The organism is Streptomyces tremellae (genome assembly GCF_039540215.1).
In the GTDB taxonomy this organism is placed as follows: domain Bacteria; phylum Actinomycetota; class Actinomycetes; order Streptomycetales; family Streptomycetaceae; genus Streptomyces; species Streptomyces tremellae.
Window position 1 is genome coordinate 169,527 of the sequence record NZ_BAABEP010000004.1, and the last position, 55,925, is coordinate 225,451.

Sequence of the window (55,925 nt, forward strand, 5' to 3'; positions counted from 1 at the left end):
GCTGCCGCTCACCAGCCGGACTGCGCCCCCGTCAGCTCCCTGACCGCCGGGCGCGCCGCGTCGAGCACGGTCATGAACCACGCGGAGAACGGGTCGTCCGCGCAGCGCTTCTCCAGCTCGGCCGCCGACACGAACGCGCACTCCGCGATCTCCCCGGGATCCGGCGCAGGCGTCGCCTGCACGAGTCCGACGAAGAGGTGGTTGAACTCCTGCTCCACGAGGCCCGACGCCGGGTCCGGGTGGTTGTAGCGCACGGTGCCCGCCTCCGCCATCAGCGAGGGCGACACGCCGAGTTCCTCGAACGTGCGGCGGGCGGCGGCGGCGAACGGCGCCTCGCCGGGATACGGGTGGCCGCAGCAGGTGTTCGACCACACGCCGGGGGAGTGGTACTTGGCGAGCGCCCTGCGCTGGATCAGCAGCCGGCCCTGCTCGTCGAAGAGGAAGACGGAGAACGCCCGGTGCAGCTGTCCTGGCGCCTGGTGCGCGGCGAGCTTCTCCGCGGTCCCGATCGTCCTGCCCTGCTCGTCGACGAGCTCCAGCATGATCGTTTCCTGTGCGTCCGCCTGCGCGCTGTCCGCCGTGGTGGCTGGTGTCGTCGGCATAACCGTCCTTCGCTCCGGGCTTCGGCCCCCAAGTCTGCCGCACGAGGCCCTCGTGTCGGCACTTCGGGGGCGCGATCATGATCCGTTCCCACGATTGCCGCCGCGGACACCACCGAGGGCCCTGGCCCCCGCGGCGCGCAGCGCGTGCACCCGGCGCGCGCCCGCGCCCGCGCGCCGTCAGTGGCAGACCCTGGCCTCGTGCTCCGCGTGGCCGCCCGGCTCCAGCTGGAAGGTGCAGTGCTCCACGTCGAAGTGGTGGCCGAGGCAGCCCTGGAGCTCGTGCAGGATCTTCTCGTGGCCCACCGCGTCGAGCGCGTCCTGGTCCACCACCACGTGCGCGGAGAGCACCGGCATCCCCGACGTGATCGTCCAGGCGTGCAGGTCGTGCACGTCCACCACGCCGGGCATGGCGAGCATGTGGGCGCGCACCTCCGCCATGTCGACGCCCTTCGGCGCCGCCTCGAGCAGCACTTCCAGCGTCTCCCGCAGCAGTTTCACCGCGCGCGGCACGATCAGCAGCCCGATCACCAGCGACGCGACCGGGTCCGCGAGCTGCCAGCCGGTGGCCAGGATGACCCCCGCGGAGACAAGCACTGTGAAGGATCCCAGCGTGTCCGCGAGCACCTCGAGGTACGCGCCGCGCACGTTGAGGCTCTCCCGCTGCCCGCGCATCAGCAGCGACAGCGAGACCGCGTTGGCCACCAGGCCGATCAGCGCGAACACGATGGTCAGGCCGCCCCGGGTGTCCGGCGGGGCGAGGAAGCGGTCGACCGCCTCGTACAGCAGGAACGCGCCGACCCCGAGCAGCAGCAGGCAGTTGGCGAGCGCGGCCAGGATCTCCGCGCGCGCGTAACCGTACGTACGGCTCGCGTCGGCGGGCCGGGCCGCGAAATGGATCGCGAGCAGGCCCATGCCGAGCCCCAGCGCGTCCGTCGCCATGTGCCCGGCGTCCGCGATCAGCGCGAGCGACCCGGAGAGCACGCCACCGGCGATCTCCACCGCCGTCACGGCCAGGGTGATGGCGAGCGCGACCCGCAGCCGGCTGCGGTACCCCGCGGTGACCGTTTCGCCGGGCGGCGGTCCGTGGCTGTGCCCGTGCTCGTGCCCTGCCCCCATGGGCCACCTCCCCGACGCCGCGGCGCTCTGCCGACGACGTCAGTGAACTACGCTCCCGCGACCCTCGGCAACACGACGCTGAACACCGTTGTCATCTCACCTGACCTGCGGAAATGCCCGCAGGTCAGCGCCGGGGAAAGGTCACAGAGCCAGTGCCCGCGGGTGCTGGAGCCGCCAGCCCTCCCACGCGGATTCCACCATTTCGCGTACGCCCCGCGAGGCCGTCCAGCCGAGTTCCGAGGCGATCAGGTCCACCGACGCCACGGAAGCCGGCGCGTCGCCCGGACGCCGCCCCTCCACCACCGGCTCCGCCGTGTCCCCGGTCACCTCGGCCACGACCCGGGCCAGCTCGCGCACCGACACGCCCTCGCCCCGCCCGATGTTCACGGTCAGGTCCCCGGGGCCCCGGCCCGCCAGCGACCGGGCGACCGCCAGATGGGCGTCGGCCAGGTCCGCCACATGGATGTAGTCGCGTACGCACGTGCCGTCCGGCGTCGGGTAGTCGTCCCCGAAGATCCGCGGCGCCTCGCCACGGGTGATCCGGTCGAAGAACATCGGGATGATGTTGAAGACGCCGGTGTCGGCGAGCGCGGGGGCCGCCGCGCCCGCCACGTTGAAGTAGCGCAGACAGGCGGTGGCCAGGCCGTGTGCCCGGCCCGCCGCCCGCACGAGCCACTCGCCCGCGACCTTCGTCTCGCCGTACGGGCTGATCGGGGCCGTGGCCGTGTCCTCGGCGATCCGCGCCGTGTCCGGGGTGCCGTACACCGCGGCCGACGACGAGAACAGGAAGGACCGCACGCCCCCCGCCACCACCGCGTCGAGCAGCGTGGCGAGGGCCGCGACGTTGTCCCGGTAGTACGCGAGAGGCCGCTCGACCGACTCGCCGACCTGCTTCTTCGCGGCGAGGTGCACCACCCCCGTCACGGCGTGCTCCGCCAGCACCCGGTCCACGAGGCCCCGGTCCGCGATCGAGCCGCGCACCAGCGGGACCTCGCCGGGCAGCCGCTCCGCCACCCCGGTCGACAGGTCGTCGAGTACCACGGCCCGCTCGCCCGCCGCCGTCATGGACCGCACCACGTGCGCCCCGATGTAGCCGGCCCCGCCCGTAATCAGCCACGTCATGGCCTCACTGTAGAGGCCGGCGCCCGGCCCGCCCCCGCGTCCCCCGCCGACCGGCACGCGCCCGCACGCCGCCCCTGGCCCGCGGCCCGGCGGGAACCGGCGGGCAGACCCGGGCGTCCGAGGCGTAAACGGTCGGTGAAATCGGTCTTCAGTTCATCCGATAGCCTCTGCCGACGTGCCCGCGGGCGGCCTCCGCCGCCGCCCGGCCGCACGCTCCTGCCGGCGTGCCGCCGCGGCCCCGGTCCGGGCAAGCGGCCGTCCGCGCGCCCCGACCTGCCAGTGCCAAGGAGTGAGTTCGTCTGTCGACCGCCATCCTCACAGGTGCCCAGGTGCCCGGATCGCCGCTCGACGGCCATCTGCGCTCGCTGGGCTTCGACGTACGCTGCGCGCGCGACGGCGCCGACGCCGCCCGCCTGCTCGCCGACGTGCCGGCCGGTGAGCGGGTCGCCCTGGTCGACCCCCGCTTCGTCGGCCACCTGCACGCCCTGCGCCTCGCCCTGACCGACCCGCGCTTCCCGCTCTCCGCGACCACGGGAGCCGTCACCGCCAAGCCGGAGGCGCGCGGGTCCCTCGCCCGCGCGCTCCGCGAGGCACACGGGGGCGGGGCCGCGGGCGGGCACGGGCCCGGCGGCGGCACCGGACTTGCCGCGGCCCCGCGCACCGGCGCGCTCGCCGACCGGGTCGCCGCCGCGCTGGAGGCCGGCGGGGAGGCCCCGCACCGCGCGGAGCTCGGCTCGCTCGTCGCGGCCGTGCCCGAGGACGACGCGTCCCGCGCCGAGGCGTCCCGCGCCGTGGCAGCCGTGGACGACGAGGCCGTGCGGCTGCGGTCGGCGGTGAAGGCCCGCGACGGCTTCTTCACCACGTTCTTCGTGTCCACCTATTCGCGCTACATCGCCCGCTGGTGCGCCCGCCGCGGCCTCACGCCCAACCAGGTCACCACGGCCTCCCTGGCCACCGCCGTGATCGCCGCCGCCTGCGCGGCCACAGGCACCCGCGGCGGCTACATCGCCGCCGGCATCCTGCTGTACTGCTCGTTCGTCCTCGACTGCACGGACGGCCAGCTCGCGCGCTACTCGCTCCAGTACTCGACGCTCGGGGCCTGGCTCGACGCGACCTTCGACCGCGCCAAGGAGTACGCGTACTACGCGGGCCTCGCCCTCGGCGCGGCCCGCGGCGGGGACGACGTATGGGCGCTCGCGCTCGGCGCGATGGTGCTGCAGACCTGCCGGCACGTAGTGGACTTCGCCTTCAACGAGGCCCACGCGGAGAGCGCCCCCGCGGCCTCCGCGGCGGGGCCCGTCGCGGGCACCCCGACCTCCGCGCTCTCCACCCGCCTCGACAGCGTCGGCTGGACGGTGTGGGCACGGCGCATGATCGTCCTGCCGATCGGTGAGCGCTGGGCCCTGATCGCGGTGCTCACCGCGGCCACCACCCCCCGCATCACCTTCGTGGTGCTGCTCGTCGGCTGCGCCTTCGCCGCCTGCTACACCACGGCCGGCCGGGTGCTGCGCTCCGTGCTGCGCAGGTCCGTGCGGACCGAGCGGGCCACCCGCGCCCTCGCGGACCTCGCCGACTCGGGACCGCTCGCGCGGGCCGTCGCCGCCGCGGCAGGCCGCCCGGTGCGGCGGCTGCCGTCCCTCTTCCCCTTCGCCGTCGCACTGGTGGGCGGCGCGGTGCTCGCTGCCACCGCCGCGTACGCCCGCGTCGACGGCCCCTGGCCCGTCCTGGCAGCCCTGCTGTACGTCGTCACCTCGGGCCTCGCCGTCGCCAGGCCGCTGACCGGGCCGCTCGACTGGCTGGTCGCACCCGTCTTCCGGGCCGCCGAGTACGGCACGGTGCTGCTGCTCGCCGCCCGCAGCGGGGTGAACGGCGCGTTGCCCGCGGCTTTCGGGCTGGTGGCGGCCGTCGCCTACCATCACTACGACACGACCTACCGCATCCGCGGCGGCACGGGCGCGCCCCCCCGCGCGCTGGTGCTGGCCCTCGGCGGCCACGAGACCAGAACGCTCGTGGCCGTCGTGCTCGCCGCGGTCCTGGTGGCCCGCGGCGCCGACTTCGCCACGGCCCTGACGGTCCTCGCGGTGGCCGTCGCCCTGGTGGCGCTGTTCGAGTCCATCCGCTTCTGGGTGTCCTCCTCGGCCCCCGCCGTACACGACGAAGGAGAAACGGCATGATCGGCCTGGTCCTGGCAGCCGGTGCGGGACGGCGTCTGCGCCCCTACACCGACACCCTCCCCAAGGCCCTCGTGCCCGTCGACCCCGCGGGGGAGGGCACCACCACGGTGCTCGACATCGCGCTCGGCAACTTCGCCGCGGTCGGCCTCACCGAGGCGGCCGTCGTCGTCGGCTACCGCAAGGAGGCCGTGTACGCGCGGAGGGCGGAGCTTGAGGACCGCTACGGGCTGCGCATCACCCTCGTCGACAACGACAGGGCCGAGGAGTGGAACAACGCGTACTCCCTGTGGTGCGCCCGGGACGTGCTCGCCGAGGGCGTCATCCTCGCCAACGGCGACACCGTCCACCCCGTCTCGGTCGAGCAGGACCTGCTCAAGGCGCGCGGCGGGGGCCGCCGCGTCATCCTCGCCCTCGACACGGTCAAGACCCTCGCGGACGAGGAGATGAAGGTCGTCTGCGACGGCTCGGCCGTGCGCCGCATCACCAAGCTGATGGACCCGGCCGACGCGACGGGCGAGTACATCGGTGTCACGCTGATCGAGCCCGAGGCCGCCGCCGACCTCGCCGACGCGCTGAAGGCCACCTACGAGCGGGACCCGCAGCTGTACTACGAGGACGGGTACCAGGAGCTGGTGAACCGCGGGTTCACCGTCGACACCGCGCCGATCGGCGACGTGCCGTGGGTGGAGATCGACAACCACGACGACCTCGCGAAGGGCCGGGCGATCGCGTGCCAGTACTGACCCGGCTCATCCCCTCGCCGCTCGTCGTCGACATCAGCCGCGGCGCCCTCGACGGCCTCGCGGCCCTCCTCGCCGACCAGCGCATCTCCACGTCCGGCCGGCTGGCCTTCGCCATAAGCGGCGGCTCGGGCCAGGCGCTGCGGGCGCGCCTCGAACCGGGGCTGCCCGGCGCCGACTGGTACGAGGTTGCCGACGGCACCATCGACTCGGCCGTCCGGCTCGCCGACGGCATCAAGGGCACCCGTTACGACGCCGTGGTGGGGCTCGGCGGCGGCAAGATCATCGACGTGACCAAGTACGCGGCGGCCCGGGTCGGCCTGCCCATGGTCTCCGTCGCGACCAACCTGTCGCACGACGGCCTCTGCTCGCCCGTCGCGACCCTCGACAACGACAACGGCCGCGGCTCGTACGGCGTGCCGACGCCCATCGCCGTCGTGATCGACCTCGACGTGATCCGCGCGGCCCCGGTCCGCTTCGTGCGCTCCGGTATCGGCGACGCCGTCTCCAACCTGTCCTCGCTCGCCGACTGGGAGCTGTCGCACGCCGTCAACGGCGAACCCGTCGACGGGCTCGCCGCCGCCATGGCACGGCAGGCGGGCGAGGCGGTGCTGCGCCACCCCGGCGGCGTGGGGGACGACGACTTCCTGACCGTGCTCGCCGAGTCGCTCGTACTGACCGGCATCGCGATGTCCATCAGCGGCGACACCCGGCCCTCCTCGGGCGCCTGCCACGAGATCAGCCACGCCTTCGACCTGCTCTACCCGAAGCGCTGCGCGCTCCACGGCGAGCAGGTCGGGCTCGGCGCGTCCTTCGCGATGCACCTGCGCGGCGCGCGCGAGGAGGCACAGCTGTTCGCGCGTGTCCTGCGCCGCCACGGGCTGCCGGTGCTGCCCGACGAGATCGGCTTCACCACCGACGAGTTCGTGGCGGCCGTCGCGTACGCGCCGCAGACCCGGCCGGGGCGGTTCACCGTCCTCGAACACCTCGATTTGTCCACCGACCAGATCAGGGACGCCTACGCCGACCATGCCAAGACCATCCGCGGCTGAGCTGCGCCCGGTCGTCCACCCCGCCGGGGTGAAGGACCGGCGCAGCGGCGAACACTGGGCCGGACGGCTGTACATGCGGGAGATCTCACTCAGGATCGACCCGTATCTGGTGAACACCCGGATCTCGCCCAACCAGCTCACGTACCTCATGGTGGTCGCGGGCGTGCTCGGCGGCGCCGTGCTGCTGCTGCCCGGCCTCCCGGGCGCGGTGCTCGCCGCGCTGCTGTTCCAGCTCTACCTGCTGCTCGACTGCGTCGACGGCGAGGTGGCCCGCTGGCGCGGCCAGACCTCCGTGACCGGGGTGTACCTGGACCGGACCGGCCACTACCTGTGCGAGGCCGCGCTGCTCACCGGGTTCGGGCTGCGGGCAGCCGACGTCTTCCACCGGCAGGGCCCGCACCCCGGCTGGCTGTGGGCGTTCCTCGGCACCCTGGCCGCGCTCGGCGCGATCCTCATCAAGGCCGAGACCGACCTGGTGGACGTGGCGCGGCAGCGCAGCGGCCTGCCCGCGGTCGCGGACGAGGCGTCCGCGCCGCGCTCGTCGGGGCTCGCGCTGGTCCGCCGCGCAGCCGCGGCGCTCAGGTTCCACCGGCTGGTGGGCGGGATCGAGGCGAGCCTGTTCATCCTGCTCGCGGCGGTCCTCGACGCGTGCGTCCCGGCGGGCAGCGGCCTCTTCTTCACCCGGCTGGGTGTCGCGGTGCTCGCCGCCGTCGCGGTGGCGCAGACGCTGCTGCACCTGGTGTCCATCCTGGCGTCGAGCAGGCTCCGCTAGCCCCGCGCCCGGCCCGTCCCGTACGCGGTCCCGCACACGAAGGTTCTGTGACCCTTGACGAAGACAGCACGCGACGGCGGCACGGGCCCGCCGTCCGACCGCACACCGGACCCCCTCGCGGAGCTTGCGGCGCGCCACGGCCTCTCGGTGAGCGGCGCGCGCCCGCCGCTGCCGGAGTACGTACGGCAGCTGTGGGGGCGGCGCCACTTCATCGTCGCGTTCAGCAGTGCCAGGCTGACCGCCCAGTACAGCCGGGCGAAGCTGGGGCAGATCTGGCAGCTGGCCACTCCGCTGCTCAACGCCTGCGTCTACTACCTCATCTTCGGGCTGATCCTGGGGACGCGTCGGGGCATCCCGCACGACGTCTTCGTGCCGTTCCTGGTCACGGGTGTGTTCATCTTCCAGTTCACCCAGAGCTCGGTCACGGCGGGTGTCCGGGCCATCTCGGGCAACCTGGGCCTGGTGCGGGCGCTGCACTTCCCGCGCGCGGCGCTGCCCGTGTCGGTCGCGATCCAGCAGCTCCAGCAACTGCTGTTCTCGATGGTCATCCTGGTCGTCGCGGCCGTCGCCTTCGGCAGCTACCCGTCGCCGCGCTGGCTGCTCGCGGTGCCCGCGCTCGCGCTCCAGTTCGTCTTCAACGTCGGCCTGACGATGGTGATGGCGAGGCTCGGCAGCAAGACCCCCGACTTCGCCCAGCTGATGCCGTTCGTGATGCGCACCTGGATGTACGCGTCGGGCGTCATGTTCTCCATCCCTGTCATGCTGGAGGGCAGGCCCCAGTGGATCAAAGCGGCGTTGCAGCACAATCCGCTCGCCCTCTACATGGACCTGGTGCGCTACGCGCTGATCCGGGGCTACGGTGCACACAACCTGCCCGCGCACGTCTGGCTGTGGGGGCTCGGGTGGGCGGTGCTCCTGGGCACCGCCGGATTCATCTACTTCTGGAAGGCTGAGGAGCAGTACGGCCGTGGCTGACATCTCTCTCGACAAGCCGGGCGCGGACGAACGCGTCCCGACGGTGATCGCCGACGACGTGCACATCGTGTACCGGGTCAACGGCGGCGGCCGCGGCAAGGGCAGCGCCACGGCGGCGCTCAGCCGGATCATCCGCAAGGACAAGGGCGAGTCGCGCGGCGTGCGCAGGGTGCACGCGGTGCGCGGCGTGACGTTCACCGCGTACCGGGGCGAGGCGATCGGCCTGATCGGTTCGAACGGCTCGGGCAAGTCGACGCTGCTGCGGGCCATCGCGGGCCTGCTGCCGCCGGAGCGCGGCAAGGTCTACACGGACGGCCAGCCCTCGCTGCTCGGTGTCAACGCCGCCCTGATGAACGACCTGACCGGCGAGCGCAACGTCATCCTCGGCGGCCTGGCCATGGGCATGTCGCGGGAGGAGATCAGAGCGCGGTACCAGGAGATCGTCGACTTTTCCGGCATCAACGAGAAGGGCGACTTCATCACGCTTCCGATGCGTACGTACTCCTCCGGTATGGCGGCCAGGTTGCGCTTCTCCATCGCAGCCGCCAAGAACCACGACGTGCTCATGATCGACGAGGCGCTCGCCACCGGTGACCGCAAGTTCCAGGTCCGCTCCGAGGAACGCATCAGGGAACTGCGGAAGGAAGCCGGCACGGTGTTCCTCGTCAGCCACAGCAACAAGTCCATCAGGGACACCTGCGACCGGGTGCTGTGGCTGGAGAAGGGCGAGCTGCTGATGGACGGGCCCACCGAAGAGGTGCTGCGCGCCTACGAGAAGGAGACCGGCAAGTAGCACGCGGGACCGGTGGCGTTCTCGGCCCCCGTGGGAGGCGTCCCGCGGGGGCCTTCGCACGTCGCCGGGACCGGAAAGTGTCAAGGGCGGGTCAAGTCGCCGCAGCAGGGGAAGCGTTGCCGCGGATCGCAGCGTTCTTGTAATGCGCGCAACACCCCGGACGAGACCCTTCCCGTTGTACAACGTAAGCTGAGCTGGTTCTGAATTCACGGCAAGTGGGGTGATTCCCCCCTGAGTACCCCACGTGCCGGGGTGGTGATTGCTCGGGAGGGCGGGCGGCGTGTCCGAAATGGGATGTATTCGGTTGGCAGTGTAGAACGGGAGATATGACGGAAATGACGGAAAATCTCCGGATCTGCGAGGATTACTCCGTCCCCGTATTGGGAACTCCGCAGTGACGGGTCAGGACGGGAGCGCGGACGCACCGGCTCGCGACACACTGGACAAGGCGACGGACGAGAACTTCCCCGTAGCCCCGTTTTTCCTGCCCCGCGACTGGCGCGACGACCTCATGGCCGTGTACGGCTTCTCCCGGCTCGTCGACGACATCGGCGACGGCGACCTCGCCCCCGGCGGGGCCGACGCCCGCGAGCTCGGTGTGGACCCGGAACGCGTCGGCGACCGCGTCGCCCTGCTCGACGCCTTCGAGGCCGACCTGCGGCGCGTCTTCGAGCCCGAGGGCCCCGAGCCCGGCCACCATCTGCTGCGCGCCCTCGCCCCCACCGTCCACCGCCGCGCGCTGCCGCCCGAGCCCTTCCTCGGGCTGATCGGCGCCAACCGGCAGGACCAACTGGTGCGCAGGTACGAGACCTACGACGACCTGCTCGCCTACTGCGAGCTCTCGGCCAACCCGGTCGGCCGCCTGGTCCTCGGCATCACCGGTACCGAGACCCCCGAGCGCGTCCGCCGCTCCGACGCCATCTGCACCGCGCTCCAGATCGTCGAGCACCTCCAGGACGTGGCGGAGGACCTCGCACGGGACCGGATCTACCTGCCCGCGGAGGACATGAAGCGCTTCCGCGTCTGCGAGGCCGACCTCGCCGCACCCACCGCGAACGCCTCCGTACGCACGCTCATCGCGTTCGAGGCGGAGCGCGCGGGGGACCTGCTCGCGCAGGGCACAGCTCTTGTCGGTAGCGTCCACGGCAGACTCCGGCTCCTGCTCGCCGGATTCGTGGCAGGTGGGCGCGCCGCCCTCGCGTCGATCGCGGCCGCCGGGCACGATGTGCTTTCCGGACCGCCCAAGCCCACCAGGCCACGGTTGCTGCGCGAGGTGGGAGCTGTCTTGCGAAGTGCGCACAGAGAGGGGTGAGCCGGAACGTGGAGAAACAGACACCCGTGTCCGCGCCGGTACAGGCGGCCTACCGCTACTGCGAGGCCGTGACCGGGGCGCAGGCCAGGAACTTCGCCTACGGCATCAGACTGCTGCCCGCCGCGAAACGCCAGGCCATGTCGGCCCTGTACGCGCTCTCGCGCCGGGTCGACGACATCGGCGACGGGACGCTGGACACCGAGACCAAGGAAGCCCGCCTCGAGGAGACCCGTGTCCTCCTCGACCGGGTGCGCAAGGGGGCCGTGGAGGAGGACGACACCGACCCCGTCGCGGTCGCCCTCTGTGACACGGCACGGCGCTTCCCCGTCCCGATCGACGCGCTCGACGAACTCATCGACGGCGTCCTGATGGACGTGCGCGGCGAGACGTACGAGACCTGGGACGAACTGCGCGTCTACTGCCGTTGTGTGGCAGGCGCCATCGGGCGCCTCTCGCTCGGTGTGTTCGGCGGCGGCCCCGCCGCCACCTCGGAGCGCGCCTTCGGATACGCCGACACGCTGGGCCTCGCCCTGCAGCTCACGAACATCCTGCGGGACGTGCGCGAGGACGCGGGCAACGGACGCACCTACCTGCCGGCCGACGACCTCGCCAAGTTCGGCTGCTCCGCCGGTTTCCACAGCGCCACCCCGCCCGCGGGCTCCGACTTCGCCGGGCTCGTCCACTTCGAGGTGCGCAGGGCGCGCCGTCTCTTCGCCGAGGGCTACCAGCTCCTCCCGCTCCTCGACCGGCGCAGCGGCGCGTGCGTCGCCGCGATGGCCGGCATCTACCGGCGGCTGCTCGACCGCATCGAGCGCGACCCGGAGGCGGTGCTGAGGGGGCGGGTGTCACTCCCGGGGCGCGAGAAGGCGTATGTTGCCGTGCGCGGGCTGTCGGGTCTCGACGCCCGCCACATCTCACGACGGACCTCCAGGGGGCGCGGCTGATGCGGCAGACCGCCGATGGCTCGCACCTGCCTGCCCGGCGCCCGGCGACCCCGACGCACCCCGCCGCGTCCCGGATCGTGACCTCACGGGGGGAGCGCACATGACGGGGGCCGGCGATCCGGGACAAGCCCGGGCCGTGGTGGTGGGCGGGGGGCTCGCGGGAGTCACCGCGGCCCTCCGCCTCGCCGACGCGGGACTGGCCGTCACCCTGGTGGAGGGCCGCCCGCGCCTGGGCGGCCTCGCCTTCTCGTTCACCCGCGGCGACCTGACCGTCGACAACGGCCAGCATGTGTACCTGCGTTGCTGTACCGCGTACCGGTGGTTCCTCGACCGTGTCGAGGGCACGGCGCTCGCCCCCCTCCAGGACCGGCTCGACGTCCCCGTCCTCGACGTCGCGGGCGACAGGCCCCGCCTCGGCCGGATCCGCCGCAACGCCCTGCCCGTGCCGCTGCACCTGGCCGCCGGTCTCGCGCGCTATCCCCACCTCTCGCTCGCCGAGCGGGCGTCGGTGGGCCGAGCCGCCCTCGCGCTGAGGAACCTCGACCTCGAGGACCCCGCCCTCGACGAGGTCGACTTCGCCACCTGGCTGCACCGCCACGGCCAGTCCCCGCGCACGGTCGAGGCGCTCTGGGACCTCGTCGGCGTGGCCACGCTCAACGCCACCGCGGAGCAGAGCTCACTCGCCCTCGCCGCCAAGGTCTTCACAACGGGACTGCTGACCGAGCCGGGCGCCGCCGACATCGGCTGGGCGCGCGTCCCCCTCGGTGAACTCCACGACACCCTCGCCGCCAAGGCACTCGCCGCGGCGGGCGTCCGCACCGAACTGCGCACCAGGGTCTCGGACATCAGCCGCCGCCCCGAAGGCGGTTGGCGCGTCGCACTCGACGGGGAGAGCGTCGAGGCCGAGACCGTCGTGCTCGCCGTAGCACAGCGCGAGGCCCACGCACTGCTGCCCGACGGCGCGCTCGCGGACCCGGGACGCCTGCTCGCCATCGGCACCGCGCCGATCCTCAACGTCCATGTGGTGTACGACCGTAAGGTCCTGCGCCGCCCGTTCTTCGCCGCGCTCGGCTCCCCCGTGCAGTGGGTCTTCGACCGCACCGGGACGTCCGGCCTCACGGACGGCCAGTACCTGGCGCTGTCCCAGTCCGCAGCGCAGGACGACATCGAACTCCCCGTGGCGCGCCTGCGGGAGCGCTACCTCCCCGAACTCGAACGGCTGCTGCCCGCCGCCCGCGGCGCCGGGGTACGGGACTTCTTCGTCACCCGGGAGCGCACCGCGACCTTCGCGCCCGCACCGGGTGTGGGGCGGCTGCGCCCCGCGGCACGCACCGACGCGCCGGGCCTCTTCCTGGCCGGTTCGTGGACCGCGACCGGATGGCCCGCGACGATGGAGGGCGCCGTCCGCAGCGGACTGAACGCCGCGGGCGCCGCCCTGACCGAGCTAGGCCGCCCCCACGGACACCCCCTGGGGGAGGCGGCGTGAGCGCGGGAACCGCACCTACGAGTACTGGAACAAGAGGAGAGACCGTGCCGACTGTGCCCCCGGCCAACCTGGCTGTCGACACTGCGGACGTCAACGCGCTGCTCGCTCGCGGGCGGAGCCTTGCCACCCCGGTGCTGCGCGCGGCCGTCGACCGGCTGGCGCCGCCGATGGACACCGTCTCGGCGTACCACTTCGGGTGGATCGACGCCGCAGGCAACCCCGCGGCGGGCGACGGCGGCAAGGCCGTGCGCCCCGCGCTCGCCCTGCTGTCGGCCGAGGCGGCGGGAGCCGCGCCCGAGGAGGGCGTGCCGGGAGCCGTCGCGGTCGAGCTCGTACACAACTTCTCACTGCTGCACGACGACCTGATGGACGGTGACGAGCAGCGCAGGCACCGCGACACGGTGTGGAAGGTGCACGGGCCCGCCCAGGCGATCCTGGTCGGCGACGCGCTGTTCGCCCTGGCCAACGAGATCCTGCTGGAACTCGGCAGCGTCGAGGCCGGCCGGGCGACCCGCAGGCTGACCAGCGCCACCCGCAAGCTGATCGACGGTCAGGCGCAGGACATCTCCTTCGAGCACCGCGAGCGGGTCACCGTCGAGGAGTGCCTGAGGATGGAGGGCAACAAGACGGGCGCGCTGCTCGCCTGTGCCTCCTCCATCGGCGCCGTGCTCGGCGGGGCCGACGACCGCACCGCCGACCTGCTGGAGTCCTACGGGCACCATCTCGGCCTGGCCTTCCAGGCGGTGGACGACCTGCTGGGCATCTGGGGCGACCCCGACTCCACCGGCAAGCAGACCTGGAGCGACCTCAGGCAGCGCAAGAAGTCCCTGCCGGTGGTGGCCGCGCTCGCCGCGGACAACGCCGCGTCGCGCCGGCTCGGCGAACTCCTGGCCGCCGACGCCAAAAGCAATGATTTCGAGACCTTCTCCGAGGAAGAATTCGCCACCCGCGCGGCGCTGATCGAAGAGGCCGGCGGGCGCGAGTGGACCTCCCAGGAGGCTCGCCGGCAGCACTCCGTCGCGGTGGAAGCCCTGACAGGAGTGGACATGCCGGAAGAAGTCCGGGCGCGCTTCGTCGCGCTCGCCGACTTCGTCGTCGTACGAGAGAGATGATCACTATTCCCATATCTGCCCTTTCTGGGGGTTGACCCGAGCAGTCGCCGTCCGGCCCGCCGCAGGCACGGAGGAGGACGGCCCAGACCCCAGCACAGCAGAAGCACCACTGCACGGAGGGGAAGTTATGACAGCGACGACCGACGGGAGCGCCGGAGCCCTGGGCTCCGAGGCGGCTTCGGCGGGCGTGCCGGCCACCACTGCCGAGGCCGGAGAGGTACGGGAGGCCGCGGAGCGCGCCACCCGCAGGGCCATCGACCACCTGCTCGGCCGTCAGGACGCGGCCGGCTGGTGGAAGGGCGACCTGGAAACCAATGTGACGATGGACGCCGAGGACCTGCTGCTGCGTCAGTTCCTCGGCATCCGCGACGCACACACCACCGAGGCCGCCGCCCTCTTCATCCGGGGAGAGCAGCGGGCCGACGGCACCTGGGCCACCTTCCACGGCGGCCCGGGCGAGCTCTCCGCCACCATCGAGGCGTATGTCGCGCTGCGCCTCGCCGGCGACAGTCCCGAGGACGAGCACATGGCGCGCGCCGCCGCATGGGTGCGCGAGCAGGGCGGGATCGCCGCGAGCCGGGTCTTCACCCGCATCTGGCTCGCGCTGTTCGGCTGGTGGAAGTGGGAAGACCTGCCGGAGATGCCGCCCGAGGTGATCTTCTTCCCGAAGTGGCTGCCGCTCAACGTCTACGACTTCGGCTGCTGGGCCCGGCAGACCATCGTGCCGCTGACCGTGGTCGGCGCGGTCAGGCCGGTGCGCCCCGCGCCCTTCCCCCTGGACGAGCTGCACACCGACCCGGCCGACCCCAACCCCGCCAAGCCCCTTGCGCAGGTGGCCAGTTGGGACGGCGCCTTCCAGCGGCTCGACAAGGCGCTGCACGCGTACCGCAAGGTCGCACCGCGCAAGCTGCGCCGCGCCGCGATGCGCGCGGCCTCCCGGTGGATCATCGAGCGGCAGGAGAACGACGGCTGCTGGGGTGGCATCCAGCCGCCGGCCGTGTACTCCCTGATGGCGCTTCACCTGCTCGGCTACGACCTGGAGCACCCCGTGATGCGCGAGGGGCTCGCCTCCCTCGACCGCTTCGCGGTCTGGCGCGAGGACGGCGCCCGGATGATCGAGGCCTGCCAGTCCCCGGTGTGGGACACCTGCCTCGCCACCATCGCGCTCGCCGACGCCGGCGTCGAGGCCGACCACCCCGCCCTGGTGAAGGCGGCCGACTGGATGATGAACGAGGAGATCACCCGACCGGGTGACTGGTCCGTCCGCAGGCCCTCGCTGGCCCCCGGCGGCTGGGCGTTCGAATTCCACAACGACAACTACCCCGACATCGACGACACCGCCGAGGTCATCCTCGCGCTGCGCCGGGTCAACCACCCCGACCCGGGCAAGCTGGAGGACGCCGTCACGCGCGGCGCCCGCTGGACGCTCGGGATGCAGTCGAAGAACGGGGCGTGGGCCGCGTTCGACGCGGACAACACCAGTCCGTTCCCCAACCGGCTCCCGTTCTGCGACTTCGGCGAGGTCATCGACCCCCCGTCCGCCGATGTCACGGCGCACGTCGTGGAGATGCTGGCGTACGAGGGCAAGACACACCACCCCGCCACCCGGCGCGGTGTCGAGTGGCTGCTCGCGGAACAGGAGACGTTCGGCGCCTGGTTCGGCCGCTGGGGCACCAACTACGTCTACGGCACGGGCTGCGTGGTGCCCGCGCTCGCCGCCGCCGGGCTGCCCGGCACACACCCCGCCCTCAGGCGCGCGGTCGCCTGGCTGGAGTCCGTCCAGAACGAGGACGGCGGCTGGGGCGAGGACCAGCGCTCCTACACCGACGACAAGTGGATCGGGCAGGGCGCCTCCACCGCGTCCCAGACGGCGTGGGCGCTGCTCGCGCTGCTGGCCGCGGGGGAGAAGGAGAGCAAGGCCGTCGAGCGCGGCGTCGCCTTCCTCGCCGAGACGCAGCGGGAGGACGGCTCGTGGGACGAGCCGTACTTCACCGGTACGGGCTTCCCGTGGGACTTCTCCATCAACTACCACCTGTACCGGCAGGTGTTCCCGCTCACCGCCCTCGGCCGCTACGTGCACGGCGAGCCACTCGCCGACCGAGTCCTGCGGGCGGGTTGATGGCCGACGCCGCGGGGACCGATCCCTCGAAACCGGACACGCCGCTGCTGATCGCCTGCGCGCTCGGCATCGAGCGGTTCGCGCTGCGCGGCAGGAGGGGCGAGCCCGCGGGGCCCGTCACCGTGCTGCGCACGGGGATGGGCCCCGCCAACGCCGAGCGCGCCGTACGGGGCGCGCTCGGCGAGGACCGGCACCGCGGCGCGGCGGTCGTCGCGTCCGGTTTCTGCGCCGGTCTGACCCCGGGCATGAGCCCGGGGGACCTCGTCGTCGCCGAGGAGACCAGGGACGCCCACGGGGCCACGCCCTGCGCGGGCACGGAACTGCTCTCCGATGCGCTGTCCCGGGCGCTGCCCGGGCACAGGGTCCACACCGGTCCGCTCACCGGTTCCGACCACGTGGTACGCGGCCAGGAACGGGCCGAACTACGCACCACGGGAGCCGTCGGGGTGGACATGGAGTCCGCCGCGACGCTCCGCACCGCTCTGGAGGCCGGGCCTCGCCCGGTTGCGGCCGTACGTGTGGTCGTGGACGCTCCGGAGCACGAGCTCGTCCGGATCGGCACGGTACGCGGGGGAATATCAGCCTTCCGTGTTCTCCGTGCCGTTCTTCCGGTTCTTTATGAATGGCACCGTTCTTTGCTGCTCCCCAGGAGGTGAGCCAGATGGCTATGCCGCTCCGACAGACCATCAGGGTCGGGACGTACCTTGCCGAACAGAAGCTCCGCAGGCGGGACAAGTTCCCGCTGATCGTGGAGCTCGAGCCCCTGTTCGCGTGCAATTTGAAGTGTGAGGGCTGCGGCAAGATCCAGCACCCTGCGGGCGTGCTCAAGCAGCGGATGCCGGTGGCCCAGGCCGTCGGCGCCGTGATGGAGTCCGGCGCCCCGATGGTCTCGATTGCAGGCGGCGAGCCGCTGATGCACCCTCAGATCGACGAGATCGTCCGGCAGTTGGTGGCCAAGAGGAAGTACGTCTTCCTGTGCACCAACGCGATGCTGCTGCGCAAGAAGCTCGACAAGTTCACGCCGTCGCCGTACTTCTCCTTCACCGTGCACATCGACGGCATGCGGGAGCGGCACGACGAGTCGGTCGCGAAGGAAGGCGTGTTCGACGAGGCGGTGGCCGCCATCAAGGAGGCCAAGCGCCGCGGCTTCCGGGTCACCACCAACTCCACCTTCTTCAACACCGACACCCCGGCGACCATCATCGAGGTGCTCAACTACCTCAACGACGACCTCAAGGTCGACGAGATGATGATCTCGCCCGCGTACGCCTACGAGAAGGCACCCGACCAGGACCACTTCCTCGGCGTCACGCAGACGCGCGAGCTGTTCAAGAAGGCGTTCGGCGGCGGCAACAGGAGCAAGTGGCGGCTCAACCACTCGCCGCTGTTCCTCGACTTCCTCGAAGGCAAGGCCGACTTCCCCTGCACGGCGTGGGCGATCCCCAACTACTCGCTGTTCGGCTGGCAGCGGCCGTGCTACCTGATGGCCGACGGGTACGTGCCCACGTACCGCCAGCTCATCGAGGAGACGGACTGGAACAAGTACGGCCGGGGCAAGGACGCCCGGTGCGACAACTGCATGGCGCACTGCGGCTACGAACCCACCGCGGTCCTCGCCACGATGGGCTCGCTCAAGGAGACCATCAGGGCCGCCCGCGAGACGGTGGCGGGCACCCGCTGACACCGCACCGCACGGGGCCCCGCTCACCGCGGGGTCCCGGCGGGGCCCGGGGCCGGCGAGCGGCCCCGCGAAGCGGCCGGGTGCGGGTGCCGCAAGGGCGGCGCGCCCGCCGCAGTGGTACGAACCGAGAGGGGGCCGAGCGTGTCGATCCTTGAGAGCATTCGGGGGCCGCGCGATCTCAAGGCGCTGAGCGAGGGTGAACTCGACGAACTCGCCGAGGACATCAGGGAGTTCCTCATCCAGGCGGTGGCCAGGACCGGTGGCCACCTCGGACCCAACCTCGGCGTGGTGGAGCTCACCATCGCCCTGCACCGGGTCTTCGACTCGCCCGTGGACCGCGTGCTGTGGGACACCGGGCACCAGGCGTACGTCCACAAGCTGCTCACCGGGCGGCAGGACTTCTCCAAGCTGCGGGGCAAGGGCGGGCTCTCCGGCTACCCCTCGCGCGCCGAGTCCGAGCACGACGTGATCGAGAACTCGCACGCCTCCACGGTCCTCGGCTGGGCCGACGGCCTCGCCAAGGCGCGCGACGTGCGGGGCGGTGACTCCCACGTCGTCGCCGTCATCGGGGACGGCGCGCTCACCGGCGGCATGGCCTGGGAGGCGCTGAACAACATCGCCGCCGCCAGGGACCGGCGGCTGGTCATCGTCGTCAACGACAACGAGCGCAGCTACGCGCCCACCATCGGCGGCCTCGCCGCGCACCTGTCGACGCTGCGCCTCACCGACGGCTACGAGCGCGCGCTCGCCTGGGGCAAGGAGGTCCTGCAGAACACACCGGTCGTCGGCAGGCAGCTCTACGGCTCGCTGCACGGCGCCAAGAAGGGCTTCAAGGACGCCTTCCAGCCGCAGGGGATGTTCGAGGACCTCGGCATCAAGTACCTCGGCCCCATCGACGGGCACGACGTGGCCGCCGTCGAGGCGGCGCTGCACACCGCGCGGCGCTTCTCCGGGCCCGTCCTCGTGCACTGCCTGACCGAGAAGGGCCGCGGCTACCCGCCCGCCCTCCAGGACGAGGCGGACCACTTCCACACCGTTGGCGCGATGGACCCGCTCACCTGCGAGCCGCTCGCGCCGAGCGCGCCCTCGTGGACCTCGGTGTTCGCCGAGGAACTCGCGGCCGTCGGCGAGGAGCGGCCCGACGTGGTGGCGCTGACGGCCGCCATGCCCGGACCGGTCGGCCTCGGGCCGTTCGCCGAGCGCTTCCCCGACCGCGTGTGGGACGTGGGCATCGCCGAGCAGCACGCGGCCACCTCGGCCGCGGGCCTCGCCACCGGCGGGCTGCACCCCGTCGTCGCCGTGTACGCGACCTTCCTCAACCGGGCCTTCGACCAGGTGCTGATGGACGTGGCGCTGCACCGCTGCGGAGTGACGTTCGTCCTCGACCGCGCCGGGGTCACGGGCAGCGACGGCCCCTCCCACAACGGCATGTGGGACATGTCGGTGCTCCAGGTCGTACCGGGCCTCAGGATCGCCGCGCCGCGCGACGCCGACCAGCTCCGCGCCCAGCTGCGGGAGGCCGTCGCCGTCGACGACGCGCCGACGGTGGTCCGCTTCCCGAAGGAGTCGGTGGGGGAGCCGGTGCCCGCGGTCGGGCGCGCCGGCGGGATGGACGTCCTGCGCCGGCCCGCGGAAGGGGCCGGCGCGCCCGACGTGCTGCTCGTCTCCGCGGGCGCCCTCGCCCCCGCCTGCCTGCGCGCCGCCGAATTGCTCCAGGCGCGCGGCGTCGAGTGCACCGTCGTGGACCCGCGGTGGGTCAAGCCCCTCGACGAGCAGCTCGTGCCGCTCGCCGGGCGCCACCGGCTGGTCGCCGTCGTGGAGGACAACAGCCGTACGGGAGGCGTCGGCTGGGCGGTCGGGCAGCTGCTGCGGGACGCCGGGTGCGACGTGCCGCTGCGGGCCTTCGGCATCCCCGAGCGGTTCCTCCCGCACGCCAAGCGGGGTGAGCTGCTCGCCGACATCGGCCTCACCCCGGTCGAGATCGCAGGACGTATCAGTGCCGCCCTGGCACGCAAGGAGAATGCGGAATGACCCAGTCCACCGAAGCCGCGGGGCCCGCGGAGCCGAACGGGTCCCCGGCGCCCGCCCCTGCCCCCGCCGCGGAGCCCGCGCCCGCCAAGGGCTTCGACCTGGCACGGCTCCTCGCCGAGCGTGGCGCCGAGCGGTACGAGCTGCACGGCAGGTACGTCAACCCGCAGCTGCCGCGCATGCTGCACACCATCGGCTTCGACAAGTTCTACGAGCGGGCCGAGGGCGCCTACTTCTGGGACGCGGACGGCAACGACTACCTGGACATGCTCGCCGGCTTCGGCGTCATGGGCCTCGGCCGCCACCACCCCGTGGTGCGCAAGGCCCTGCACGACGTGCTGGACGCCTCGCTCGCCGACCTCACCCGCTTCGACTGCCAGCCGCTGCCCGGCCTGCTCGCCGAGCGGCTGCTCGCCCACAGCCCCCACCTGGACCGGGTGTTCTTCGGCAACAGCGGCACCGAGGCGGTCGAGACCGCGCTGAAGTTCGCCCGGTACGCCACCGGGCGCAAGCGGATCCTGTACGCCTCGCACGCCTTCCACGGGCTGACCACGGGCTCCCTCTCGGTCAACGGCGAGGACAGCTTCCGCGACGGCTTCGCGCCGCTGCTGCCGGACACGGCCGTGCCGCTCGGCGACCTTGACGCGCTGGAGCGCGAGCTCAAGAAGGGCGACGTCGCGGGCTTCGTGGTCGAGCCGATCCAGGGCAAGGGCGTGCACCAGCCGCCCGCCGGGTTCCTGCGCGCCGCGCAGGACCTGCTGCACAAGCACAAGGCGCTCCTCATCGCCGACGAGGTGCAGACCGGCATGGGCAGGACCGGCGCGTTCTACGCGTACCAGCACGAGGAGGGCGTCGAGCCGGACCTGGTCTGCGTGGCGAAGGCGCTGTCCGGCGGCTATGTCCCGGTGAGCGCGACCCTCGGCAAGGACTGGATCTTCAAGAAGGTCTACTCCTCGATGGACCGGGTGCTGGTGCACTCGGCGAGCTTCGGCGCCAACGCGCAGGCGATGGCGGCCGGCCTCGCCGTCCTCTCCGTGATGGAGGACGAGAAGGTCGTGGAGAACGCGCGCCGCACGGGCGAGCTGCTGAAGCAGCGGCTCACGGACCTGATTCCGAAGTACGAGCTGCTGCACGACGTACGGGGCCGGGGTCTGATGGTCGGCATCGAGTTCGGCCGGCCCAACTCGCTCAAGCTGCGCAGTCGCTGGACCATGCTCCAGGCCGCGCGCAAGGGGCTGTTCGCCCAGATGGTCGTCGTGCCGCTGCTCCAGAAGCACCGGATCCTCACCCAGGTCTCCGGCGACTTCCTCGAAGTGATCAAGCTGATCCCGCCGCTCACCATCGGCGAGCGTGAGGTGGACCGGTTCGTGGACGCCTTCACCGCCGTGATGGACGACGCGCACGGCGGCGGCGGGCTGATGTGGGACTTCGGAAAGACGCTGGTCAAGCAGGCTGTGGCCAACCGCTGAGCGGCAGTACCCTGACCTTTTGCCTCCGAGGCAAGTAATTTGCCTCGGAGGAAAGTTTTTGGCCCAATGGAGGCATGAGCACTCCAGGAGCCACCGCCCCCGCGGTCGGCCCGTCACCCGATGAGCCCCTGCCCGACGTCGCCCCGCGCCTGCGGGAGCTGCGCCGTGGCCGCAGGCTCACCCTGGAGACCGCCGCCGCGAGGGCCGGGCTCTCGCCCGCGCACCTCTCCCGCCTGGAGACGGGTAACCGGCAGCCCTCGCTGCCCCTGCTGCTCGCCCTCGCGCGCATCTACGGTACGACGGTCTCCGACCTGCTGGGCGAGATGCCGCCGGAACGTGACCCGATCGTCAGGGGCGGGCGCGCCGAGCCCGTCGAGGCGGACGGCTGGGTCTACCGCCAGGCCGGCAACCCCGGGCGCGCCATGCAGCCGCTGCGCGTCACGGTCGAGTACGGCGCGCAGGGCAACCTCGTACGCGTCCATCCCGGCGAGGAGTGGCTCTATGTCCTGACCGGACGGCTGCGCCTCGCGCTCGGCGACGGCGTGCACGTCCTGGAGCCGGGCGACAGCGCCCACTTCGACTCGCTCGTCCCGCACCGCATCGCCGCGGTCGAGCCCGCGGGAGCCGAGCTGCTGTTCGTGCACACCCTGCTCCAGAGCCCCGCCGGCGAGCTGTGCCTCGACGGCGCGGGCCTCCACCACCGCTGAGCGCCCCGGGCGCCGAGCGGCACCACCACCCCCGAGAGGCGGTCACCATGTCACACGACCCGCTGGACAGTCAGAAGCCCGACCACAAGGAGGGCATCCTGCCGCGCGGCCTGGCCATCCGGCTGTTCGCCTACCTGATCGCGGGCCACGCGATCGCGGGCTTCCTGTACCTGCTTTTCAAGGTCGGCTCACGCGGTCAGTAGCCGTTCGCGCAGCCGCTCACGTACCTCGGGCGTGACTCCGAGCCCCTCCGCCAGATAGCGGCCGGCACCGCCCCAGGTCTCCTCGATCGTCTCGAACGCCGTGCGCAGATAGGCGGAGCGGGCGTCGAACAGCGGGCCGAGCAGCTCCATCACCTCGGCCGACCTGCCGCCGCCCGCACCCTCGCCGCGGCGCACCCGGTAGCGCCGGTGCGCGGCATTGGACTTGAGGTAGTCCTCCTCGATCGCCTCGTACCCGACCCCGAGCGCCAGCAGCACCACCGCCGTCGTCACCCCCGCCCTGTCCTTGCCCGCGGCGCAGTGCAGCAGTACGGGCACGCCGCCGTCGGCGAGGGAACGCACCACCCGGCCGTGCTCAGCGGTCCTTTCGAGGACCGTACGGCGGTAGGAGTCCGTCATCCGGGCCGCGGCCCGGCCGTCCGCGAGCAGCGCGCGCAGCTGCGCCACGTCGCCGTGCCGGACCAGCTTCCAGAACTCCGCCCCGTCCGCCGGGTCGTTGAGCGGGATGTTCACGTGGCGCACGCCGGGCAGCTCGATGTCCTGGCCGTCCAGCTTGATGTCGGCCGCGTTGCGGAAGTCGTAGACCGTGTGCAGGCCGAGCGACGCGAGGAAGACCGCGTCCTGGGCGGTGGCGCCCGCCAGATGGCCGCTGCGGAACAGGACACCCGTACGCACCCGCAGGCCGCCGGCCGCCGGAAGGCCGCCCACGTCCCGGAAGTTGCGCACTCCGGTGAGCTCGGGCTCCGCCGTGGGAGCGGCACCAGGGCCCGCCGCCGGGCCAGGCGCGGTCCCGGTGTCCTGGGCGACGTACTGCGGCTCCTGCCCCACGGAGGACTCCTCCCCGGTCGGTGACGGCGCGGACGCCGTGCGGCTCGGCTCCCGACCCTAGGCCATCGGCGGGCGGCGCGTACCGCACAGGACCGGCGCCCCCCAGGACACCGGTCGCGCGCCGGGACCGCGCCCGCCCGTCGGCTCGCGCCTCGGCCGCGCCGTGAGCGGGATCACAGCGGCCACCTGCGGCCCCCGCCTCCTGCCTACGGTCGCGTAGGTGGGCACCGCGGGTGAAAAATACAGGCGTGGCTGACGACACCAGAGCACAGCGGCACACCGCTGGACCCCGCCTCCGGTCCTACACGGCGGTCGGCGACAGCTTCACGGAGGGCGTCGGCGACCCCGGCCCCGACGGGAGCTGCGTCGGCTGGGCCGACCGCCTCGCGGTCCTCCTCGCCGACCGGCTGCCCGACGACCCCGAGGCGCCCGACAGCGCGCACGGCGACTTCCACTACGCGAACCTCGCGGTGCGCGGCAAGCTCATCGACGAGATCGTCCGCACCCAGGTGCCGCGCGCCCAGCGGCTCCGCTCCGACCTCGTGACCTTCTGCGCAGGCGGCAACGACCTCATCAGGCCGGGCGCCGACCCCGACCTGATCGCCGAGGTGTACGAGAGCGCCGTCGCCGACCTGACCCGCTCGGTCGGCACGGTCATGGTCACCACCGGCTTCGACCCGAGGGGCGTGCCGGTCCTGCGCCACCTGCGCGGCAAGATCGCCACGTACACCGCGCACGTCAGGGCCATCGCGGACCGCTACGGCTGCCCCGTGCTCGACCTGTGGTCGCTGCGGTCGGTCCAGGACCGGCGCGCCTGGGACGCGGACCGGCTGCACCTCTCGCCCGAGGGCCACACGCGGGTCGCGCTGCGCGCCGGGCAGGTGCTCGGCGTCGCCGTGCCCGCCGACCCGGAGCAGCCCTGGCCCGCCATGCCGCCGCGGGGCGCGCTGGTGGGCCGACGCGACGACATCCAGTGGGCCAGGGAGTACCTGGTGCCGTGGATCGGGCGCAGGCTGCGCGGCGAGTCCTCCGGCGACCACGCCGCGGCCAAGCGGCCCGACCTGCTGCCGCTCAGGCCCTGACCCCGGCGGACACGGGCGGCAGGCGGGCCGGTATCCGCTCCAGCACGCCCCCGGCGAACACGTCGTACAGCGGCAGCGACTCCAGGTGGACGTAGCCGATGTGGCAGTCGCAGACGGCGAGCGGGCAGGCGCGCGGCCCGAGCGCGCGCCGGTAGGAGCCGTCGTAGAGGTTTCCCAGCTCCGCACGGACGAAGTGGCAGCGGCGCACCGTGCCGCCGCCGTCCACCGACACCACGGACTCGCCCGTCCTGCACGGCAGCCCGGCGGAGCGGTGCGGGGCCCTGCTGTAGGGGAACAGCGGGTCGAGCTCCGTCCAGCGCGCCGCCTCCGCGTCCGTGTACACGTGCCCCTCGGCCGCGTTCACCCAGAGGTAGACGTGCGGCGGCAGCGCCGCGCGCAGCCTGCGGGCGTGTGGCAGGTGGCCGGGCAGCCCCACGACGCCGACGCTGAAGCGGATCCCGCGCGCGGCCAGCTCCCGGCACTTGCCGAGGAACCGGTCGTACGGGGTCTGCCCCGGGTGGTACGTGCACCACAGCGCGAGCTTCGCCGGGTCGGCGTCGGCGGTCCACTCCGTGCGACAGCTCAGATTGGTCTGGATCGCGACCCGCGCCACGTGCGGCAGATGCGAGAGATCGGTCAGCGCCCGCCGGTACCAGGACCGCACGAGGCCCTCGCCCCACGGCGTGAACAGCAGCGACAGCCGGTCCTGTGACGCATCGGCCGCCCAGCCGGTGAACCGGTCGAGCGCCGCACGGTCCGCGCGCAGCTGCGCGGGCGTGTCGCGCCGCTTCGCGAACGGGCAGTAGGGACAGTCGTAGTCGCAGGAGGCGAGCGGCCCCCGGTAGAGCACGGTCAGGTCCACAGGAACCTTCCAACGAGTCCGAACGAGTCCGGGACTGGCGCGAAAAACCTGGTCAGTCTGCCTGAGTCCGGCACCGTCCGTATATGACGCGAGAGCGCGCGAGGCGCTGTGAGCCCCGCGAATGCCCCTGGCGGGCGGCGACCGGCTCGGCCGGGTGCCCCGGGGCGGGACGTCCCTGCCGGACGCCGTACGACGCCTCGCTCCCGGACCCGGCGGGATCGCCTACGTCGCCGGGGAGGCACGGGACGTGCAAGCAGTGCGGCGGGTGCTCGTCCAGGAAGCGGGCCGGGACCGGCGCGCGGTCCTGACCAAGCCGTTCTGGACGCCGGGCAAGAAGGGGATGGACTGACGGCCGGGGCGCACGCCTCCGTCGTGCTCCCACGCCATCGACCCGGGGAAATGCCCACTTCGTGTGGCACGGTCAGGTCCACGTCCGCCTCACCTCGGCTCGTACGCGGACATCCGCGCCCGTACGGCGGGTGAGAACAGCGCGGGTCCCAGCGCGTCGGAGTGGGCGAGGCCCTCGGGGGAGAGTCGCAGCAGACCGGCGTCGGCCGCCGCGCCGTCGAGCCAGCCGCGCGTGGCGAAGTCGGCGAGTTCGGCGGGGAAGTCGTCGGCGGGGCAGCTGCCGAACCTGGCCCGGTACTCCGCGAGGCCGAGTCCGGCGGCCTGGAGCAGCGACTGCAGGAGGTGGCGGCGGCGCGGCTCGTCGCCCGCGGGGCCGATCCGGAAGCCGCGGTGCGCGCGGGAGAAGTCCGCGGTCCCTGTGTAGCGGTCCACGATGGCGCGTGTCTCCCGCATGTCCACGGCGTAGTCGAAGGAGTAGTGCAGCCGCGAGGTGTACGAGCGGGCGCCGCAGCCGAGCCCGACCATGCCGTCGGTCTGGCAGGCGTGGTCGTCCGGTCCCTGCGCGGGCGGGCCGGGCCTGCGGAACATCCGCATCGACACCTGCTCGTAGCCCTCGGCGAGCAGGAGGTCGCGGCCGTGGCGGTACAGCCGCAGCCGCTGGGTGTCCCAGGCCGCCTCATCCGGCTCCCGGCGGCCGAGCGCGGTCTTCGGCCGCACGTACAGCGGGTAGAGGTACAGCTCCTCGGGGCGCCAGGCGAGCGCGGCCCGCAGCGAGTGCCGCCAGCTTTCCTCGGTCTGCCCCTCGATCCCGTAGATCAGGTCGATGTTGAGGACGGGGATGCCCGCGTCGCGGATCCGGCCGAGCGCCGCCTCCACGTCGGCCCTGCGCTGCGGGCGCACCGCCGCCCGCGCCTCCGCCTCCACGAAGCTCTGCACCCCGAGGCTCAGCCGGGTCGCGCCGCGGTCCGCGAGGACGGCGAGCCGGTCCACGGTCGCCGTGGCGGGCGACGCCTCCACGGACAGCGGCACGGCCGACAGGTCCGCGCCCGCGCGCTTCTCCGCGATGTCGCACAGCCGCTCCAGCTCACCCGCGGTGAGGAACGTCGGCGTGCCGCCGCCGAAGGCCGCGGCGGCGAAGGCCACCGGCTCCGCGTCGCCGAGGGCTTCGCGCACGGCGAGCGCCTGCCGCTCCAGCGCTTCGAGATAGCGCGTCGTCAGCCCGTCGGGCGCGCCGATCCGGGTGAACAGGTTGCAGAAGCCGCAGCGGACCTCGCAGAACGGGATGTGCAGATAGAGCGCGAGCGCGTCGCGCGGCTCGCCCGCCCATACGTCCCGCAGCGAAGGCGCGTCGTCGAGCTCCTCGTAGGCGGTCTTGTGCGGGTAGGCGTAGACGTAGTGCTGGTAAGGGCGCGGGTCCCGGGCACGCTCCCCGGAGCCGTGCGCCGGGGGCGCCTGCCGGGCGGAGAGGGCCGTCGCGGGGCCTTCGTTCATGGTGCGGTCCTCGGGTCGTCAAGGAAGAAGTGGGCGTACGGGACGGTCCACACGGACTCGTGGCCGATGCGGTGGCCGCTCCACCCGTCGTCGCCGTACGCGGTGCCGTGGTCGGAGCAGACGACGGCGAAGCAGCGGCGCCGGGAACTCATGGCGGCGAACAGCCGGCCGATGTGCCGGTCCACGTAGGCGAGGGCCGCCGCGTGGCTGGCGCGCGTGTCGCCGGCCGCCGCGGTGGCGCCCGGCAGGTGGAACCAGTTGGGCTGGTGCAGCGCGGAGACATTGACGAAGAGGAACAGCCGCCGCCCGGCCGGGAGTCCGGCCACCACCTGCTCGGCGCGCGCCACCTGCGCCTCGAAGGAGTGCGGCGACGCCACACCGAACTCCGGCTCCCAGTGCGCCTCCTGGAACAGGCCGGGCAGCACGGACCCCAGGGCGCCGAGGCGGTTGAAGAAGCCGACCCCGCCGATGCACACCGTGCGGTACCCGGCGGCGGCGAGCCCCGACACGAGGTCCGCCTCCTCGAAGACGTATGTGCCCTCCGCGGTGGACTCGCTGCCGGGGAAGCGCGCGGCGAACAGCCGGGGGTGCGGGCCCTGGCGCACCGGCGTGGGCAGGAACCCCGCGAACATCGCCTGGTGCGAGGCGTAGGTGAAGCTGCCCGGCGCGTGCCGCTGCTCCCACCGGCCGCCCGGCAGCCTGCGGGCGAGCTCGGGCGTGCGCCCGGCGGCGGCCAGCTCCGCCGCGACGTCGTGACGCAGGGTGTCGAGCGTGACGAACAGCAGGTCGTCCCTGCCGACCACCTCGGTCATGTCCGGCCTGCCGCTCTGCCCGGGACCGGTGCCCGGCGGACACCGCTCAGCCACGGGTACCCCGCAGGGGCGCGGCGGCCAGCTGTGCCGCGTAGGTGTCGAGCCCCTCGGCTGCGGTTCCCGGCAGCCCGGTCAGCCCGGGCAGCAGGTCCCCGAACGCGTTGACCTCGCCGACCGCGAAGCGCCGCCAGCCCGACTCGGGCAGCAGGTCGACGCCGACGCAGTGGGTGCGCGGGAAACAGGCGGCGGCCCGCTCGCACAGCGCGAGCGCCTCGCCGAAACTGCCGCCCGCCGCCGCCACCGCCGCGCGCACCGCGGCCAGGTCGCCGCGGGCGCCGCCCAGGTGGAGGTTGGTCATGGGGGAGCGGCTGGTGCGCACCACCGCGTGGGTCGCCCGGCCCGCCACCACGACGACCCGCAGGTCCGCACTGCGCCCGCCCAGGGCCGCCTTCGGCAGCCACCGCTCCACGTGCAGCCCGTCCGGCGCCAGCGCGTCCACCACCGCGGCGACCTGGCGCTCCGTCGCGTACGCCCGCACCCGCAGCGAGTTGAACAGCCGTCCTGCGGCATCCCGCTCGACGGAGGTGACCGCGCGCACCCGCCCGCGGCTCGCCGTCTCCACAGCCAGGACACCGGAGGCCGAGGAGCCGTGGGCGATCTTCACGAACGCCCGGCGCAGCCCCGCGCCCGCCATCAGGGCCCGCACGTCTTCCCAGCCCGCGACGGAGGGCGCGGCGGGGCCCGACGTCGGGGACGCGGGCACGGCCACCCCGGCGCCGGCGAGCACGCCGTGGCACAGCCGCTTGTCGAAGAGGACCGCGAACTCCGCGGGGTCGTGCAGCAGGGCGGCCCCCGCCGCGGTCGCTGCACGCCCGAGCCCCCGTACGGCCCCGGTCAACGCCGTGTACCAGCGGGCGGTGCCCTCGACACGCGCCGCGTCGAGCGGCCCGCGCAGCAGCCTGTCCACCTCGGCGTCCTCGCCGGGCGACTCGACGCGGACCGTCTCCCCGCCCCCGAACGCGGGGGAGCGGCCCCGCAGCACGTCGGCCCACGGCACCAGCCGCGCGGGCGGCAGCCCCGCGGCGCGCAGCGCGGCGCCGAACAGCCCGACCCTGCGGCTGCCGGGTATCCCCACCACGACCCACCCCGCCACGGCGCTACTCCGCCACGGCCACGTAGCGGAAGTCCTCGTCGCCGTCGGCGTCCTCGCGCGCCCCGTCGTCGTCGAGGTCCACCTCCACGCCCGCGCCCGCCAGTTCGGCCGTGATGCGCTCCTGGAGCGCCTCGGAGATGTAGTGGTGGGACAGGTCGAGCCGCCTGAGGTGGGTGAGCGGCTGGCCCGCGAGCAGCGCCTCTGCCCCCGCGTCACCGAGGGTGCCCATCGACAGGTCCAGTGTCTCGAGCCGCGCGACGACCGGGGCCGACGCGCAGGCCACCGCGATCTCGTCCTGCAACTCGCTGTTGTGCAGGGCGAGGTGGCGCAGTGCGGGAAAGCGCTCGCCGGACAGGAAGGGCGCGAGGTCGGCGACCGTGGTCGTACCGCCGTAGTTCTCCACGCCGAGCCACAGATCGAGGCGTTCGAGCGCGGGCAGGGTGCTCGCGCCGATGCCCCGCACCACGGCGCCGTCGAGACCGCCCGTCTCGATCCTCAGCGAGCGCAGCGAGGCGTGGTCGACCGGGTCGAACCCCAGCTCCTGGCCGCCCCGCACGCCGAACTCCTCCAGTGCGGGGAAGGCCCTGAGCAGGGGCGCCACCTGGGTCTGGTTGATCCAGGAGATCTCGCACTCCTCGAAGGTCATGTCGCCGAGGAAGAGGGCGCGCAGCGAGGTCAGCCGGTCACGCGCCCCGGTGAGGGCCTCGACGACCTCGTCCGGGCCCGACTCGTAGGCGTCGCTCCACGCGCCCACGACCAGCGCCCTCACCCGGGTGAGATCGACGGCCTCAGCGAACCGGTCGAACTCCTTGTCCCAGGGGATCTCCGCGTCGTACGACTCGACCCAGATCCGCCAGGCGACGGAGTCGGCGGGCGGGAGCCCCTGCGCGCCCCGCGCGCCGGAGAAGTCGAAAGTGGGCAGGCCGTGGAATTCCGTGAGGCTGTCCGAGGGCATGGCGATGGCTCCAGAGAACGGGTGGCCCGTGGGTCGGCCGACGTTGCAGCAGTTCTATCAAGGCCCTCTGACAGCGCGGGCGGTGGCGGCGCTGCGGGCGCTCCCGGTGGGCGACGCGGTGCGCACCCGCCCCTGGGCGGCCGCGCGGTGCGCCGCCCACGACGCGCTCGGAGCCGCCGGCTGGGCCGCGCTGTGGAGCCGTAAGGGGGCGCGGCTGCGGCAGCGGGACAGGCTGCTCACCGACCGGACCGCCGCGGCGGTCGTCGCCGCGGCCTCAGCGTGCCCGCGCCAGCAGGTCGTCGCGGCCTATCAGCGCTTCGGGGCCCTGGCCCGTGCAGGCGTGGGCGCCCGCGCGGGCGCCGAGCGCCGCGCACGCGTCGAGGCCCCGCCCGGCCAGCCTGCCGTAGAGGAAGCCGCAGACGTACGCGTCGCCCGCGCCGTTGGAGTCGACCACCGGCGCGGGCGGCACCTCGGCCGCCACCGGGCGAGGCGTCCTGCTGCCCTCCCGCGTCATCAGGTACGAGCCGCCCGCGCCCGCCGTGGCCACCACGACCTCGGCGCGCCCCTCCCGCAGGATCTCCTTCATCACCGAGGCGATCCTCCCGCCCGCCCCGGCCGCGCTCAGGAACACCACGTCGGCGCGGAGCGCGAAGTCCCGCTGGTGCTCGGTGAGTCCGTCCCAGTCCTGGAGGTCCGTGGAGACCGGTACGCCCGCCTCGGCGATGTCGTCGAAGAGATGGCGGGCGAAGTCCACCGCCGACAGGTGCACATGGCGGGCCGCGCGCAGGTGCGGCAGGTAGAAGGAGCGCGGCATCCGCAGCCCGGCGGGCTCCCGCGCGTCCTGGAAGGACATCCGCCGGCCCGTGCGCTCCACCAGGCTCACCGCCCGCCGGGTGCCCGAGGGCGAAGGCAGCGCCTCGAAGTCCACGCCGCCCTCGGCGAGCCTGGCCCTCACCTGCTCCCCGGTCCAGTCCTCGCCGACGAAGTCGAGGAACTTCACGCTGAGCCCGAGCGCCCGGCAGCCGAGCGCCACATTGCCCCCGGTGTGGCCGGGCCACTCCCGTATCGCGCTCACGTCGACGGTGTCGGCGAGCGGCACGGGCAGCGAGTCGACCCGGACCACGGTGTCCACTCCGCTGCCCCCGACGACCAGCACGTCGTACCCCGTCCTGCCCGGTTCGCCGCCGCTCGGCTGGTCCGTCACAGTGGTCCTCTCCCGTCGGTGGCCCCGCCCGTCCCGGCATGGTGGCGCGCCGCGGTGAACCCGCGAACGACGTCATCTGAACGGCGAATCCCGACACCCTACTCACCCCGCCCCGCGCGCACCGGCCGGGAGGGCGGCGGCCGCCCGGCCGGACGGCCGGTTCCGTACGGGTGTGGCGGATGCGCAGGAACGGGAATCCGAAGCGGCCCGGAAACGTTGTCACGCCGTGGAAAACTCCGGATCCCCCGTACACACGCCCCAGAGCGCGGCCCCGTCCTCGCCGCCCCGGTCCTTCGGCCTCCCGACGGTGGGCCGCCTGCTGGCGGCAGGCCGCCCCGAGGCGTTCGGCGCCGAGTCGACCGGCGAGCGCCTCGCCCGCATCCGGCGCTCGCCGCATTTCTCGGACGGCACGTTCAAGAACCCGGACGGCACGGCGCGCACCAGACCCTCGGGCTCGCCGCTCGACCTGGCGAAGGTCTACTTCGAGAAGGACGCGCGCGCCCGCAGGGCCCCCGCGGGCACCGTGCCCGTGCACCCGACCACGCTGGCCGACCTCGCGAAGCCGCCCGCCACCGGGCTCCGGCTGACCTGGATGGGCCACTCCAGCGTGCTCGCCGAGATCGACGGGGCGCGGGTGCTGTTCGACCCGGTGTGGGGCGAGCGCTGCTCGCCGTTCTCCTTCGCAGGCCCCAAGCGCCTGCACCCCGTGCCCGTGCCGCTGGCCTCCCTGGGCCCGGTGGACGTCGTGGTGATCTCCCACGACCACTACGACCACCTGGACATGCCCACCATCAAGGCGCTCGCCACCACGGACACGGTCTTCGCCGTACCGCTCGGCGTCGGCGCGCACCTGGAGCGCTGGGGCGTCGCGCCCTCCAGGCTCCGCGAGCTGGACTGGCACGAGGCCACCGAGGTGGCGGGCGTGCGGCTGACCGCCACCCCCGCCCGGCACTTCTGCGGCCGCGGCATCCGCAACAAGCAGCACACGCTCTGGGCGTCCTGGGTGGTAGCGGGCCCCGAGCACCGGATCTACCACAGCGGCGACACCGGCTACTTCACCGGCTTCCGGGACATCGGCGCAGCCCACGGCCCGTTCGACGCCACGATGATCCAGATCGGGGCGTACTCCGAGTACTGGCCCGACATCCACATGACCCCCGACGAGGGCATGCGGGCCCACCTGGACCTCCAGGGCGGCACGCCGGCCGGCGTGATGATGCCCATCCACTGGGGGACCTTCAACCTCGCGCCGCACCCGTGGGCCGAGCCGGGCGAGGGCACCGTCGAGGCCGCCGAGGAGGCCGGCGCCGCGGTCGCGCTGCCCCGGCCGGGCGAGCCCTTCGAACCGACGGCCGATCGGGTGCCCGACGCCCCGTGGTGGCGCCAGGTCGCCAGGACGCCCGCGGGCGGCAGGCCCGCCGCGCGCCGCGGGCTGAGCAGCCGGGACGAGAGGGTCGAACGCGTGTCCTGACGCTCATACCAGAGCGGGACGTTGCACGGGCAAGTTCGCCAACTGCCGTCCGTACCCCCGCCGGTCACGACTACCGTGAGTGCTCGATGATCAACGGAGGGCACTGACGGCATGTCTCAACTTCGCGCACCCGCGGCGCGGTCCGACCGCCGCGAGGGCGGGCGGCACGGCAGGCCGGGCGCCCGCGGCAGAACGGCGGGCGCCCGCACGGCGCCGCGGCAGGTCCAGGACACACGGATACGGCCGCGGTTGCTGCGGGCCGCGGTCCTGCCCGCCATAGTCGCCTCGCTCAGCGGAGCCGCGGCCGTCGTGGTCGTACTGCGCCAGTCCGGCACGGAACCCACGGCGGGGGCCTGGGCGGCGCTCGCGGGCACCGCACTCGTCGCCTTCGCCTCCGTCGCGGCCGCCGCGCTCGGGGCCGAGCGCACCGCGCGGGGCGTCATCGAGCGCTGCCACGCGCTGCGCAGGACGAGCGCGCGCGGACAGGACGAACTGCGCTCCGTCGTGGAGCGGCTGCGGCGCGGCGACCAGGTGACCGTGCGCCGCACCCCGCCCGACCCGCGCACGGCGGGCGACGAACTCGACCGGCTCGGCCGCGAGCTGACCCGCTCGCAGGAGGCCGCCGTGGCCGCCGTCGTCCAGGCCTCGCAGCTCTCAAGCAGCGCGGGCGACGAACAGCGCGTCGAGGTGTTCGTCAACCTCGCGCGGCGGCTCCAGTCCCTCGTGCACCGCGAGATCCAGCTCCTCGACGACCTGGAGAACGAGGTCGAGGACCCCGAGCTGCTCAAGGGCCTCTTCCACGTCGACCACCTGGCCACCCGCATCCGCAGGCACGCGGAGAACCTCGCCGTGCTCGGCGGCGCCGTCTCGCGCCGCCAGTGGAGCAGGCCGGTCTCCGTGACCGAGGTGCTGCGCTCGGCGGTCGCCGAGGTCGAGCAGTACCCGCGGGTCACGCTCGTACCACCGGTCGAGGGCACCCTGCGCGGCCACGCCGTCGCCGACGTGATCCACCTGCTCGCCGAACTCGTCGAGAACGCCACGCTGTTCTCCGCGCCGCACACCCAGGTGCTGCTGCGCGCCCAGCGCGTCACCGCGGGGCTCGCCGTCGAGGTGGAGGACCGCGGCCTCGGTATGGCGCCCGAGGAGCAGAAGCGCATGAACGGCCTGCTCGCCGACCCCGACCAGGTCAACGTGGCCCATCTGCTCCAGGACGGAAGGATCGGCCTGTTCGTGGTGTCCGCGCTCGCCCGCAGGCACGGCATCGCGGTACGGCTCCAGTCCAACATCTACGGCGGCGTGCAGGCCGTCCTCGTCCTGCCGGAGACGCTGCTCGGCACCGGGCAGGACGGCCAGGACACGGCGGCGGGGAACGGCTCCGCACCGCCGGCCGCGGCGCGCGCCGTGCCGCCCGCCGTGCCCCCGGGAAGCACGCCGCCCCCGGGGGCGGCACCGCCCCCGGTGACCGCACCGCCCGCGCGGGACGACGCCGCCGCCCGGCGGCGGGAGCCGGACGCCGGCCCGGCCGACCCCTCCTCCCCGGACGGCCCCGCCGGCCCCGGCACGCGCATCCCGTCGCCCGCGCGCGGCGACAGGGCCCCGGCCGTGCGGAGCGTGCCCCCCGCGCACGACGTGCGTGCCCCCGGCGTCGCCCGCGCGACCCAGCAGGGACGCCCGCGGCTGCCCAAGCGGCAGGGACAGGAGCACCTGGTGCCCGAGCTGCGGGAGAGGCCCCCCGCGCCGCCCGCGGATGCGCCGGGCGAGCACGCTGTGCACGACCCCGGCCTGATGGCCGCGTTCCGGCGCGGCATCGGCCTCGCCGAGACGGAGGCGGGCGCCAAGGCCGCCGCGGACGCGGGCACCGGCGCCGTGCCGCCGCGCGCCCCCGGGCCGCCGCGGCGGCCGGCCTCGGCGAAGCCCGACCTCCCGCAGCGGCAGCCCGCCGAGCGCCCGGCGCCACACCGGCGCGAAGCGCACCGCCGCACCCCCACGAACGAGGAGTGAGAGAACACGATGGCGAGTGACGTATCGACGGGCCATGCCCAGGACCTGGACTGGCTGCTCGCCGGCCTGGTCCAGCGCGTCCCCCACACCCGCAGCGCGGTGCTGCTCTCCTCGGACGGCCTGGTCAGATCGCTGCACGGCCTCGACGCCGACAGCGCCGACCACATGGCCGCCCTGGCCTCGGGCCTCTACTCCCTCGGCCGCAGCGCGGGAGCGCGTTTCGGGGACAGCGGCACGGTGCGCCAGGTCGTGGTGGAACTCGACTCCACCCTGCTGTTCGTGACCACCGCGGGCACCGGCACCTGCCTCGCGGTGCTCGCGGGCCGCGAGGCCGACGCCGCGATCCTCGGCTACGAGATGGCGATGCTGGTCAAGAGCGTACGGCCCTACCTCGTCACGCCCGCGCGGCGGCCCGCGGGCGCGGCGGGCGAGCGACCGGGGCGGTGAGGGGTGCCGGTCGCGAAGGACGGCCCATGGCTCGACCAGGCCGCGGGCCGGCTGATCCGCCCGTACACCGTGAGCGGCGGCAGGACCCGGCCCGCCGTCGCGCTCGACCTGCTGACGCTGGTGATATCCACCGGGAGCGTGCCCGAGGCGCCCCTCGGGCCGGAACACGGCGAGGTGCTCGGGCTCTGCCCTGCGCCGACCCCCGTCGCGGAGATCGCCGGCCGCATGGGGCTGCCCGCCACCGTGACCAAGATCCTCCTCGCCGACCTGGTGCAGTGCGGCGCCATCACCGTGCGCCCGCCCTCCAGATTCCAGGACCCGACCGACCAGTTACTGCTTGAGGCGGTGCTCGATGGCCTACGACGACAGCTCTGAACCCGTGTCCCGGGCCGCGGTCGACACCGCGCCCGGCCGCGCCGAGACCCCGGGCGCCGGCTCCGTGCCCGCGGCCCGCACCCCCGCGGAGTCCTGCGCCCCCGGAGCCAGGGCCCCGGCGCCGCGCACGCCCGCCGCGGACCCCGCGACCCCCGCCGACCCCGCGACCGGGCCCGAGGCCTTTCCGCAGGCGCTGAAAGTGCTGGTCGCGGGCGGATTCGGGGCGGGCAAGACGACCTTCGTCGGCGCGGTCAGCGAGATCGCCCCGCTCAGCACGGAGGAGCTCCTCACCCAGGTCGGGGCCGGGCTTGACGACCTCACGGGGGTCGAGGGCAAGACCTCCACCACGGTCGCCATGGACTTCGGCCGGATCACCCTCGATCCGCACCATGTGCTCTACCTGTTCGGCACGCCGGGGCAGGAGAGGTTCTGGTTCCTCTGGGACGAGCTGTGCGCGGGCGCGCTCGGCGCGGTGGTCCTCGCCGACACCCGCCGCCTGGAGCAGTCCTTCTCCGCCGTCGACTTCTTCGAACAGCGGGGCATCGGATTCGTGGTCGCCGTCAACGAGTTCGACGGCTCGTTCCACTACGACGCCGAGGAGATCAGGGACGCCATCGGCCTCGCCCCCGAAGTGCCCGTGATCCTGTGCGACGCCCGGATCGCCAGCTCGGGCATCCGCACGCTCGTCACCCTCGTACAGCACCTGCTCACCTCCGCCACCGCGGGGGAGGCGGCCTCGTGACCTACGACCCGATCGGCAGGATGCTGATCACCCCGGACGACCGCGAGGCGCCCGAGCGGGACAGGCGGCTGCGGGGCCTCGGCCTCGGCGAGTGCCCCGAGCCCGCGTTCGACGCACTGGCCCTGCGGCTCGCCCGGCTCACCGGAGCGCCCTACGCGGGCGTCAACTTCCTGCTCGGCGGCGGGCAGTTCTTCGCGGGTCTGCACACACCGCCGGGCCGGGCCGCCGGGCGGGGCCTCGCGCGCAGCCGCGGCTTCTGCCCGCATGTGGTGGCCAGGGGCAGGGCGCTCGTCCTCGAAGACGTACGGGACTTTCCCAGGTTCGCGGCGAACCCGCTGGTCGACGAGGCCGGCATCCGCGCCTATCTCGGCGCGCCGGTCGCCGACCGGGCGGGCCTGGTCCTCGGCACGGTGTGCGCCGGGGACACGGAGCCGCGCCGCTGGGGCAGGGCAGGACTCGACACGGTGAAGTCGCTCGCGGCCGAGCTCGCCGCGGACCTGCACCGCAGGGAGGACTCCGGGCGCTGAGGGGCATGGCGTACGGGTGCGGGGACAGGGGCACGGGAAGAGAGTCGCGGGGGAGGCCCGCGCGACCCGCCCGCCCACACCGCACCGGAGGCGCCGCCCATGACCCGCTACACGCCAGGACTGCTGACCGCCCACGACGGCGTCCAGATCGCCGGATACACCTGGCTGCCCGAGGGCGGCAGGCCGCGTGCCCTGGTGCAGATCGCGCACGGCGCCGCCGAGCACGCCCTGCGCTACGACGGCCTCGCGCGGCACCTGGCCGCGCACGGCTACGGCGTCCTCGCGACCGACCTGCGCGGCCACGGCGCGACCGCCACCTCCACCGGCGGGTACGGGGCCGCGGGCCCGGAGGGCGACAGCTGGCGGGCGAACGTCGAGGACCTGCGGACGGCGGGGGAGAAGGCCCGCACCCTCCACCCGGGCGCGCCTCTCTTCCTGCTCGGCCACAGCATGGGCTCGATGCTCGCGCGCGACTACGCGCAGGAGTATCCCGACGACCTGGCCGGGCTGATCCTCACCGGGACGTTCCGCTCGCTGCCCGGCTGCGAGATCGCCGAGACCGCCGTGCGGCTCGAACGGGAGGCGGAGAAGGAGGGCAGGGACGCGCGCTCGTCGTTCGTGACGGAGCTGTTCGCGTCGTTCAACGACCCGTACGAGCACCGCACGGGCTTCGAGTGGCTGTCGCGCGACGAGGCGGAGGTCGACGCCTACGCGGCCGACGAGCGCTGCGGCTTCCCCTTCTCCGCCGGGCTCGCGCTCGACTGGGTGCTCGGCGTCCGCAAGATCAACAACCCGCGGGCGCTCGCCCGCATCCCCGCCGACCTGCCGGTCCACGTCGCGGTCGGCGAGCAGGACCCGTGCCACCAGCGCATGACGCTCGTCTACGAGCTGATCGAGGACTTCCGCTACCTCGGCCTGACCGACCTGACCTGGAAGGCGTACGGGGACGCGCGCCACGAGATCCTGCACGAGACCAACCGCGACGAGGTGCACCGGGACCTCACGGACTGGCTCGACGCGCACGTGCTGTGAGGCGGCTCCGGCCCCGGCCGTCCGGACGGCCGGGGCCCGCGTGCGCCGGGCGGCTCAGGCCGCGTCGAGGCGTTCCAGCTCCTCGGCGGTCAGCTCCAGGTCGGCGGCGCGCACCGAGTCGCGGATGGACTCGGGGCGGCTCGCGCCCGGGATCGGCACCGTGACAGGCGACTTCGCCAGCAGCCACGCGAGCGCCACCTGGTGCGGGCTGACGTCGTGGGCCTTCGCGACCTCGGCGAACGGCGCGAAGCGCGAGCCGAGGGCGCCCGCGTTCTTGATCCCGCCGAACGGGCTCCACGGCAGGAACGCGATGCCGAGCTCGGTGCAGAGGTCAAGCTCGGGCTCGCTGGAGCGGAACGCGGGGGAGAACTGGTTCTGCACGGACACCAGGCGGCCGCCGAGGATCTCGTTGGCCGTCCTGATCTGCTCAGGGTTCGCGTTCGAGATGCCCGCCTGGAGGATCTTGCCCTCGTCGAGCAGGTCGCGGATCGCGCCGACCGACTCCTCGTACGGCACCGACGGGTCGGGCCGGTGGAACTGGTAGAGGCCGATGGCCTCGACGCCGAGCCGCCGCAGGGACGCCTCGCAGGCGCTCTTGAGGTACGCGGGCGAGCCGTTGAGGGTCCACGACCCGTCGCCGGGCCGCAGGTGGCCGCCCTTGGTCGCGACCAGCACCTCGGACCCGCGCTCGTGGCCGGCCAGCGCCTTGGCGATCAGCGACTCGTTGTGCCCGACCTCGTCGGCGAACCGGTGGTAGGCGTCGGCGGTGTCGATGAACGTGACCCCGGCGTCCAGGGCCGCGTGGATGGTGGCGACGGACCGCGCCTCGTCCGGGCGGCCCTCGATGGACATCGGCATACCGCCCAGACCGATCGAGCTGACCTCGGCGGTCCCGATGCGGCGAGTCTTCATAGTGGGGTTCACCTTCCTCTGAGTGAGACGTCCCACACCCTGGTCCCTCGGCGGCCTGTCCGTCCAATAGAAGAAAGCGAACGCATTGAGAGACTAGGCTTCTCAATCGTGGAACTGCGTCATCTCGAATACTTCGTCGCCGTCGCGGAGGAGCGCCACTTCACGCGCGCCGCGCAACGCCTCATGGTCTCCCAGTCCGGCCTCTCGGCCTCGGTGCGCGCGCTGGAGCGCGAGCTCGGTGCCCCGCTGTTCGTGCGCTCGACGCGCCGCGTGGAGCTGACCGACGCGGGGCGCGCCCTGTTCGTCGAGGCGTCCAGGGCCCTCGCCAGCGTCCGCTCGGCGAAGGAGGCCGTCGCCGCGGTGCAGGGACTGCTGCGCGGCACGCTCGCGGTGGGCACCGAGCAGTGCATCGCGGGCGTGGACGTGGCGAGCCTGCTGGCCAGGTTCAGGGCCGAGCACCCCGGCGTGGAGATCCGGCTGCGGCAGGCGGGCTCGGCCGCGCTCGCCGCCGACGTCGCGGAGGGGCGGCTGGACCTGGCGTTCCTCGCGCTGTCCTGCTCGGTCCCCGACGGCATCAGGCTGCTGCCGCTGGCCCGCGAGCGGATGGTGCTGCTGTGCAGGCCCGACCACCCGCTCGCCGTGCGCGAGCAGATCACCTGGGCCGAGCTCGCCGACGAGACCTTCGTCGACTTCCACACGGACTGGGGCGCCCGCAGCCGTACCGACTACGCGTTCGCGTCGGCGGGCCGTGAGCGCCGGGTCGCGCTTGAGGTCAACGACGTGCACAGCCTGATCGAGCTGGTGGGGCACGGCCTCGGCGTCGCGGTGGTCCCGCGCCCCGTCGCCCGCAAGCCGCAGGCGGCGAGGCTGAGCACGGTGGAACTCGCCGAGGCGGACACCTGCCAGTGGGAGGTGTCGGTCGCCGTGCCCGAGGGCCGGCGCACCACGTCGGCGGCGCGGGAGCTGCTGTCGTACCTCCCGGCCGCCGCGGACGCCGTCGCGGAGAGGGGGGCCGCCGACAAGGCCACTGCCGGGAACGCGGCCACCGGCAAGGGCCGCTAGCGGCGTTCCAACGCCCCGCGGACAAACGCGGCCTGGCCCGCGTGCTGGAGGTCGTCGGAGAGCACGCTGACGAGCCGGACACCGAGTGTCACCGCCGGGGTCCAGGAGTCGTCCACGACCCGCTCGAAGTCCGCGTCCCCGAGCGTGTGCAGATAGGCGACCGTCCTGTCGTGCACCGCCTCGTGGTAGCCGGTGAGGAGATCGGCGGAGATGCCGCTGGCGGCGGCCACGTCGCGCGATGAGTGCCCGTACCCGGTCGCCGCGGGCTTGAAGGGCAGCTCGAACCGGTCCGACCAGCCCTCCGCCGTCCACACCTGCTCCGAGCCCGCCGCGTCCGCGACATGGTCGTCCTGGACCCGCGTGAGGTGCCAGACCAGCCAGGTGATCGAGTTCGCGCCGTCGTCGAGCCGGGTGGCGAGCTCCTCGGGCCCAAGACCGTCCACCGCCTCGTGCACGACCTCCCGGATGCGGCCGAAGCCGTCGATGAGCAGGTCACTGCTTGCGGGCATGACGTGGTTCCTTCCGTGTGACCGAACAATCCACTACGCCAGAGACAGCTTCCCCCGGGCGGCCGCCCGACGCCCACCGGGAAGCGGTTCGTGACCACCCGGGTGAGTGCGGTACTCTTCTCTTGCGCGTTCGGCCGGGGGAAACCCCAGGTCACGGGCATCGGGACGTGGCGCAGCTTGGTAGCGCACTTGACTGGGGGTCAAGGGGTCGCAGGTTCAAATCCTGTCGTCCCGACTCGACAGAGTCGCAGTTCAGGGCCGGTTTCGGAGACATCCGAAACCGGCCCTGGCGCGTTCTCGGGCCATACCCCGGGCGATCGGGGCCGCGACGGTTCACTCGATGGGAAAGGCCGAGACCACCGCCGGGATGCTCCTGCTCGTCGCGTCACCCGCCGGCTCGAACACGTACACCGGTGTCCCCGGAACCGCGAGGTCGACCGGCAGCCGGGCCAGGGCGACGTTCGTCCGCAGTTTCGGGGCGTACGCAGCGGACGTCACGTAGCCCACCGGCTCCGCGTCCGGGGAGGGCGCGACCAACCAGAAGTCGGACAGGTAGTCCGCGATCGGGTCCCCCTCCATCCTCAACCCCGCCATGGTGAGCTTGTACGGATGGTTTCCGGTCGAGATCTCGGCCCGCATCTGTTCGAGGGCGCCCCGGCCGATGTAGTCCGACGCCTTGTTGCGGGGAATGTGGGCCGCCAATCCGACCTGGAAGGGGACCATCTCGTTGTCGACGTCCTGGCCCCACGCGAGGATCCCCGAGGAGATCCGATGGGGCTGGATGGGGCCGGTGACCGCAAGCCCGTAATCCTCTCCCGCCCGGAGGATCGCATCCCACATCTTCTCCGCGTTCATGCTCGAATTCTTCAGGTAGACCTCGTATCCCGCCTCACCGGAGAAACCCGTTCGCGAAACAAGTACCGGAAGGCCGGCGATCTCGGCCTCCGCCAGCCCGAACGGGGGCATCTCGGATGCTGTGTCACCGATGAGGTCGGCCATCAGCCTGTTGGCCTGCGCGCCCTGGATCTGGACGGGCGACACGTCGATCTCCTGGATCTCGACATCGAACCCCTTGCCGACGTTGACCCCCTTCAGCCAGAGCGACAGATCCGAGTCGGAAATACTGAACCAGTACTCGTCGGAGGAAATCTTCAGCAACAGCGGGTCGTTGACCATTCGTCCGCCGGCATCGCACAGGACGACGTACGCCGCCCGCATGGGCGCCAGTCGCGTGACGTCCCTCGTGACGACGTAATTGACGAACTCGGTGGCCTCGCGTCCGTGCACGCGGATCTGCCGCGCTGCCGCGATGTCCCATAACGTCACGCGCTGCGTCAAGGCCTCGTATTCGGCCGCGGACCCGCCGTTCCCCTCCTTGGAGGCGTAGCCCCTGGGCAGGTACATGCGGTTGTACACCTCTGCGCGTCGGCATCCCGCCTCGATCGCCAGGTGCCAGTAGGGCGACTTCCGGGCGCGCGTGGATATCAGGAGTTCGATGTCCGGTCGACCCGTTTGGCGCAGGTTGACAGGGACGGCGCGATCCGACTGATCGACCGATGAGAAGTTTGGATCCGTCCATGCGTCAGACTCGTTCGTCACGCTGTCCCCTCCCGCGGCTACCTGATTCGGTGCCGGTCCATTGACGTCCGCTGGCGGCAGCGATACCCTGCTGCCGGCCGGTAAATCGGACGTGGCGTATTCCCGAATTTAACACGGCCCGATCCGGTGGCCAACTACTACTTTGGCCATCTCGCGGCCCGCGGTCCGACGCCCGCACCGCGCGATTCCGGTCGCCTCCGCGACACCGCCCTGTGCGAATCAAGCGCTTCCACTGCGCCCTGCGCAATCCTCGCGCTTTATCGGCAGGAATGAGGATTTTTCAGGTTTCGTTCCGCTGATTCCGGAGGCCCTTTTCAGGGTGGAGGATGATACCGGCTGCTGCCCCCGTGTCCGCGTCAGGGGGCGGCCGGGCAGCGGCCCGGCACGTGTGCAGGAAGCCTGAAAAAGACTATCCGATTTCCGTGTGGAAGCGACCTGGATTCCGGCGTTGAACCTCTCGAAAAATCACGTAGCAGAAGGTCGGCAACGATGTTCTCGCGCGATTTCGAGACATTCCGAAGGGCCTGGTGGCGGATGCCTTTCTTCGGCACGGGCTGGGCGGCTGGACGGACGAGGTCCTGCCGCTCGTGGCCGGCAGCCGGGCCGCCGCCCGGGGCCCGCACCGTCGACCCCGAACCGACGCGGCTCTCCGGCGAGCTCAAGGAACGCATGGACGACCTGCTGACTCCGCCACTCCACGGCGGCCCGGTCGTACCTCAGGCCGAGGCCGAACCTCTTCGCGGGGGCGGCTCGCCCGACGGGGGCCCGTGCCCATCGAGAGACGAACGGAGACGGGCACGGACGCTGTCGTGCACGCGCGCGCCGGGGAGGATCCGCCGTCGGCCTCGCCCTGCCGCCGCGCCGAAGGCCCCGGGGCCCTGCGCCCCGTGGGCGAAACGGAGTTCGCGGGCGGTGCCGCTGTGACGGGCGCCGGCGGCCGCTGCGGCGCACCCGTTCCTGCTCTTCCGCTGCCGGCTTCGCCGGCCTGGCGCTCGGCGCCGGGGCCGACCGGGTACTTGAGGCGTCGCGGCGATACACCGCGGAGCGGACCCCGCGCGATCAGCGCTCCAGCGTCCCGTGGGCCGTCTCCGGCAGCCTGGCGTACACCAGTGCGGAGACCAGGCACAGCACCGCCACGTACCAGGGGAACCAGCCGGCGTGCCCGGCGTCGGCGAACCAGGTGCCGACGTAGGGCGCGGTGCCGCCGAAGAGGGCCACCGTCAGCGAATAGGGGAAGCCGATGCCCGCCGCGCGCACCCGCGCGGGGAAGACCTCCGCGTTCACGGCCGCGGCGACCGCCGTGTACCCCGTCAGCAGGACCATGCCCGCGCACTGCACCAGCAGCAGTGACCAGAAACCCCCGTCGAGCAGGTGCAGCAGTGGCACGGCGAGCACGGCGAACCCGACCGCGAAGGCGATCAGCGGCGGCTTGCGGCCCACGCGGTCGGAGAGGACGCCGCCGAGCGGCTGGAGCACCGCGAAGAAGGCCAGCGAGATTGTGCCCGCGGTGAGCGCCGTCCCCTTCCCGACGCCCGCGTTGACCGTCGCGTACGTGGGCAGGTACGTCGTCCACGTGTAGTACGCGATCGTGCCGCCCGCGGTGATCCCGCAGATCAGCAGCGAGGCGCGCGGGTGGCGGCGCAGCGCCTCGAACAGCCCGGGCCGCGGCGTCCCCGGCTCGGGCGCGCTGCGGGTCTCCACGGCCCCGCGCCTGATCCAGAAGCCGACGAGCGCGATGACCGCGCCGAGGAGGAACGGGACCCGCCACCCCCAGGACGCCATCTGCCCCTCGGTGAGGTTGCCGGCGAGCAGGGCCGCGATGCCGGAGGCCACCAGTTGGCCCACGGTCGTGGACACGTACTGGAAGCTGGAGAAGAGGCCCCGCCTGCGCTCGCCCGCCGACTCCACGAGGAAGGTGGTCGACGCCGCGAACTCACCGCCCACCGAAAGGCCCTGGACGAGCCGGGCCACCACCAGGACCACCGGGGCGAGCAGCCCGGACGCCGCATACGTCGGTGTCACACCGACCAGCAGACTGCCGCCGCCCATCAGCAGGATGGTGAGGGTCAGCGCGGCGCGGCGGCCCCGACGGTCCGCCACGGCGCCCATGAGCAGGCCGCCCACCGGCCGCATGAAGAACCCCACGGCGAACACCGCGAAGGCGGAGAGCAGCGGCACGAGGGAGTCGCCCGCGCCCTTGGGGAACACCCGGTCCGCGAAGTAGATGGCGAGGAACGAGTAGGCGTACCAGTCGTACCACTCGGCGGCGTTGCCGACGGACGCCGCCGCCAGCTGCCGCACCGGCAGCCGCGGCAGCCTCGCCCGCTCCGTACCGGCTCCCGCGGCAGGGCCGCCGCCCGCCGCCTGCCGTCCGGCGTCCGCCGGCCCGTCACCCATGTCGTCCGCGCGCCCCTCGTCCGTACCGCGCCGCGGGGCCCGTGCGGGGACCGCGGCGATGACTGCCGGACCCCTTTCCCGCCGGGGCCCGCTTCACACCACGCGCCGGGCGGTGTCCGGGGGCGGCACGAGGTCCTTCGTGAAGGGCAGGGGACCGATGGTCTCCGGGTCCGCCGCCAGGTCGAAGAGGGGCGTGTAGCCGGCGGCCAGATACAGGGCGCGGGCCTCCGGCTGGCGCGGGCCCGTGGTGAGGTAGACCCGGGCGTAGCCCGCCGCCGCAGTCTGCTCCAACTCGGCGACCACCCGCCGCGCAAGACCCCTCCTGCGGTGCGCGGGATGCGTCCAGATCCGCTTCAGCTCGGCGGTCGAGGCGTCGCGGCGGCGGTACGCGCCGCCGGCCACCGCCGCGCCCTGTTCGAGCAGCAACAGCAGGACGCCGTGGGGCGGTTCGAACTCCTCGGCCGGATAGCCGGCCAGCTCGGTGTGCGCGTCCTTGCCGTAGCGCGCGGAGTACTCGTCCCCGAGCTGGCGCAGCATCGGCGCCACCAGCGGATCCGAGGCCCGCACCCGCACCCAGGCGGCGTCATGGGGCCCCGCGGGTACGGAGGGCATCGTGGTCATGGGAGAGGGAACCTTCCTGCGGGAACGCGCGGACGGGGCACGGCCGCCGACCCCGGCGCGCACGGGCCCTCGGCCGGGCGCGCGGGCACACGGCGGCGGAAGGGGCGGCGAGGGGCAGACGGAGCGAGGGGGCGGGCCGGACGAAGGGCCGTCAGGCGCTACACGTGGCGGACCACACGCGACCGAAGTCGATGTGTCCACGGGTGACCAGCGCAACTCGCCTCTGCATGGCATCAGTCGACCATCCGCGCCATGCCGCGTCAACCGCCGTCCTGAGGGATGGGACGCGGGCCGCACCGCGCCGCGCACGTTGACACCGGTCTGTGTCCCGTGCCTAACTGAGGGCCCGCCGGGCGTCTCCGGCGGTGGGAGCACACAAGACCGGGGCGGGTGAGAGGACATGCGCACAGCGGCTGACGAGGCCATGTGGCGCTGCCACCGCCGCTTCTCCGCGGTCCTCGACCGTAGTGTCGACCTGCTCCGCGTCAGCAGCGCGCTCTGTCCGCGCTGCCCCGTCGCGCACCGCGCCTGACCCGGCGCTCCCCTCGCGCGGGTCCCGCGCCGTCCGCGCGTCCCCTCGGCACCCCGGGTCCGCCCTGCCCGCACGAGCAGCCGGCCGAGCCGCGCGGGGGAGCCGGCCGAGCCGCGCGGGCATGGCAACAGGTCTCCCTGCAAAGCCGGTTGCCGCCGTACCCCCGCTGCGGCGCGACCCTCGCGCACTCCGCACCCCCGCCCCTCCCGTACCGACTCCGCTGGAGCCTCCATGAGCGAGCCACCCGCGCCCGTCGCCGCGGCGCCCGTCACCACCGCGCCGCCGCCGGGCGACGCACCGGCGCGGCCGGCCGCCGCGCAGCGCGTGCTGCCGCAGCGGCGCCCCTGGCGCTGGGTCGCCACACTCGTCGTGCTGGTGCTCGCCGCCCAGATCGCGCACGGCCTGGCGACCAACCCGTTCTACCAGTGGGACCGGTTCCAGTACTGGTTCCTGCGGCCCTCGATCCTCGGCGGCCTGCTGATCACACTGAAGGTCGCCGCGTACAGCGCGGTGCTCGGCCTCGCCGGCGGTATCCTGCTCGCGCTCGGCAGGCTCTCCCGCAACCCCGTTCTCCGGTCGGTCAGTTGGCTCTACATCTGGCTGTTCCGCTCGGTGCCGCTCATCGTGGTGCTGCTGTTCCTGTACAACTTCTCCGCCCTGTACAAGACACTGAGCCTCGGCGTCCCCTTCGGGCCCGGCTTCGTCCACTTCGACGAGTCGCACCTCGCCACCGACCTCGTCATCGCCGTGGTGGGACTCAGCCTCAACGAGGCCGCGTACGCCGCGGAGGTGGTGCGCGCGGGCCTGCTCTCGGTCGACCAGGGGCAGCACGAGGCCGCGGACGCCCTCGGCCTGCCGCGGCGCTACCAGTTCACCCGCATCGTCCTGCCGCAGGCGCTGCGCGCCATCGTGCCGTCCTACGTCAACCAGCTGATCGGACTGGTCAAGAGCACCTCGCTGGTCTTCTACGTGTCCCTGCTCGACCTGTTCGGACAGGTCCAGAACATGGGCAGCACCTTCCCAGGCGACGTCGTCCCGCTGCTGCTGGTGGCGACGGTCTGGTACGTGATCCTCACCAGCGCCGTCTCCGTCGTCCAGTACTCCGTGGAACGCCGCTTCGCCCGCGGAGCCCTGCGCACCCTGCCGCCGACCCCGCTCGCCAGGCTCCGCACCGCGCTGCGCACCCTGCGGGCCCGCACCGCCCCGGGAGCCCCGGCGTGAACACACCCGCCACGCCCGCACACCGCGAACACACCGCGGCCTCCGGCGCGGACCTCCCCGCTCCCGCCGCCGTGGAGGTGAGCGGCGCGCACAAGTGGTACGGGCCCCACCACGTGCTCGACGGCATCGACCTGACGGTCCCCGCGGGGCAGGTCACCGCCGTGCTCGGCCCCTCGGGCAGCGGCAAGTCCACCCTGCTGCGTGCCGTCAACCACCTGGAGAAGCTCGACGCGGGACACGTCCGGGTCAACGGCGAACTCATCGGTGTGCGCCGGCAGGGCAGCAGGCTCCGGGAGCTGGCGCCGCGCGCCATCCGCGCCCAACGGGCCCGCATCGGCTTCGTGTTCCAGGGCTTCAACCTCTTCCCCCACCTGACGGCCGTGGAGAACGTGGCCGCCGCGCCCGTCGCCACCGGGCGCAGGACCCGCGCACAGGCGCAGGAGCGGGCCCGCGAACTCCTCGCGGGCGTCGGGCTCGGTGACAAGGGGGACGCCTATCCCCGGCAGCTCTCAGGCGGCCAGCAGCAGCGCGTCGCGATCGCCAGGGCGCTCGCACTCGAACCCGGTGTGATCCTGTTCGACGAACCCACCTCCGCGCTCGATCCGGAACTCGTCGGCGAAGTGCTCGCCGTGATCTCCGCGCTCGCCGAGGGCGGTACGACCCTGATCGTCGTGACGCACGAGACCGGCTTCGCCCGCGAGGTCGCCGACGACGTGGTCTTCCTCGACGGCGGCCGCATCGTCGAACAGGGCCCGCCGGAACAGGTACTGGTCGACCCCGTCCACGAACGCACCCGCGAGTTCCTCAGCCGCGTCCTCTGATCGCGCCCAGCCCGCGATTCCCACCGTGCCCGTAACCGGACCAACCCGGACCCGTACTCCCGCCGCCCGCGCCACCAGTTGTGGCCCCGTACCCCGGCCGCCCGCGCCACCAGCCGCACTCCGTACTCCAGCCGCCCCCGTACCACCGGCCGTTGCCGTACCGCGGCCTCGCCCGTACCGCCGGCCCTCCGTATCCGTCCCCGCCCGCCCGGCGGGTGCACGGCGTGCTACCGCGCCGCACCCGCCGGGCAGGCGGCGGCCAGGTCCACCGCCAGCCCCTTCCCGACCCCGAATGCCCGAGGTTCCCCATGCCCTCTCTCCGTGTCCGCCTCCGTCCCAGCGGTCCCCGCGGCCCGCGCGCCCGCGCCGTCGTCGCGCTCTGCGCCGCGTCCGCGCTGGCCTTCTCCCTCGCCGCCTGCGGCGGCTCCTCTCCTTCCGCCGCCGCGGACACCGCGGGCACCCCCGCCGCGGCCAAGGGCACCGTCACCGTCGGCGCGCAGTCCAACGGCGCGGCGCGGCAGGCCGTCCTCAAGGTCCCCGAGGTCGCCGCGATCCGGGCCGAGTTGCCGAAGCGCCTCACCGGCAAGGGCACCCTCGACATCGGCTTCGGCTTCCTCCCCGCGGGCTCGCCGCCGCTCGGCTACGTCGGCGGCGACCAGAAGACCCTGACCGGTTCTGAACCCGACCTCGGCCGCCTCGTGGCCGCCGTGTTCGGCCTGAGGCCCCGGCTCTCCAACGCCACCTGGGACAACCTCTTCGTCGGCATCGACAGCGGCCGCACCGATGTCGGCTTCTCCAACATCACCGACACCGAACAGCGCAAGGAGAAATACGAGTTCGCCTGCTACCGCAAGGACAACCTCGGCTTCGAGGTGCGCAAGTCCGACCCGTGGAGGTTCGACGGCACCTACCGCAGCCTCGCGGGCAAGACCGTCGCGGTCGGCGCGGGCACCAACCAGGAGAAGCTGCTGCTCCACTGGCGCGACCAGCTGAAGGCCGCGGGCAAGACACTGACCGTCAGGTACTTCCAGGACGCCAACAGCACCTACCTCGCCCTGAACTCCGGGCGGATCGACGCCTACCTCGCACCCAACCCCAGTGTCGCCTACCACACCGTGCGTACCGCGCGCACCCCCAACGCCACCCGCAGCGCCGGCACCTACTCGGGTGCGGGCTCCACCCTCCAGGGCCTGATCTGCGCCACGGCCAAAAAGGGCAGCGGGCTCGCCAAGCCACTCTCCGACGCCGTCAACTACCTGATCGAGCACGGCCAGTACGCGGCCTGGCTGAAGGCGTGGAACCTCACCGACGAGGCCGTCCCCACCTCCCGCGTCAACCCGCCGGGGCTGCCGCTCGGCAACTCCTGACGGCGGCGGCGGTCCGGCGGACGGGCGGTCCGGCGGGCGGCGGTGCGGCTCAGGCGGGCGGCAGGCCGGCCCAGGTCCGGCCCGACCGGATCGCCGGGGCGCCGTCCTGCCGCGGGCCCTGCTGGTACATCAGGATGATCAGCCGGGCCCCGGGCGACGCCAGCGGCTGTGCCGCGCACATCCGCAGCCAGCCGGGCCCCAGCTTCACGTGCCGGATCGGCCGCTCGTCGCCGTCGGGGTGGATGACCGCGCCGCCCGCCTCGTACAGCGGCCCCGCGAGCGGGTCAGCGAGCACCTCGCGCTCGATCCCGCGCAGCACCGTGTCGTCGGGCCGCGCCACCAGCGCGGCCCGCAACTGCGGTACCAGCAGCGGCGCCCAGGCGGTCTCCCAGTCACTGAGGATCGCCCGCCCGTCCGGGTCTAGCAGCATGAACCGCATCATGTTCCCCGGCACCCGCCCGTCCGGCACCATCTCCGTGAACGGGCTGTTGCACGCCAGCATGTCCCAGGACGCGTCCGTGATGTAGGCCGGGTGCAGGATGCCCTCGACGGCCTCCTGCCACATGCCGGGGATCTCCTTGCCCGCCGAGGGGCGCAGCGGTCCCGGCGGGTCCTCGTCCCGCGCGTAGCGGCACAGGGACACCCACTCCTGCTCGTCGAAGCGGAACAGCTGCGCGACCTCGCGCAGCAGGCCGACCGGCGGATTGTGGTACGTACCCGATTCGAGGCGGTGGTACGTGTGGATCGCGCGGTTCAGCAGCAGGTCCACCTGCTGCTGCGAGAGGCCGGGCGCGCGTCTTCCCTGTCCGGTCGGCCGGGCCAGCCCGTGCGACTCCGGGCTGATCAGGGCGCGGCGTTCGCGCAGCATGGCGCTGAGCGCCTTCTTGTGCATGTCCGGTGGCCCTCCGGGGGGAAGGGGAGAGGGGGCGTCCTGTTGGCCTCACCATTATTCACACCGGATTTCGTAAGAGAAGCTGAACGAAGAAAAGCGGCCCCCACCTGCGCCATGCTTGTCGCACAGCGCGCTGCGAACCGGTTCTGGGGGGAAGCGGGGGGCGTAAGCCTCCGCAGCGCGCGGCCACTGGCCGCGGTCGGTGCCGGCAGTCCTCATGAGCGGCCCCGGCACCGACCGCGACGCCGGTCGGCCACCGGTAGCGCCGGCAGCCCTGCGCGGGGCGGTCGGCCTGGGCCCGGGTGCCAGGGCCCGAGGGGCCGGACGCCGCTCTCCCGCTCGACGCGGTCTTCGGCCCTTCCCGTGTGCTCTCGTTGCCCGCCCGCGCCGACCCGGCTCTCCGCCCGTGGCCCGCCTGCCCGGCGGCCAGGGGCCTGCCGACGGGCGGGCCACGGGCCCTCCGTCAGTTCCGCCGCACCGGCACGGTCGCCCGTACGAGCTTCCCGTCAGAGCCCAGCGGCACGACCGCCACCTCGGCGAGGCGGCACACCATCGGCCAGCCGTAGCCGCCCGGCAGCCAGTTCCTGCCGTGCCCGCGCTCGACGGGCCGCCGCGTACTGCCGTCCTGCACGGTCACCTCGACGCCGGCCGGGCGCAGCGCGACCCGCAGGCCCCGCGCGCCGCCCGCGTGCCGCAGGGCGTTGGTCACCAGCTCGGAGACCACGAGCAGCACGTCGTCCCGCACGGGCTGCGGCACCCGGGGACCCTGCTCCGCCAGGTAGGCGGCGGTCAGGTCACGCGCCTCGGCCGCGCCTGCGGGCCGGGCGTCCAGCCACCGCGAGCCCTCGGCGGTCGCGCCGTCAGGCCCTTCTTCGACGGTGGTCATAGGGACCCCCCTTCGCGGATCTTCCTTCCACGGGAATCCGTCTGCCCGCCGACGCCGGGGTGACGCGTGCCATTTGCCGCCGGTCGCTCCCCGGCTCCGCCCGCCGCCTCCCCGGCCAGGAGCGGCCGTCCCTGAAAACACGTAACCGCTGTCGCATATGCTTCCCGCCGGAGCGGTGCCGTCGTGGGCGCCGCCAGGCGAGTGGGGGTGTGAGCGTGGCAGAGTCGCCCCTTGGGGTGCCCGTGCCGCAGCTTGGGCCGAGCCGGGTCAGCGCGCCGGTGTCCGGCGTGGTGCCCGTACAGGAGACGGTGTCCGGCGCACGGGACGCCCGGCGCGCGGTGGACGCCGTCCTGCTCCTGGTCGAGGACGACCCGGGCGACGCGCTGCTGGTCGAGGAGATGCTCGCCGACAGCGACCTGGAGTCCGCCCTGACCTGGTGCAAGACGGTCAGTGAGGCCCAGCGGCACCTGATTGGCGCCGCCGGGCCCGTCTGCGTCCTGCTCGACCTGCACCTCCCCGACGCCCACGGCGTCGACGCCGTCACCCGCATCGTCCACCGGGCCCCCGACGCCGCCATCGTCGTGCTGACCGGCATGGCCGAGGGCGAGACCGGCCTCACCGCAGTCGCCACCGGCGCCCAGGACTACCTGGTCAAGGACCGCCTCGACCCGGAGATCCTCAGCCGCGCCGTCCGCTACGCCCTCCAGCGCAAGCAGGTCGAACGCGCCACCGCCGCCCTGCGCGCCAACGAGCTCATGGCCCAGGAGAACGCCAGGCTGGAGCGCGGCCTGCTGCCCGTGCCGCTGCTGCGCGGCGACGACTTCGAGGCGTTCGCCCGCTACGAACCCGGGCGCGCCCACGGCCTCCTCAGCGGCGACTTCTACGACGTGGTGCAGACCACGGACGGCACCGTCCACGCGGTCATAGGCGACGTGTCGGGGCACGGCGCGGCCGAGGCCGCGCTCGGTGTCTGCCTCCGCGTCGCCTGGCGCACCGCCGTCCTGTGCGGCACCGCCCCGCTCGAACGGGTCGGGCTGCTGGAGGAGATCCTCGTCGCGGAACGCTCCGACCAGCACGTCTTCGCCACCGTCACCTCGCTCACCTTCCCGCCGGGCGGCGGTGAGGTACGCGTCGTGCGGGCCGGCCACCCCGGGCTCCTGGTCCGCGAGGGCACCTCCGTCAGCTGGATCGAGCCGCGCGTCGGCATGGCGCTCGGCCTGCTGCCCGGCGCGGGCCGCTGGACCGAGTCCACGGTCCCGCTGCCGCCCGGCGGCCATGTCGTCCTCTTCACGGACGGGCTGTTCGAGGGCCGCACGGGGCCCGTGTCCCGCCTCGGCGAGGAGGGCCTCCTCGCCCTCGCCAGGCGCCACGGCGCCCTGTCCGCCCGGGACTTCGTCGACACCCTGGTCGCCGAGGCCACCGCGGGCGCCGCGCCCTTCGGCGGGCTCGCCGACGACGTCGCCGTACTCCACCTCGGCTGGGGAGACCGCGCATGACCCTCTGGCACCTCACCCGCGACCGGCTGTCCGTCCAGGGCTGGGGCCGGCTGATCCTCGCCGCCATGGTCGTGGTGGTGGTCGGCTGCACCGCCGTGGGCGGTGTGCTGCTCTCGAAGACCGACAGCCGCAGCGACGAGCTGACCGAACGCATCCAGCCCGCGAGGGCCGCCGTCTACCAGCTCCAGAAGTCGCTGCTCGACCAGGAGACCGGCGTACGGGGCTACGCCCTGACCGGCGACCCCACCTTCCTCCAGCCTTACACCGACGGCGTCAGGAGCGAGCGCCGCTTCACCGCGGGGGTGCACCGCATCCTGGCGGACGACCCCGGGCTCCTGCGCGACACCGAGGCCATCACCCGCGCAGCCGCGCGCTGGCGCGCCGACACCGCGCAGCCGCTGATCAGCCAGGTCCGCGCGAGCGGCAAGCTCACCGCGTCCGGCGCCCAGCTCAACCGCAGCAGGATCCAGTTCGACGGCCTGCGCAAGCAGTTCGCCACCCAGGGTGCCCACCTCGACACCGCGAGGGACCGGGCCAGGGCGCGCCTCGAACACAGCAGGCACGTCAGCGAGGTCGTCTTCCTTGTGATGCTCGTCTTCTTCGTGGCCGCCGTCGCCGCTCTCGCATTCCTGCTCCACCACATGGTCGGCCGCCCCCTCGCCCAGCTGCGGGCCGCCTCGGACGGGGTACGGGCCGGGGCGTTCGGCCGCCGCATCGAGGTCACGGGCCCCGCCGACCTGCGTGCCGTGGGCGCCGCCGTCGAGGACATGCGGGCGCGGCTCGTCGCCGAACTCGACGAGAGCAGGCAGCGCGAGGAGCTGCTCGCCGACCAGACCGAGGAGCTGCGCCGCTCCAACTCGGAGCTCGAACAGTTCGCCTACGTCGCCTCGCACGACCTCCAGGAGCCGCTGCGCAAGGTCGCCTCGTTCTGCCAGCTCCTGGAGAAGCGCTACGGCGACCGGCTCGACGGCCGCGGCAAGCAGTACATCGACTTCGCCGTCGACGGCGCCAAGCGCATGCAGGTCCTCATCAACGACCTGCTGACGTTCTCCCGCGTCGGCCGCGTCCACGACGCCTGGCAGGCCGTGGACCTGGAGGTCTCCGTCGACCGGGCCCTCGGCAACCTCGCCATGGTCATCGAGGAGAACGGCGTCACCGTCGTACGGCAGTCGCCGCTGCCCGGGGTGCACGGCGACCCCACCACCCTCGCCATGCTCTGGCAGAACCTCATCGGCAACGCGATCAAGTTCCGCAGCCCCGACCGGCCCGCCCGCATCGTGCTCGACTGTGTGCGCGAGGACTCCGCGCCCGGCGCGGAGGACGGCGCCCTGTGGCACTTCAGCGTCACGGACAACGGCATCGGTGTGGCCCCCGAGTTCGCCGAGAAGGTGTTCGTGATCTTCCAGCGCCTGCACGCCCGCGACGAGTACGAGGGCACCGGCATCGGGCTCGCCCTGTGCCGGAAGATCGTCGAGTTCCACGGGGGCAGGATCTGGCTCGAACCGGTGCCCGAGGGCGGCACCGCCCTGCACTTCGTCCTGCCCGCGGAGTCCGCGGACCGGCACGCCGCGCAGCGGCCCATGGCCCTTCCCGCCCCCACCCCCGCAACGAGCACCCCGCACGGAGCCGCGACATGACCATCCCCGCACAGCCGAAGCCCATCGAGGTCCTTCTGGTCGAGGACGACGCGGGCGACGAACTGATGACCCGCGAGGCGTTCGAGGACAACAAGATCCGCAACGCCCTGCACGTCGTGCGCGACGGCCAGGAGGCCCTCGACTTCCTCTACCGCCGCGCTCCTTACGAGGACGCGCCGCGCCCCGACCTGATCCTGCTCGACCTCAACCTGCCCCGCTACGACGGCCGCCAGGTCCTCGAACGCATCAAGACGGACCCGGAGCTCGCGCTGATCCCCGTGGTGGTCCTCACGACGTCCTCCGCAGAGGAGGACATCCTGCGCAGCTACAAGCTCCACGCCAACGCCTATGTCACCAAGCCGGTCGACCTCGACCAGTTCATCGCGGCCGTCCGGCAGATCGACGAGTTCTTCGTGACCGTCGTAAGGCTGCCCGGCAGGTCGTGACGGCCCTCACCGAGGACCGTGCGCATGAGAAGCGCATGAGGGGGCATAAGCGAGGACGGACAGCGGGGATCCCGGACGCCCACTGGTGCGCGGGCAGGAGCAGATGAACGAACAGATCACCGTCTCGGGGGCGACGCTCCCCACCGGTACGGAGCCGTCCGTGCAGCCGACGCAGTGCCTGAACAGGGCCGCCCAGTTCACCGGGGAGCCGGGTTCCATAGCGTCGGCAAGAGACCTCGCCGTGCGCTTCCTCCAGCAGCTCGGCGCGGAGTGGCTTGCCCCGCTCGACGAGCGCACCCGCCAGGACGTGCTGCTCGTGGTGAGCGAACTGGTCACCAACGCGGAGCGGCACAGCCACGGCCCCTATGTGATCGAGCTGGAGGGCACCGCGCGCTACGCGTCGGTCACGGTGTACGACAGCAGCACGACGCTGCCCCGCTTCTTCCCGCCGGACCCCGCGCGGCTCGGCGGCCACGGCATGGAGATCGTCCGCGCGGTCAGCGACGCGGTCACCGCCGAGCTCGTCCCGGTCGGCAAGCGCGTCACGGCGCGCTTCGACCTGCCGCGCGGGGCCTGATCCCGGCGGCCTGATCCCGGCGGCCCGCAGGGGGCACCCCGGACCCGGGCCCTGAGGCCCGGCCCACGGGCCAGGCACCCGCAGACCCGAGCTGCGCCCACAGGTCCGCGACGCGCCGGCCCTACACCCCTTTCCCCGGTCTCCGGCTCTCCACCCGCGCCCGCGCGACCCGCAGGCCGGAGGGCGGCGCCCTACACCCGCACCCCCCGGCCGAACCAGTCCACGCAGACCACCAGCGCGTCGTCGAGTGTCTCCGTCTGCCGGTGCAGCGCCAGCTCGCCGAGCACCGCCTGCGGCACGAGCGCGGCGGGCAGCAGACTCGTCGCGCTGATCGCCCTGGCCAGCGCCCGGTCCCCGTACGCCTCCCCGTGCGGTGAGACAGCCGAGTAGACCCCGTCGCTCACGAACAGCAGCCGGTCGCCCGGCTCCACAAGAAACGACTGCGGCCGGTAGTCCGACTCCTCGAACATGCCGAGCGGCAGCTGCGCCTCCAGGTCGATGCGCTCCACCGACTTGCCCCGCCTGCGCCACAGCTGCGGCGAGCCCGCGTCCACCGCCTGCACCCGGCCCGTGGCCAGGTCGAAGTGGAGCAGCAGCGTCGACACGTACTGCGCGCCCCGGTGCTGCGCGTACAGGGCCTGGTCGGCCAGCGCCGCCTGGTCGGCGATGCCGATGCCCGCCCTGCGGGCGTTGCGCAGCGCCTTCACGGCCAGATGGGTCAGCAGGGACGCCTCGATGCCCTTGCCCATGCCGTTGGTGACCGACAGGGTCAGCGCGTGCTCGTCGGCCGACCAGTCGAAGTTGTCGCCGTGGATCGCGTACGCGGGCTCCAGCTGCGCCCCGATCGCGTACTCCGCCGCCTCGCACGCCCGCGCGGGCAGCAGCTCCCACTGCATCTCGGCGGCGAGGGTCAGCCTGCTGACCCGGCGCGCCTGCCGGTACAGGTCGGTGTCGCGCTCCGCGACCAGGATCTCGTGGCCCAGCAGGTCGGCGACGCGCACCAGCTCGGCCACCGCCTCGGGCACCGACCGCTCCAGCGGCATCCGCACACTCAGGATGCCGAGCCGGTCCCCGCGCACCGAGACGGGCAGATGGTGGTCGACCTCCTCGCGGCCCTGGTGCTCCCTGGGCTCCTGGCTGCCGAAGGCGCGTCCCTCGGCACTGTTGTTCAACGACAGGGCCTCCTCGGCGAGAC

Annotated in this window: 54 protein-coding genes and 1 tRNA gene (2 of these 55 cut by a window edge); 37 read left to right on the forward strand and 18 right to left on the reverse strand. The window is 73.2% G+C overall.

The window, feature by feature from the left end; genetic code table 11:
- Positions 1-43, forward strand: the 3' portion of a protein-coding gene (locus ABEA77_RS05545; RefSeq protein WP_345641966.1) for an ATP-binding protein. 431 nt of this gene lie to the left of the window's left edge; only the last 43 of its 474 coding nucleotides appear in the window; its start codon lies beyond the left edge, outside the window; its stop codon occupies positions 41-43.
- Here ABEA77_RS05545 and idi read toward each other — a convergent pair.
- From idi to galE, 3 genes are all read right to left on the reverse strand, one after another.
- Positions 9-602, reverse strand: coding sequence for an isopentenyl-diphosphate Delta-isomerase (gene idi / locus ABEA77_RS05550; RefSeq protein WP_345641969.1), 594 nt, complete (start codon positions 600-602; stop codon positions 9-11). The genes ABEA77_RS05545 and idi overlap by 35 nt on opposite strands.
- Positions 603-779: 177 nt before the next feature.
- Positions 780-1,718, reverse strand: a complete 939-nt coding sequence (locus ABEA77_RS05555; RefSeq protein ID WP_345641971.1) for a cation diffusion facilitator family transporter — start codon at positions 1,716-1,718, stop codon at positions 780-782.
- A 141-nt stretch (positions 1,719-1,859) separates the two neighbouring features.
- Positions 1,860-2,840 carry a UDP-glucose 4-epimerase GalE gene (gene galE / locus ABEA77_RS05560; RefSeq protein ID WP_345641973.1) on the reverse strand — a complete coding sequence of 327 codons (981 nt, stop codon included), beginning with the start codon at positions 2,838-2,840 and terminating at the stop codon, positions 1,860-1,862.
- Positions 2,841-3,139: 299 nt separating this feature from the next.
- On the opposite strand from galE, the gene ABEA77_RS05565 reads away from it, so the two are divergent.
- The 17 genes from ABEA77_RS05565 to ABEA77_RS05645 all read left to right on the forward strand — a co-directional run bounded on the left by ABEA77_RS05565 (position 3,140) and on the right by ABEA77_RS05645 (position 22,407).
- Positions 3,140-5,014: a DUF5941 domain-containing protein gene (locus ABEA77_RS05565; protein ID WP_345642183.1), complete on the forward strand. Its 1,875-nt coding sequence runs from the start codon at positions 3,140-3,142 to the stop codon at positions 5,012-5,014.
- Positions 5,011-5,757 carry a phosphocholine cytidylyltransferase family protein gene (locus ABEA77_RS05570; protein WP_345641976.1) on the forward strand — a complete coding sequence of 249 codons (747 nt, stop codon included), beginning with the start codon at positions 5,011-5,013 and terminating at the stop codon, positions 5,755-5,757. The genes ABEA77_RS05565 and ABEA77_RS05570 overlap by 4 nt, the downstream gene beginning before the upstream one ends.
- On the forward strand, positions 5,745-6,806 hold the full coding sequence (locus ABEA77_RS05575) for an iron-containing alcohol dehydrogenase family protein (RefSeq protein ID WP_345641979.1): 1,062 nt from the start codon (positions 5,745-5,747) through the stop codon (positions 6,804-6,806). Before ABEA77_RS05570 ends, ABEA77_RS05575 begins: the two co-directional genes overlap by 13 nt.
- A complete protein-coding gene (locus ABEA77_RS05580) occupies positions 6,784-7,578 on the forward strand; it encodes a CDP-alcohol phosphatidyltransferase family protein (RefSeq protein WP_345641982.1) in 795 nt (264 codons plus the stop codon). The genes ABEA77_RS05575 and ABEA77_RS05580 overlap by 23 nt, the downstream gene beginning before the upstream one ends.
- 54 nt (positions 7,579-7,632) lie before the next feature.
- A complete protein-coding gene (locus tag ABEA77_RS05585) occupies positions 7,633-8,553 on the forward strand; it encodes an ABC transporter permease (RefSeq protein ID WP_345641984.1) in 921 nt (306 codons plus the stop codon).
- A gap of 1 nt (position 8,554) precedes the next feature.
- Positions 8,555-9,346, forward strand: coding sequence for an ABC transporter ATP-binding protein (locus tag ABEA77_RS05590; RefSeq protein WP_425588206.1), 792 nt, complete (start codon positions 8,555-8,557; stop codon positions 9,344-9,346).
- 394 nt (positions 9,347-9,740) lie between these two features.
- Positions 9,741-10,658 carry a squalene synthase HpnC gene (gene hpnC / locus ABEA77_RS05595; protein ID WP_345641988.1) on the forward strand — a complete coding sequence of 306 codons (918 nt, stop codon included), beginning with the start codon at positions 9,741-9,743 and terminating at the stop codon, positions 10,656-10,658.
- Positions 10,655-11,602: a presqualene diphosphate synthase HpnD gene (hpnD, locus tag ABEA77_RS05600; protein ID WP_345641990.1), complete on the forward strand. Its 948-nt coding sequence runs from the start codon at positions 10,655-10,657 to the stop codon at positions 11,600-11,602. The genes hpnC and hpnD overlap by 4 nt, the downstream gene beginning before the upstream one ends.
- A 100-nt stretch (positions 11,603-11,702) precedes the next feature.
- Complete coding sequence (gene hpnE, locus ABEA77_RS05605; RefSeq protein ID WP_345641993.1) at positions 11,703-13,088, forward strand: hydroxysqualene dehydroxylase HpnE; 1,386 nt, start codon at positions 11,703-11,705, stop codon at positions 13,086-13,088.
- A gap of 53 nt (positions 13,089-13,141) precedes the next feature.
- Complete coding sequence (locus tag ABEA77_RS05610; RefSeq protein ID WP_345642184.1) at positions 13,142-14,200, forward strand: polyprenyl synthetase family protein; 1,059 nt, start codon at positions 13,142-13,144, stop codon at positions 14,198-14,200.
- Between the two features lie 127 nt (positions 14,201-14,327).
- Positions 14,328-16,319 carry a squalene--hopene cyclase gene (shc, locus tag ABEA77_RS05615; protein ID WP_345641996.1) on the forward strand — a complete coding sequence of 664 codons (1,992 nt, stop codon included), beginning with the start codon at positions 14,328-14,330 and terminating at the stop codon, positions 16,317-16,319.
- Complete coding sequence (locus tag ABEA77_RS05620) at positions 16,319-16,975, forward strand: phosphorylase family protein (RefSeq protein WP_345641998.1); 657 nt, start codon at positions 16,319-16,321, stop codon at positions 16,973-16,975. The genes shc and ABEA77_RS05620 overlap by 1 nt, the downstream gene beginning before the upstream one ends.
- Positions 16,976-16,980: 5 nt before the next feature.
- Positions 16,981-18,000, forward strand: a complete 1,020-nt coding sequence (gene hpnH, locus ABEA77_RS05625) for an adenosyl-hopene transferase HpnH (RefSeq protein ID WP_345642000.1) — start codon at positions 16,981-16,983, stop codon at positions 17,998-18,000.
- A 141-nt stretch (positions 18,001-18,141) separates the two neighbouring features.
- Entirely contained in the window at positions 18,142-20,031 is a 1,890-nt protein-coding gene (gene dxs, locus ABEA77_RS05630) for a 1-deoxy-D-xylulose-5-phosphate synthase (protein ID WP_345642003.1), read from the forward strand.
- Complete coding sequence (locus ABEA77_RS05635) at positions 20,028-21,497, forward strand: aspartate aminotransferase family protein (RefSeq protein WP_345642006.1); 1,470 nt, start codon at positions 20,028-20,030, stop codon at positions 21,495-21,497. The genes dxs and ABEA77_RS05635 overlap by 4 nt, the downstream gene beginning before the upstream one ends.
- Positions 21,498-21,571: 74 nt before the next feature.
- Positions 21,572-22,204, forward strand: coding sequence for a cupin domain-containing protein (locus tag ABEA77_RS05640; RefSeq protein WP_345642009.1), 633 nt, complete (start codon positions 21,572-21,574; stop codon positions 22,202-22,204).
- Positions 22,205-22,251: 47 nt separating this feature from the next.
- Positions 22,252-22,407, forward strand: a complete 156-nt coding sequence (locus ABEA77_RS05645; protein ID WP_345642012.1) for a DUF6126 family protein — start codon at positions 22,252-22,254, stop codon at positions 22,405-22,407.
- Here ABEA77_RS05645 and ABEA77_RS05650 read toward each other — a convergent pair.
- Positions 22,393-23,151, reverse strand: a complete 759-nt coding sequence (locus ABEA77_RS05650) for a tyrosine-protein phosphatase (protein ID WP_345642187.1) — start codon at positions 23,149-23,151, stop codon at positions 22,393-22,395. The genes ABEA77_RS05645 and ABEA77_RS05650 overlap by 15 nt on opposite strands.
- A 350-nt stretch (positions 23,152-23,501) precedes the next feature.
- Here ABEA77_RS05650 and ABEA77_RS05655 point away from each other — a divergent pair, with 350 nt between their 5' ends.
- Complete coding sequence (locus ABEA77_RS05655) at positions 23,502-24,335, forward strand: SGNH/GDSL hydrolase family protein (protein ID WP_345642014.1); 834 nt, start codon at positions 23,502-23,504, stop codon at positions 24,333-24,335.
- Here the strand turns inward: ABEA77_RS05655 and ABEA77_RS05660 are convergent.
- On the reverse strand, positions 24,325-25,197 hold the full coding sequence (locus ABEA77_RS05660; protein WP_345642017.1) for an STM4011 family radical SAM protein: 873 nt from the start codon (positions 25,195-25,197) through the stop codon (positions 24,325-24,327). The two genes, ABEA77_RS05655 and ABEA77_RS05660, sit on opposite strands and share 11 nt — an antisense overlap.
- 121 nt (positions 25,198-25,318) lie before the next feature.
- Here ABEA77_RS05660 and ABEA77_RS05665 point away from each other — a divergent pair, with 121 nt between their 5' ends.
- Positions 25,319-25,546: an SIP domain-containing protein gene (locus tag ABEA77_RS05665; protein ID WP_425588202.1), complete on the forward strand. Its 228-nt coding sequence runs from the start codon at positions 25,319-25,321 to the stop codon at positions 25,544-25,546.
- 89 nt (positions 25,547-25,635) lie between these two features.
- On the opposite strand, the gene ABEA77_RS05670 is transcribed toward ABEA77_RS05665, so the two are convergent.
- The 5 genes from ABEA77_RS05670 to ABEA77_RS05690 all read right to left on the reverse strand — a co-directional run bounded on the left by ABEA77_RS05670 (position 25,636) and on the right by ABEA77_RS05690 (position 31,160).
- A complete protein-coding gene (locus ABEA77_RS05670) occupies positions 25,636-27,036 on the reverse strand; it encodes an STM4012 family radical SAM protein (protein ID WP_345642019.1) in 1,401 nt (466 codons plus the stop codon).
- Complete coding sequence (locus ABEA77_RS05675; RefSeq protein WP_345642022.1) at positions 27,033-27,848, reverse strand: STM4013/SEN3800 family hydrolase; 816 nt, start codon at positions 27,846-27,848, stop codon at positions 27,033-27,035. The genes ABEA77_RS05670 and ABEA77_RS05675 overlap by 4 nt, the downstream gene beginning before the upstream one ends.
- A 46-nt stretch (positions 27,849-27,894) precedes the next feature.
- Entirely contained in the window at positions 27,895-29,001 is a 1,107-nt protein-coding gene (locus tag ABEA77_RS05680; RefSeq protein ID WP_345642024.1) for an STM4014 family protein, read from the reverse strand.
- A 4-nt stretch (positions 29,002-29,005) separates the two neighbouring features.
- Positions 29,006-29,956 carry an STM4015 family protein gene (locus ABEA77_RS05685; protein ID WP_345642027.1) on the reverse strand — a complete coding sequence of 317 codons (951 nt, stop codon included), beginning with the start codon at positions 29,954-29,956 and terminating at the stop codon, positions 29,006-29,008.
- A 274-nt stretch (positions 29,957-30,230) separates the two neighbouring features.
- Positions 30,231-31,160: a carbohydrate kinase family protein gene (locus ABEA77_RS05690; protein ID WP_345642030.1), complete on the reverse strand. Its 930-nt coding sequence runs from the start codon at positions 31,158-31,160 to the stop codon at positions 30,231-30,233.
- A 307-nt stretch (positions 31,161-31,467) separates the two neighbouring features.
- Here ABEA77_RS05690 and ABEA77_RS05695 point away from each other — a divergent pair, with 307 nt between their 5' ends.
- The 7 genes from ABEA77_RS05695 (at position 31,468) to ABEA77_RS05725 (ending at position 37,755) form a co-directional block, all read left to right on the forward strand.
- Complete coding sequence (locus ABEA77_RS05695) at positions 31,468-32,631, forward strand: MBL fold metallo-hydrolase (protein ID WP_345642032.1); 1,164 nt, start codon at positions 31,468-31,470, stop codon at positions 32,629-32,631.
- A gap of 111 nt (positions 32,632-32,742) precedes the next feature.
- Positions 32,743-34,632, forward strand: coding sequence for a sensor histidine kinase (locus ABEA77_RS05700; protein ID WP_345642035.1), 1,890 nt, complete (start codon positions 32,743-32,745; stop codon positions 34,630-34,632).
- A 9-nt stretch (positions 34,633-34,641) separates the two neighbouring features.
- Positions 34,642-35,079 carry a roadblock/LC7 domain-containing protein gene (locus ABEA77_RS05705; protein ID WP_345642038.1) on the forward strand — a complete coding sequence of 146 codons (438 nt, stop codon included), beginning with the start codon at positions 34,642-34,644 and terminating at the stop codon, positions 35,077-35,079.
- A 3-nt stretch (positions 35,080-35,082) separates the two neighbouring features.
- Positions 35,083-35,454, forward strand: a complete 372-nt coding sequence (locus tag ABEA77_RS05710; RefSeq protein ID WP_345642040.1) for a DUF742 domain-containing protein — start codon at positions 35,083-35,085, stop codon at positions 35,452-35,454.
- Positions 35,432-36,196 (forward strand): GTP-binding protein, encoded by a 765-nt coding sequence (locus ABEA77_RS05715; protein WP_345642043.1) that lies wholly within the window; start codon positions 35,432-35,434, stop codon positions 36,194-36,196. The genes ABEA77_RS05710 and ABEA77_RS05715 overlap by 23 nt, the downstream gene beginning before the upstream one ends.
- Positions 36,193-36,723: a GAF domain-containing protein gene (locus ABEA77_RS05720; RefSeq protein ID WP_345642045.1), complete on the forward strand. Its 531-nt coding sequence runs from the start codon at positions 36,193-36,195 to the stop codon at positions 36,721-36,723. Before ABEA77_RS05715 ends, ABEA77_RS05720 begins: the two co-directional genes overlap by 4 nt.
- Positions 36,724-36,822: 99 nt before the next feature.
- Positions 36,823-37,755 carry an alpha/beta fold hydrolase gene (locus ABEA77_RS05725; RefSeq protein ID WP_345642048.1) on the forward strand — a complete coding sequence of 311 codons (933 nt, stop codon included), beginning with the start codon at positions 36,823-36,825 and terminating at the stop codon, positions 37,753-37,755.
- Positions 37,756-37,809: 54 nt separating this feature from the next.
- On the opposite strand, the gene ABEA77_RS05730 is transcribed toward ABEA77_RS05725, so the two are convergent.
- Positions 37,810-38,667, reverse strand: coding sequence for an aldo/keto reductase (locus ABEA77_RS05730; protein WP_345642051.1), 858 nt, complete (start codon positions 38,665-38,667; stop codon positions 37,810-37,812).
- A gap of 108 nt (positions 38,668-38,775) precedes the next feature.
- Between ABEA77_RS05730 and ABEA77_RS05735 the strand changes: the two genes are divergently transcribed.
- Positions 38,776-39,729, forward strand: coding sequence for a LysR family transcriptional regulator (locus tag ABEA77_RS05735; protein ID WP_345642053.1), 954 nt, complete (start codon positions 38,776-38,778; stop codon positions 39,727-39,729).
- On the opposite strand, the gene ABEA77_RS05740 is transcribed toward ABEA77_RS05735, so the two are convergent.
- Positions 39,726-40,238 (reverse strand): mycothiol transferase, encoded by a 513-nt coding sequence (locus ABEA77_RS05740; protein ID WP_345642055.1) that lies wholly within the window; start codon positions 40,236-40,238, stop codon positions 39,726-39,728. The two genes, ABEA77_RS05735 and ABEA77_RS05740, sit on opposite strands and share 4 nt — an antisense overlap.
- A 161-nt stretch (positions 40,239-40,399) precedes the next feature.
- On the opposite strand from ABEA77_RS05740, the gene ABEA77_RS05745 reads away from it, so the two are divergent.
- A tRNA-Pro gene (locus tag ABEA77_RS05745) sits at positions 40,400-40,473 on the forward strand.
- Between the two features lie 98 nt (positions 40,474-40,571).
- Here ABEA77_RS05745 and ABEA77_RS05750 read toward each other — a convergent pair.
- The 3 genes from ABEA77_RS05750 to ABEA77_RS05760 form a co-directional block, all read right to left on the reverse strand.
- Positions 40,572-41,837, reverse strand: coding sequence for a glycine cleavage T C-terminal barrel domain-containing protein (locus ABEA77_RS05750; protein WP_345642058.1), 1,266 nt, complete (start codon positions 41,835-41,837; stop codon positions 40,572-40,574).
- Between the two features lie 1,059 nt (positions 41,838-42,896).
- The gene (locus tag ABEA77_RS05755) at positions 42,897-44,234 is read right to left on the reverse strand and encodes an MFS transporter (RefSeq protein WP_345642060.1); all 1,338 of its coding nucleotides are present in this window, start codon (positions 44,232-44,234) and stop codon (positions 42,897-42,899) included.
- A 93-nt stretch (positions 44,235-44,327) separates the two neighbouring features.
- The gene (locus tag ABEA77_RS05760; RefSeq protein ID WP_345642190.1) at positions 44,328-44,846 is read right to left on the reverse strand and encodes a GNAT family N-acetyltransferase; all 519 of its coding nucleotides are present in this window, start codon (positions 44,844-44,846) and stop codon (positions 44,328-44,330) included.
- A gap of 409 nt (positions 44,847-45,255) precedes the next feature.
- Here ABEA77_RS05760 and ABEA77_RS05765 point away from each other — a divergent pair, with 409 nt between their 5' ends.
- The 4 genes from ABEA77_RS05765 to ABEA77_RS05780 all read left to right on the forward strand — a co-directional run bounded on the left by ABEA77_RS05765 (position 45,256) and on the right by ABEA77_RS05780 (position 48,796).
- On the forward strand, positions 45,256-45,387 hold the full coding sequence (locus ABEA77_RS05765) for a hypothetical protein (protein ID WP_345642063.1): 132 nt from the start codon (positions 45,256-45,258) through the stop codon (positions 45,385-45,387).
- Between the two features lie 231 nt (positions 45,388-45,618).
- Positions 45,619-46,608: an amino acid ABC transporter permease gene (locus tag ABEA77_RS05770; protein WP_345642066.1), complete on the forward strand. Its 990-nt coding sequence runs from the start codon at positions 45,619-45,621 to the stop codon at positions 46,606-46,608.
- Between the two features lie 71 nt (positions 46,609-46,679).
- Positions 46,680-47,429, forward strand: a complete 750-nt coding sequence (locus ABEA77_RS05775; protein ID WP_345642193.1) for an amino acid ABC transporter ATP-binding protein — start codon at positions 46,680-46,682, stop codon at positions 47,427-47,429.
- 308 nt (positions 47,430-47,737) lie between these two features.
- On the forward strand, positions 47,738-48,796 hold the full coding sequence (locus tag ABEA77_RS05780) for a transporter substrate-binding domain-containing protein (RefSeq protein WP_345642069.1): 1,059 nt from the start codon (positions 47,738-47,740) through the stop codon (positions 48,794-48,796).
- 49 nt (positions 48,797-48,845) lie between these two features.
- On the opposite strand, the gene ABEA77_RS05785 is transcribed toward ABEA77_RS05780, so the two are convergent.
- Positions 48,846-49,688, reverse strand: coding sequence for an MmyB family transcriptional regulator (locus ABEA77_RS05785; protein WP_345642070.1), 843 nt, complete (start codon positions 49,686-49,688; stop codon positions 48,846-48,848).
- Positions 49,689-50,151: 463 nt separating this feature from the next.
- Positions 50,152-50,574, reverse strand: a complete 423-nt coding sequence (locus ABEA77_RS05790; protein ID WP_345642072.1) for an ATP-binding protein — start codon at positions 50,572-50,574, stop codon at positions 50,152-50,154.
- A 287-nt stretch (positions 50,575-50,861) separates the two neighbouring features.
- Between ABEA77_RS05790 and ABEA77_RS05795 the strand changes: the two genes are divergently transcribed.
- From ABEA77_RS05795 to ABEA77_RS05810, 4 genes are all read left to right on the forward strand, one after another.
- Entirely contained in the window at positions 50,862-52,070 is a 1,209-nt protein-coding gene (locus tag ABEA77_RS05795; protein ID WP_425588207.1) for a PP2C family protein-serine/threonine phosphatase, read from the forward strand.
- On the forward strand, positions 52,067-53,707 hold the full coding sequence (locus ABEA77_RS05800) for a sensor histidine kinase (protein ID WP_345642075.1): 1,641 nt from the start codon (positions 52,067-52,069) through the stop codon (positions 53,705-53,707). Before ABEA77_RS05795 ends, ABEA77_RS05800 begins: the two co-directional genes overlap by 4 nt.
- Entirely contained in the window at positions 53,704-54,153 is a 450-nt protein-coding gene (locus ABEA77_RS05805) for a response regulator (RefSeq protein WP_345642078.1), read from the forward strand. Before ABEA77_RS05800 ends, ABEA77_RS05805 begins: the two co-directional genes overlap by 4 nt.
- Before the next feature lie 103 nt (positions 54,154-54,256).
- Positions 54,257-54,730 (forward strand): ATP-binding protein, encoded by a 474-nt coding sequence (locus ABEA77_RS05810; RefSeq protein ID WP_345642081.1) that lies wholly within the window; start codon positions 54,257-54,259, stop codon positions 54,728-54,730.
- A gap of 191 nt (positions 54,731-54,921) precedes the next feature.
- Here the strand turns inward: ABEA77_RS05810 and ABEA77_RS05815 are convergent, their stop codons facing one another.
- Positions 54,922-55,925, reverse strand: the 3' portion of a protein-coding gene (locus ABEA77_RS05815) for a PP2C family protein-serine/threonine phosphatase (protein WP_345642083.1). It continues 139 nt past the right edge of the window; only the last 1,004 of its 1,143 coding nucleotides appear in the window; its start codon lies off the right edge, out of view; it ends in the stop codon at positions 54,922-54,924.

Excerpts from the sequence above, each read along its gene's own strand:
- idi (WP_345641969.1), bottom strand. The coding sequence starts at position 602 with ATGCCGACGACACCAGCCACCACGGCGGACAGCGCGCAGGCGGACGCA.
- ABEA77_RS05555 (WP_345641971.1), bottom strand. The coding sequence starts at position 1,718 with ATGGGGGCAGGGCACGAGCACGGGCACAGCCACGGACCGCCGCCCGGC.
- galE (WP_345641973.1), bottom strand. The coding sequence starts at position 2,840 with ATGACGTGGCTGATTACGGGCGGGGCCGGCTACATCGGGGCGCACGTG.
- ABEA77_RS05570 (WP_345641976.1), top strand. The coding sequence starts at position 5,011 with ATGATCGGCCTGGTCCTGGCAGCCGGTGCGGGACGGCGTCTGCGCCCC.
- ABEA77_RS05580 (WP_345641982.1), top strand. The coding sequence starts at position 6,784 with ATGCCAAGACCATCCGCGGCTGAGCTGCGCCCGGTCGTCCACCCCGCC.
- hpnE (WP_345641993.1), top strand. The coding sequence starts at position 11,703 with ATGACGGGGGCCGGCGATCCGGGACAAGCCCGGGCCGTGGTGGTGGGC.
- shc (WP_345641996.1), top strand. The coding sequence starts at position 14,328 with ATGACAGCGACGACCGACGGGAGCGCCGGAGCCCTGGGCTCCGAGGCG.
- ABEA77_RS05620 (WP_345641998.1), top strand. The coding sequence starts at position 16,319 with ATGGCCGACGCCGCGGGGACCGATCCCTCGAAACCGGACACGCCGCTG.
- hpnH (WP_345642000.1), top strand. The coding sequence starts at position 16,981 with ATGGCTATGCCGCTCCGACAGACCATCAGGGTCGGGACGTACCTTGCC.
- ABEA77_RS05635 (WP_345642006.1), top strand. The coding sequence starts at position 20,028 with ATGACCCAGTCCACCGAAGCCGCGGGGCCCGCGGAGCCGAACGGGTCC.
- ABEA77_RS05640 (WP_345642009.1), top strand. The coding sequence starts at position 21,572 with ATGAGCACTCCAGGAGCCACCGCCCCCGCGGTCGGCCCGTCACCCGAT.
- ABEA77_RS05645 (WP_345642012.1), top strand. The coding sequence starts at position 22,252 with ATGTCACACGACCCGCTGGACAGTCAGAAGCCCGACCACAAGGAGGGC.
- ABEA77_RS05665 (WP_425588202.1), top strand. The coding sequence starts at position 25,319 with ATGCCCCTGGCGGGCGGCGACCGGCTCGGCCGGGTGCCCCGGGGCGGG.
- ABEA77_RS05670 (WP_345642019.1), bottom strand. The coding sequence starts at position 27,036 with ATGAACGAAGGCCCCGCGACGGCCCTCTCCGCCCGGCAGGCGCCCCCG.
- ABEA77_RS05675 (WP_345642022.1), bottom strand. The coding sequence starts at position 27,848 with ATGACCGAGGTGGTCGGCAGGGACGACCTGCTGTTCGTCACGCTCGAC.
- ABEA77_RS05685 (WP_345642027.1), bottom strand. The coding sequence starts at position 29,956 with ATGCCCTCGGACAGCCTCACGGAATTCCACGGCCTGCCCACTTTCGAC.
- ABEA77_RS05700 (WP_345642035.1), top strand. The coding sequence starts at position 32,743 with ATGTCTCAACTTCGCGCACCCGCGGCGCGGTCCGACCGCCGCGAGGGC.
- ABEA77_RS05705 (WP_345642038.1), top strand. The coding sequence starts at position 34,642 with ATGGCGAGTGACGTATCGACGGGCCATGCCCAGGACCTGGACTGGCTG.
- ABEA77_RS05715 (WP_345642043.1), top strand. The coding sequence starts at position 35,432 with ATGGCCTACGACGACAGCTCTGAACCCGTGTCCCGGGCCGCGGTCGAC.
- ABEA77_RS05725 (WP_345642048.1), top strand. The coding sequence starts at position 36,823 with ATGACCCGCTACACGCCAGGACTGCTGACCGCCCACGACGGCGTCCAG.
- ABEA77_RS05730 (WP_345642051.1), bottom strand. The coding sequence starts at position 38,667 with ATGAAGACTCGCCGCATCGGGACCGCCGAGGTCAGCTCGATCGGTCTG.
- ABEA77_RS05740 (WP_345642055.1), bottom strand. The coding sequence starts at position 40,238 with ATGCCCGCAAGCAGTGACCTGCTCATCGACGGCTTCGGCCGCATCCGG.
- ABEA77_RS05755 (WP_345642060.1), bottom strand. The coding sequence starts at position 44,234 with ATGGGTGACGGGCCGGCGGACGCCGGACGGCAGGCGGCGGGCGGCGGC.
- ABEA77_RS05760 (WP_345642190.1), bottom strand. The coding sequence starts at position 44,846 with ATGCCCTCCGTACCCGCGGGGCCCCATGACGCCGCCTGGGTGCGGGTG.
- ABEA77_RS05765 (WP_345642063.1), top strand. The coding sequence starts at position 45,256 with ATGCGCACAGCGGCTGACGAGGCCATGTGGCGCTGCCACCGCCGCTTC.
- ABEA77_RS05770 (WP_345642066.1), top strand. The coding sequence starts at position 45,619 with ATGAGCGAGCCACCCGCGCCCGTCGCCGCGGCGCCCGTCACCACCGCG.
- ABEA77_RS05780 (WP_345642069.1), top strand. The coding sequence starts at position 47,738 with ATGCCCTCTCTCCGTGTCCGCCTCCGTCCCAGCGGTCCCCGCGGCCCG.
- ABEA77_RS05785 (WP_345642070.1), bottom strand. The coding sequence starts at position 49,688 with ATGCACAAGAAGGCGCTCAGCGCCATGCTGCGCGAACGCCGCGCCCTG.
- ABEA77_RS05790 (WP_345642072.1), bottom strand. The coding sequence starts at position 50,574 with ATGACCACCGTCGAAGAAGGGCCTGACGGCGCGACCGCCGAGGGCTCG.
- ABEA77_RS05800 (WP_345642075.1), top strand. The coding sequence starts at position 52,067 with ATGACCCTCTGGCACCTCACCCGCGACCGGCTGTCCGTCCAGGGCTGG.
- ABEA77_RS05805 (WP_345642078.1), top strand. The coding sequence starts at position 53,704 with ATGACCATCCCCGCACAGCCGAAGCCCATCGAGGTCCTTCTGGTCGAG.
- ABEA77_RS05810 (WP_345642081.1), top strand. The coding sequence starts at position 54,257 with ATGAACGAACAGATCACCGTCTCGGGGGCGACGCTCCCCACCGGTACG.